This window comes from Bacillus cereus group sp. BfR-BA-01347 (assembly GCF_022663835.1).
In the GTDB taxonomy this organism is placed as follows: domain Bacteria; phylum Bacillota; class Bacilli; order Bacillales; family Bacillaceae_G; genus Bacillus_A; species Bacillus_A thuringiensis_K.
Genome location: NZ_JAKUGG010000026.1, coordinates 1 through 57,671, shown reverse-complemented (window position 1 = coordinate 57,671; position 57,671 = coordinate 1). Strand labels below are relative to the sequence as shown.

Below are 57,671 nucleotides of genomic sequence, written 5' to 3'. Positions count from 1 at the left end.
ATAAGGAATCAATAAGAAAGTGGGCGGAAAAACATGTGTGAGAAGTATGATGTAGCGATTATTGGTGGTGGTGTAATTGGTAGTTCAGTTGCACATTTTCTAGCAGAAAGAGGACATAAAGTAGCGATTGTAGAAAAGCAAAGAATTGCATCGGAAGCTTCGAAAGCAGCTGCTGGTTTACTTGGTGTTCAAGCAGAATGGGATGCGTATGATCCGCTATTTGAACTTGCTAGAGAAAGCCGAGCTATATTTCCACAACTTGCAGCAGTTTTACGTGAAAAGACGGGTATTGATATTGGATATGAAGAAAAAGGAATTTATCGTATTGCTCAAAATGCAGATGAGAAGGAAAGAATTCTTCACATTATGGATTGGCAGCAGAAAACAGGTGAAGATTCTTATTTTCTAACGGGAGACCATGTGCGGGAAAAAGAGCCATATCTATCCGAATCTATTATAGGAGCAGTATATTATCCGAAAGACGGTCATGTTATTGCACCAGAGCTTACGAAAGCATTTGCACATTCTGCGACAATTTCCGGTGCGGATATATATGAGCAAACAGAAGTATTTGATATCCGTATTGAAAATAATAAAGTGACTGGAGTTATTACAAGTGAAGGTATTGTCACATGTGAGAAAGTCGTTATTGCAGGAGGTTCATGGAGTACGCAGTTACTCAGTTATTTTCACCGTGATTGGGGTACATATCCAGTTAAAGGAGAAGTGGTTGCGGTAAAAAGTAGAAAACAACTTTTAAAAGCACCTATTTTTCAAGAAAGATTTTACATTACTCCAAAGCGCGGTGGACGTTACGTAATTGGGGCAACAATGAAGCCACATACGTTCAATAAAACTGTGCAGCCAGAAAGTATAACTTCTATATTAGAGCGTGCTTATACAATATTGCCAGCTTTAAAAGAAGCAGAATGGGAAAGCACGTGGGCAGGATTACGACCACAATCGAATCATGAAGCTCCTTATATGGGAGAGCATGAAGAAATAAAAGGTTTATATGCTTGCACGGGCCATTATCGAAACGGTATTTTATTAAGTCCTGTTTCTGGCCAATATATGGCTGATTTAATAGAAGGAAAGCAAGAGAATTATTTGCTAGATTCATTGCTTTCTAAAACGGTTTAGAAAGGGGATGGAAGTTTGAATTTGAAAATTAATGGTAATCAAATTGAAGTGCCAGAGAGTGTAAAAACAGTAGCCGAGCTACTTATACATTTAGAGCTAGATAACAGAATTGTTGTAGTAGAGCGTAATAAAGATATTTTACAAAAAGATGATCATACAGATACATCTGTTTTTGATGGAGACCAAATTGAGATTGTAACTTTCGTAGGAGGCGGTTGATTATGTTAAACATTGGACCATTTTCATTTCATTCTAGACTTTTATTAGGAACAGGTAAATTCCCTGATTTTGACGTGCAGCAAAAGGCAATTGACGTTTCTGAAGCTGAAATTTTAACGTTTGCAGTACGTCGTATGGATATCTTTGATGCAAAGCAACCTAATTTATTAGAGAAACTTGATGTGAAAAAATATACGTTATTACCAAATACAGCAGGGGCAAAAAACGCTGAAGAGGCTGTTCGTATTGCAAAATTAGCAAAAGCCTCTGGGCTTTGTGACATGATAAAGGTAGAAGTTATTGGTGATGATAGAACGTTATTACCTGATCCGGTAGAAACGTTAAAGGCATCTGAAATGTTACTAGAAGAAGGATTTATCGTACTTCCGTATACATCTGATGATGTTGTATTAGCACGTAAATTACAAGAGCTTGGCGTGCATGCGATTATGCCAGGAGCATCACCAATCGGTTCAGGGCTTGGTATTGTAAATCCATTAAATTTGAGCTTCATTATTGAACAAGCGACAGTACCAGTTATCGTTGATGCCGGTATTGGTAGTCCAGCTGATGCGGCATTTGCAATGGAATTAGGAGCGGATGGTGTGTTATTAAATACGGCTGTGTCAGGAGCAAAAGATCCTATTAAAATGGCACAAGCAATGAAATTAAGTATTGAGGCAGGACGTTTAGGCTTTGAAGCAGGTCGTATTGCACGTAAGCGTTGTGCAACTGCAAGTAGTCCTTTAGAAGGAATGAGCGTAGTTGAATAATCGATATTCTCGCCAAGAACTATTTTCTCCAATTGGAGAAGAAGGACAGCAAAAGATAAGAGAAAAGCATGTGCTTATTATCGGTGCAGGTGCATTAGGTAGTGCAAATGCAGAGATGTTTGTAAGAGCAGGTGTTGGCAAGATAACAATTGTTGACCGTGATTATGTAGATTGGAGTAATTTACAAAGACAACAATTGTATGCAGAGAGCGACGTAAAGAATAATCTTCCAAAAGCTATAGCGGCTAAAAAACGTTTAGAAGAGATCAATAGTGATGTAACAATAGAAGCTCTCGTTCAAGATGTAACAGCTGAAGAGCTAGAAGAACTTGTTACAAATGTTGATGTAATTATTGATGCGACTGATAATTTTGAAACACGCTTTATTGTGAATGATATAGCACAAAAATATTCTATTCCATGGATTTACGGTGCATGTGTAGGTAGTTACGGTCTTTCTTACACAATCCTTCCTAGTAAAACACCATGTTTATCATGTTTATTACAGTCGATTCCGCTTGGCGGGGCAACATGTGATACAGCGGGTATTATATCACCTGCTGTATCTCTCGTCGTTTCTCATCAAGTAACAGAAGCTCTTAAACTGTTAGTAGAAGATTACGAATCACTGCGAGATGGACTTGTGTCATTTGATGTATGGAAGAATGAATATTCATGTATGAATGTGCAAAAGCTTCGTAAACACAATTGTCCTTCGTGCGGAGAGAATGCGATATACCCGTATTTAAATAAAGAAAACACATCGAAAACAGCAGTTTTATGCGGGAGAAATACAGTTCAAATTAGACCACCTCATAAAGAGGAAATGGATTTTGAGAGGTACAAAAAGCTGCTGGATGATCGTGTAAATGATTTAAATGTAAATCCATATTTATTATCATTTTCTGTGGAAGAAAAGAGATTAGTTGCTTTTAAAGATGGTCGTGTACTCGTACATGGAACGAAAGATATAAGCGAAGCAAAAACGATTTATCATCGCTATTTTGGATAGAAAAGGATGAGTGGGATGAAAGTGAATAAAGCTTTAACAATTGCAGGGTCTGATAGCGGCGGCGGTGCTGGAATTCAAGCAGATTTAAAAACATTCCAAGAGCTTGGTGTATACGGAATGACGGCTATTACGGCAATTACTGCTCAAAACACGCTTGGCGTTCAAGGGGTATATCCTGTTCCGTTAGAAGGTATTACAGAACAGCTGAATTCAATTGGTACGGATTTAACACCAGATGCAGTGAAACTAGGAATGTTATTTAGTAGTGAAATAATTCAAATTGTTGCAGAACAAATTAAAAAGTTTGGCTGGAATAATATTGTGCTAGATCCCGTTATGATTGCAAAAGGCGGTGCATCATTATTACAGCAAGAAGCAGTGCAAGCATTAAAAGAATATTTATTACCAGTAGCAACTGTTATAACACCGAATGTCCCAGAAGCAGAAGTGTTAACTGGGATGGAGATTCATAATGTTGAAGATAGTAAGGAAGCTGCAAAAGTATTGCACGAATTAGGTGCTAAATATGTGCTTATGAAGGGCGGACATGCAGAATATCAAGGTAATGAAGTAATTGATTTCCTCTTTGATGGAGAAAAATTTATTGAGTTTAGAAGCGAGCGAATTCCTTCAAAGCAAACGCATGGAAGTGGGTGTACATTTGCTTCAGCGGTTACAGCAGGACTTGCGAAAGGATACTCAATTGAAGATGCTGTTCAAGAAGCAAAACGATTTATTAGTATAGCAATTAAAGAGCCGTTGAATATTGGTAGTGGCCATGGGCCGACGAATCATTTTGCATATAAGTTGAGTATAACAAAAGCATAAAGAAATGAATTTTGAAGACAATTAAATCCTCTATCCCTTATATTTTCTAAGAGGATGGAGGGCTTGTTTTTTTCGAGGAGAAAATAGAAATAGCAGTAAAATATAACAGTTTAATAAAAAAATAGTGAGAGAATATATTGTTTTAAGCAAGGCTGAATTCATAGAACATAGATTATTCTTGAACGAAGCAAATAGATGAGACGAATATTTTCACTGCTACATTTATAAGATTGAAAAGTCTTTTATAAACACTAATAATTTGTACGTACTCCTTCATATTACTATCTGATAATTACTCCACAGTTCCCCCTCGGAAACTATTTTATATATTTCATATCAACTGCCTGCCTTGTTCGATAATCTAAAAAAACTAATATAGGTAAAAAAAGGATGCTTTTTAAAATAATAGTAAAAAATGTAATTTATTCCTTTACTTTTAAAAGATGTTAATTTATTATTAAGTTGTTGCGAATTTTATTATTAATTTAGATTATTTAGAACAAATGATTATATTTGACTAGTATTTTCTCTGGGATTATTGGTGAAGTATAATTTACAACTACTAATCTATATATAATACTAATAAAACGTAATGATAAAATTATTGAATGGGGGTTTATCATGAAAATGAAAAAAATGAAGACATTTATTGTTGGTGCGGCGACGTTAGGGATTATAGGTACTGGTGCTGTTTCAGCACAAGCAATGGGACTACAGCATATTTCTATGGGTTCTGGTGCCACTGTTTACATTCAAGGGTTTAACGAAGTTGGTCACAAAGGTACTGGTGCTTATGGTACAAACAAAAATAAAGTAGTGACGGGTGTTAAAGTAACTTTAAAAGAAGGCAGTTTTAATGAGTCAGCTAACAATTATGCCAAGAGAGGAGGATGGACAAAGAAATTATCAAAAGTCAATAATCCATTCAACACGGCTTATACAAACTATAGTTGGAGATACTAGTTTAGTCTTTTACAAAACTATTTCTAACAGTATGTACATTACTGTTAGAAATAGTTTCATTTATAAAGAATAACTTTATTATTAAACATGATAAAGACGTGAAGGATAATGAGTATAATGTCTAAAATAATAAAAAAATCATGGTTACCTCTTTTTTTTACATTCATTGTATTTGGGACTATTGCTGGCGGAATTTCGATGATTTTATCTGTAGAAGAACAGATGTCAAATAATATTAATAAAAATACGTATCGGATTTCTATTAACCAAAATGAAGTAGAAACAAATTTTACAAACCAAGACTTACTATCATGGTTAAATAAACAACGTGCCAATTTTACATTTTATAAGAATATACCGCAAGAAGCTAGTCGATTAAGCTTTTCAAATGAAAATACTTTTATGTATAGCGTGGAGAAGGGAAAAGCTTATATTAATGTTTGGAACAAAGATGATCAAGTTGTTAAAAATGGTAAAAAGTACTTTTACTTTGATGGTAGGGAGTATGAAGTAATTGGCTATATTGATACTTTTACTAATGTAGTAGCGAATCTTGAGTCGTCGTTAGAAGCAACCCCAAAAGAATCAATAAAGGGAGAGTATTTCTTGGATGCAGGAGGAAATAGTGAGTCCCTTATACAGGATTTATTAACTACTATACAAGAAACAGATAATACAATTACAATCTCTTATGAAAAGGTTAAGCAAACATGGATAAATAATCTATTAAACCAAAAATATGCGCTTTTTATATTTCTTGGAACTAGTGCGATGCTATTTGTATCAGGATTTACTATCGTGCTTTCATGGGTAGAAAAATATAAGCGTGAGATGTTTGTTAGGCGATTATCAGGTGCGGGAGAAACAAGTTTATTATTAAGAGTTTATACTAATATGCTAGTTATTCGAGTAATAGGGATCATAATTGGAAGCTCGATAACATTTCTGATTACTGATGTTTTAAACCTATTACCGTATAATACTGTATTTCGTTTGGAATCAATCGTTGTAGGTATCATACTATTCTTTCTTATGGATATATTTTACACGTTCCCGATGTTGTTTATCAATCAAAGGAAACAATTAATCAAGATAATGAGGTAGGAAGATGTCAACTCAATTAAAATATGCTCTTGAAGATATTTGGAGGAAAAAGCTTTATTTTATTTTGTTTTTTACTCAGATTATGATTATCACATTGTTAATTACGGAATGTTTCTCTTTAATGTATAAAAAGCAAGATGCGTTTAACTATTTATCTAAGACATTTGATATTTCTAATGTTTATTATGTATCACTTGCAGAAAAAGAAAAGTATGTAGGTGGCGAATATGAAGAAAGTATTATGAAAGATTTATATACATATGTCAATGAAAATGAGAAGTATACAATTTTTTCTGATATTGAAGATTATATAGAAATAAAGGGTATTCCACAAAATTCTCTTTCCGTTGAAATAGAGCAAGGACAAACTAAGGTTCAAGCCTATAAAAGTTTAGCTATTTCACATAGTTTTATAGATGTTTTTGATTTAGCTTTATCAAAGGGAGAATTTTTTGATTCCGATTGGGAGTATACAAGTAACGAGAGTATACCAGTTGTACTGGGGCATTCTTATCAAAAGTTTATGAATATCAATGATGAGTTTGTTAATATAGATAATTTAAAGTATAAGGTGGTTGGTTTTTTACAAGAAGGACAAAGTTTCGTTGATATATCATCCGGCAAAGGTGTTATAGAGCTGGATGACACGGTATTAATACCAATGGATGTTACAAAATTTGATAATATGTATGTGAATGGAAATTATGCATATGAAACCTATCTTGAAAATGCAACAATTATAACAAAGAATAAAAATGATATAACAGAACTTAGAAATATTACAGAAAAATCACGACTATATAATTATAACTTCAATAATGTAGGTGGCGTCTCAAAGTATATGGAGATGTCTACCAAAAAATCTGTAGGTGTATTTTTGTTTATATCAATATGGGTAATTATTTTTGCCTTTTCATTAGTTATTATTAATACATTAGAATTTGTTAGAAAAAATTTAAGAGAATTTAGTATTCATATTTTTTGTGGTGGAAACAGATCGGATATTGCATTAAGGATTTTCTTACAAATATTTATTGTTTGGATCCTTGCTTCTATTATTTCTGTGCTAGTATCCAATCAACCTTTCATAGTATTAGGGGTTTCAGGAGCGATTTTATTTCTTTGTTTAATAACATGTATTCCTAGCTTTATTAAACTTTTTAGTTTACAGATAAGTGACATATTAAGGAGAAAAGAATAAATGATTGAGCTGAATAATATTTCAAAAGTTTATAATAAATCGAAGGCCAATGAAGTGAAAGTTCTTCAAAATATTGACTTGAAAATAGAAAAAAGTAGTATGTTAGCGATTATGGGTCCATCAGGTTCAGGGAAATCTACATTGTTGAATATACTTGGTTGCTTAGATATCCCGAGTATGGGTACTTATAAGTTGTATAATCAAGAATTGCAATCTTTAAATCGAAGGAAATTAGCTACTATACGAAATGAGCACTTTGGTTTTGTTGTACAAGATTTTGCACTTATTGAGGACTACACTGTTATGAAAAATGTTGAAATTCCAATTCTATATAGTAAGGACAAAACTAATAAAAAAGAAAGAGTGCTATCAATACTTGAAAGGCTTGGTATGAAGGAAAAGGCATCTGAATATGCATATAATTTATCAGGTGGACAACGGCAACGTGTGGCAATTGCCCGAGCATTGATTAACAATCCAGATATTATTCTAGCTGATGAACCAACTGGAGCATTGGATCAAAGAACAGGTCAGCAAGTTTTAGACATTTTTAAAAGTATACATCAAGAACAGAAAAAAACTATTTTAATTGTAACCCATGATGATAGGGTTGCGAAACAGTGTGATGGAATAATAAATATAGTAGATGGAAAGGTTTACTAAAAAATATTGACTTGAAAATTTTTTATAGGTTTTTCAAAGGTGGAAGGGATGGTAGATAATGAGGAAAAATGAGCCATATGAATCTAAAAAAAGAATACAAGGAAGTTGGATTCTACCCTTAATAATAGTTATATTGATTCTCTTGCTACGCCACTTTATGTTTACTCCTGTAGTAGTTGAGGGAAGCTCAATGATGTCAACTCTTCAGGACGGAGATAGAATGGTAGCGAATAAAATTGGATACAAATTAAATGGTCTAGAACGATTTGATATTTCTGTATTCAAGCATAAAGATGGAACGAATTATATAAAGCGTATTATAGGCCTTCCAGGGGATTATATTGAATATAAAAATGACCAGCTATATATAAATGGTAAAAAATATAGTGAGGCTTATTTGGAGAGTCAAAAGAAAGATTTGGAAAGGGAGGAGTTACTTACTGATGACTTTAATATAAAAACATTGCCATCAACTCTTAGTCCTATAGTTCCAGAGGGGCATTATTTTGTATTAGGAGACAATCGCCGTGGTAGTAAAGATAGTCGCGATATTGGTTTTATACCGGCAAATAATATTATTGGAAAAACAAATGTTGTTTATTGGCCTTTGAATGAGATGAAAATTGTTAAATAAAAAACATGGGTTAATGAATTGGATGATAAGTTACATTATAGGCTAACGGCTATCGTAGGATTAAGAAAATAAATAAAATCAGTTTGTTTACCTATTGTAATTCTCTTGCTACACTTGCAAAAAAATTAAAGGAAGAATATTTTTGAGTTTTTTTGCAAGTGTAGTTTAGATTGTGAGTATATAATATTCTTGAAGTTATATATTATATCGTTATAATAAAATACGATATATTTAGAGGCGGATATTACCTTACGTGCAGAATTTTTGTAAGTTGCATTCGCGGGATAAATTTTGAAAGAAAGAGAGAGTAAATGTTAAGGACACCTAAGATAGGTGCTTATATACATTTGCTTTTTTGTATGTAAAATATCATTTCTGTGAAAAAAGAAATGATAAGAAAACAGATGAAAGGGTATTAAAAATACATATTATAAGCGTTTAAATAATGAGATGTTTTCTTATTCTAGATAATTTACCTATTTACAAGTGAAATATAGAGGCGTATATTTACTTTCATAAATCATTTTTGAAAATTTTCAAAAAATCCTAAAATCGCTGAATTCCAAAAATGGAGCGGAGGAACCAATTTGTGCAGTGTCACTCGGGGTGAATCTTTCAAGTTTGAAAGTAGGGCTACTCTCAAAGTCCGAATCCGACAGCTAACTTCGTAAGCGTCTTGAGAGAGGACGGTGCCATGATGGATACATCACTTCATCGATCTGATTAGTATAGGGGAATATCAATTTATGTTTGATTTCTTTTATACTAAGGAGGATGAGGTACATGGAACTAACACTTATTTGTGTTGGAGAAGAAAGTAAGGTAGATAGTTTAAGAGATCTAGTATCATTTCAACATGAGTTAATTATTTTTACAGCAAATGAAGAGATAGCGGCTGAAGTTAGGAATTGTGGGTTTGATTGGACTTATAGCTGCAGTAAGGAGCAGGACTTTACTAGTATTTTTGAGTGTATTAAGAAGGTGATTTTACTAGGGGATGAGCTTCCAATCGTTAGTTTTTTCACAGAACACATTCGCTTTTCTTTTCAAGCACCTATTACTGTTGTTACAAGGAATAAACGATATCCAGCGAGGCTCTATGAAACAATTGGAGCTAAGTTTGTCGTGTTTACAAATTGTGATAATATTTCTTTTTTATTTTTTGAATAGGGCGGGGGAAGAAATGATGAAGGTACTATTACTTGGAGATATAGCAAATCGTTGGGCAGTATCGGTAGAGCGAGTTCAAGAATTGGTTAAGATCGATCCCCTTTTTCCAGGGCCGTATATTATATTACCATCAAAAGATGCTTTGTATTTAGAGGTGGATATTACCGAGTATGAGCAGCTACATGCAGAATTGACACAAGTTTATATTCGTGGGAGAAATTTACGTGCATTTTTACGAGGAGAATAAAGGTTGAATAAAAAGAGCGAATGCTGAGTGCAACAAGCTATGCACTTCATCTCATTCGCTCTTTTTATTTCATATTTAAAAGGTCATTTTTAAGAAAAGAGAAGAGAAATAAAGAAAATAGATGAAATAATAGTAATAATCTTCGATATAAGCGTTTAAATGGATGTAAATATTATTATTTTCAGTAATTTAACCCTTTACAAGTGAAATATAGAGGAGTATATTTACTCTCATAAATCATTCATAAAATTTCCAAAAAAACCTAAAATCGCTGAGTTCCAGAAATGGAGCGGGGGAACCAATTTTGTGCATCGTCACTTGGGGTGAATCTTTCAGTTTTGAAAGTAGGGCTACTCTTTAGGCCCGAATCCGACAGCTAACCTCGTAAGCGTTTAGAGAGGAGGTTTACTTTTTGTTGTTCATTTTTTGAACACTGAGTAGAGCTCAGTGTTCTTTTTTAATATTCAAATGGTAAATTTTAACAAAAAACAAAGCGAGGGATAGCTATGTTAGATGTTGTAATGGTCGGGATTTTTATTTTATTAGTTGCATCAATGGCAAGTCTTGCAAGTTGGTCAGATAAAGTTGTGAAAGAAGGAAAGCAATCATGATGATTGTCTTATCGGTTATTGTCGCAGCAATTACAGTGTATTTAGTGTATGCATTATTAAATCCAGAGAAGTTTTAATTAGGGGGAATCATTCATTATGATTTGGGTTGCAGTCATTATTACAATGCTCTTGTTTATTTTAGTAGCAAAGCCAATGGGGATTTATTTAGAAAAAGCTTTTCAAGGTAGCAAAATGCTAGATAAAGTATTCGGGCCTTTTGAAAAACTTATTTTTAAAATTACGGGTGTAAAAGAATACAATCAAACGTGGAAACAGTACGCATTATCATTAGTTTTACTCAACGGATTTATGATTGTTATTGTATATTTCATTTTCAGATTACAAGGTGTGTTGCCGCTAAATCCAGCGCATATTGAAGGGATGGAGCCTACGCTCGCTTTTAATACAGCGATTAGTTTTATGGCTGATACAAACTTACAGCATTATAGCGGTGAAAATGGTTTATCCTATTTATCACAATTAATCGGGATTACATTTTTAATGTTTGCGGCACCAGCAACGACATTGGCGCTCGTTATGGCTTTTATAAGAGGACTTGCTGGAAAAGAACTTGGTAACTTTTTCGTTGATTTTACGAGAGCGTTAACGAGAGTGTTTCTTCCTATCGCATTTATTGCGGCACTAGTTTTTGTCGCACTTGGCGTACCGCAAACGTTAGATGGAGCGGTTACAGCACAAACGATTGATGGGGCAAAACAAAGTATATTACGTGGACCTGTTGCATCATTCGTTTCCATTAAGGAACTTGGAAATAACGGTGGTGGATTTTTCGGAGCAAACTCTACGCATCCTTTTGAAAATCCAGGACAAATGAGTAATATTTTGCAAATGATGCTTATGATGTTATTACCAACAGCACTTCCATTTACGTACGGACGAATGGTAGGAAATAAAAAACAAGGTCGCATCCTTTTCGTTTCACTTTTTATGGTGTTTTTACTAGGATTTATAACAATTACGACATCTGAACTAAACGGGAATCCGGCATTAAATGGAATGGGTATCGAACATGTACAAGGAAGTACAGAAGGGAAAGAAGTACGATTTGGAACAGTATTTTCTTCACTATACGCAACGGTAACGACAGCTGCTGAAACAGGCGCCGTTAATACGATGCATGATACGTTAACACCAATTGGCGGTTTAGTTCCACTTGTAAATATGATGTTAAACACAGTATATGGCGGCGTTGGAGCAGGTTTTGTAAATATTATTATGTATGCAATTATTGCAGTGTTTATATCTGGGTTAATGGTTGGACGGACACCAGAGTTTTTAGGTAAAAAGATTGAAGGTAAGGAAATGAAATTAATTGCGGTCACGATTTTATTTCATCCATTGCTCATTTTAGGCTTTTCGGCATTAGCTCTTTCAACAAATTTAGGGACGGATGCTATTTCTCATTCCGGTTTCCACGGTTTAACGCAAGTTGTATATGAATATACATCGTCAGCTGCGAATAACGGATCTGGATTTGAAGGATTAGGAGATAATACACCGTTTTGGAATATTACGACTGGTTTAGTTATGTTTTTAGGACGTTACTTCAGTTTAATTACGATGCTAGCTGTGGCAGCTTCGTTGAAAGAAAAAACGGTAGTGCCAGAAACAGTCGGAACGTTCCGTACAGATAATAGTTTATTTGGTGGTATCTTTATCGGAACAATTGTAATTGTTGGTGCATTAACATTCTTCCCGATGTTAGTACTCGGACCAATTGCAGAATTTCTTACATTGAAGTAATGGAGGGTAAATGATGAGACCGGTAGTAGTAAAAGAAAAACAATTAAATGAGTCACAAATACATGCTGTAGAAGATGAAGTTAGACAAGCGAAAACGATGGATCGTGATATCGTAACACATGCGATGAAGCAATCCATTGCGAAATTGAATCCGAAAGTCATGATAAAGAATCCGATTATGTTCGTTGTGGAAATTGGATTTATCATTACGTTCATTTTATCTTTTCTTCCAAGTAGTTCTAGTAGTATACCAGGTTGGTTTAATATAACAGTTTCTCTCATTCTATTATTTACAGTTTTATTTGCGAATTTTGCAGAAGCATTAGCAGAAGGTCGTGGTAAAGCGCAAGCCGATTCTTTAAAGCAGTCGAAGAAAGATGTGTTTGCAAATGTTGTAAAAGAAAATGGAGACATTGTCCAAGTTTCAGCAACTGATCTTACAAAAGGTGACGTTGTTATCGTAAAACAAGGAGAAATGATTCCAAGTGATGGTGAAGTAATCAAAGGGTTAGCATCTGTAGATGAATCTGCAATTACAGGGGAATCAGCTCCTGTTATAAAAGAAGCAGGCGGTGATTTTTGTTCCGTAACAGGTGGAACGATGGTCGTAAGTGATGAAATTACAATTGTCATTACGAGTAATCCTGGTGAATCATTTATCGACAAAATGATTTCTTTAGTAGAAGGAGCTGCTCGTCAAAAAACGCCGAATGAGATTGCTTTAAATACAGTATTAACGAGCTTAACTCTTATTTTCTTGATCGTCGTTGTGACGTTGCCGATTTTTACAAATTATTTAGGTTTTCAAATTGATACTGCTGTGCTAGTTGCATTATTAGTTTGTTTAATTCCAACGACAATTGGTGGGCTATTATCGGCAATTGGTATTGCTGGGATGGACCGGGTAACAAAATTTAACGTGTTAGCGATGTCAGGGAAAGCAGTAGAAGCTGCGGGCGATATTAATACAATTATTTTAGATAAAACAGGTACGATTACTTTTGGGAACCGAATGGCTCATACATTATTACCTGTAGGAAATGAAACGATTGAGCAAGTTGGAAAGTGGGCTGCTATTAGTTCTGTTTTAGATGAAACACCAGAAGGCCGATCTGTTATCGAGTATGTGCAGGGAAAATCTATATCATATAATAGAGAACTTGCAGAACAAGGTGAGTTTGTTCCGTTTAAAGCAGAAACGAGAATGAGTGGTGTTGATTTACAAGACGGAACGAAAGTGAGAAAAGGTGCTGTAGGTGCCGTTATTGAATGGGTTGAGTCACAAGGCGGAACAATTCCGAAAGATGTAAATCAAAAAGCAGACTTAATTTCAAAAGAGGGCGGAACACCACTTGTAGTTGCAGTAGATAATCGTATTTATGGCTTAATTTATTTAAAGGATACAGTAAAACCGGGTATGCGTGATCGTTTTGAACAGTTGCGCCAAATGGGGATTAAAACGGTTATGTGTACAGGTGATAATCCGTTAACAGCAGCAACGATTGCAAAAGAAGCAGGAGTAGATGAATTCGTTGCCGAGTGTAAACCAGAAGATAAGATTGCTGTTATTAAAGCAGAGCAAGATAAAGGGAAACTTGTAGCGATGACAGGTGATGGTACAAATGATGCGCCGGCATTAGCACAGGCGGACGTTGGATTAGCGATGAATAGTGGTACGACAGCAGCGAAAGAAGCGGCGAACATGATTGATCTAGACTCGAATCCGACGAAAATTATTGAGGTTGTAGGAATCGGTAAGCAATTGTTAATGACGCGAGGTGCGTTAACGACGTTTAGTATTGCGAATGATATAGCGAAATATTTTGCAATCATTCCAGCAATGTTTACACTTGCGATTCCGCAAATGGAGGCATTGAACATTATGAAATTAACATCACCACTGTCAGCGATTTTATCAGCATTAATATTTAACGCTGTTATTATTCCATTACTCATTCCGTTAGCGATGAAAGGTATTGCATATAAACCGATGAGTTCTAATGCATTGCTTAGCCGAAACTTACTTATTTATGGGCTTGGCGGAGTTATCGTTCCGTTCATTGGAATTAAGGTAATTGATATGATTGTCGGCTTGTTTATATAAGGAAGAGGGGAAAAAGATGGAGAAGAAACAAAGTATACTATCACCAATTATCCGTATTACTTTTACATTTCTAGTGTTGTGTGGACTTGTATACCCACTTATTGTTACTGGTATTGCACAAGCAGTGATGAAGGATAATGCGGATGGAAGTCTAATATATAATGATAAAAATGAAGTGATTGGTTCTAAATTAATTGGTCAAAACTTCACGGATCCACGTTATTTTCAAGGGCGTGTTTCTAGTATTGAATATAAGGCTGAAGCATCTGGTTCAAATAACTATGCACCATCTAATCCAGATTTAGCAAAGCGAGTAGAGAAAAGTATTGAGGACTGGAAGGAAAAAAATCCAGCTGTTCCAGTTACAGAAGTACCGATAGATTTAGTGACAAATTCAGGTTCAGGGCTTGATCCTGATATTAGTCCAAAGGCGGCCTCGGTGCAAGTGGATCGCATCTCGAAATTAACGAATATTCCGAAAGAAAAACTTAATCAATTAATTAAAGATCAAACAGAAGGTGCTGCGTTTGGTTTATTTGGAGAAGATCGAGTGAACGTCTTAAAGCTAAATTTGGCATTACAGAAATTAATGAAATAGTAACAGTGCTACCTCAATCTAATGGATTGAGGTAGCGTTGTTTCGAATGAAAGGTAGTGTTTATTTTGTATGCAGATGATTATGAACCGAAGTTTCAAAGGCGAACGCCAGAGGAATATTTAGAATATATTCGTCAGCAAAATCGCGGAAAGTTAAAGCTATATGTAGGAGCAGCTCCAGGCGTAGGAAAAAGTTATAAAATGCTCTATGATGCTAGAGAGATGAAAAAGGATGGTACGGATATTGTAATTGGTTTAATTGAAACGCACGGGAGAAAAGAGACAGAAGACGCAATTGCTGATTTAGAACAAGTTTCTTTAAAAGAAATAGATTATAAAGGGAAAGTGTTTTATGAACTCGATGTGGAAGGAATTATAAAACGGGCACCGCAAGTCGTTGTTGTGGATGAACTTGCGCATAGTAATGTTCCTGGTTCTAAACATAAGAAACGTTATATGGATGTGCAGGAATTGTTAGAGGCTGGTATATCGGTATTATCAGCTTTTAATATTCAACATTTAGAAAGTGTTCATGATATTGTAGCTCAAATTACGAATGTAAAAGTAAGAGAACGAATTCCAGATTTTATTTTACAAAAAGCAAATGAAATTCAGCTCGTTGATGCAACGCCTGAGGTATTAAGGAAGAGACTAATAGACGGAAAGATATATAAAGAAGAAAAAATTCAGCAAAGCTTACAAAACTTCTTTACACTTAATAATTTAGGAGCACTTAGGGAATTATCACTTCGAGAAGTTGCCGATGATATGGACGAGAAAATTAGCCAAACAGTAATAGAACCAATTGGCGTAAAAGAAAAAATTCTCGTTTGTGTACAATACAGTTCAACAGCGGAGAAATTAATAAGACGGGGATGGCGCATGGCTGATCGGTTAAATGCTGAATTGTACGTATTAAACGTTGAGAGGGAAAATATAGATTCTATTTCAGCTGGAAAAAAGCAGACGATTGAAGAGTGGAAGTTGCTAACGAATCAATTTGATGCAAGCTTTGTATTAGAAGAAGCAAAAGGAAGAAAGCCAGCAGATGTTATTATTGAAGTGGCAAAAAGATTACAGGTGACGCAAATTTTACTTGGACAATCGGCAAGAACAAGGTGGGAAGAAATACGAAAAGGCTCTATTGTAAATGAAATTATGAGACAAACAAAATTTATTGATATTCATATTGTTGCGGATCAAAGAGGGTAAAATAGAGCTGACCTTTTTGGGGCCCTATTTTACTTTTTGTACAGCATGAAAGCGTAGCATTTTCATTGCATATAAGATTACAAGTAAAAACATAATTGCGCCTAGGAAGAAAATCCAAAAGTATTTTTGGTTAAATAAAAGAAATCCACCTATAAGTGGCCCTGTACCCATACCAAGATAGCGGATGAAGTTGTACATACCGATAGCTGTTGCGCGTTCTTGTACAAATTCTTCTGTTAATAAAGTAGTATGAGTTGGCATAGAAAGTCCCATACTAAAACCGTACAAAGATGTAACGATAATGATGAACGTGATATTGATGTTATATGTGAAAGAGAATAAAGTGACACATATAATATTGAAGAAACTTGTAATGAATAAAGCTTGCTTTGTTGTGAGGCGTTTTTGCAAAAACTTGTAGCAATAACTTCCTAGCATAATAGAAAGAGACATCGGTACAAACATAAGACCAATTTCACTTGCAGTTAAGTGAAATGAATTTGTTAAAATGCTCGGTAAAAAAACGAGGAAGCAAAAGTAAATACAAAATTGAATGAAGCTAATAAGAGTAATAGAAAATCCAGTTTTATTTTTTAAGATACGCCAGTAATTCTTTTTTGCTTGCGGTTGTTTACTTACAGTTGGTTTTGTTTCTGGAAGTAGTGAAATATTTATCGTTAATAAGAGAATGCCAAGTATAGATAAAAAGAGAAATACGGATACGTGGCCATTTATACTGCCTAGATAACCACCAATGAGAGGGCCGATCGCAGGTGCAAGAGCAAGTAACATTTGATACAGGCTCATTGCTTCTCCTCGTTCTTTTCCTTCAAATAAATCGCCGATAATCGTTGCTGCTACTACAGGTATAGCTGCTATTCCTATAGCTTGAACAGCTCTGAAAAATAGAAATACATATATGTTCGCTGAAAAAGCACATCCGATTGAACCAATTGTACTAATGATCAAACTAGGGATAAGGACAGATTTTCTCCCTTTTGTATCAATGAAAGGTCCATATATGAGCTGCATAATCGCAAGAACGAATGTGAAAAGGGAAACTGTTACATTTACAAGATAAAGAGAAGTGTGAAAAGAACCTTGAATCATGGGCAAGATAGGCGTGTAAATATTTTGAGCGAAGGAACCGAGTAAGGCACTCATACAGACGACATATAAAATGAAATGTATTTTGGATTTTTTCATTATGTTAACCTCCTTGTCATTTAGTTTCCTTGGAAACTAAATTTATTTTAACATGATTTTCTCACTTGTAAATATGAAAAAATGATTTTAAAATGGTATATAGTTAATTTGTTTCTTTAGAAACTCAGGAGGCGAACGGATTGGATTATGCAACGAAACAAATGGAAATACTTTCGGACATTCGTACACTTTTGCATAAAAAAGAAGAACATTTGAAAGGGCAAAATGAGAAATTTCTTCGTGAGACAGGTATAAGTGGTATGTCTTTATCTGAGTTACATGTGATCGAGTGTATCGGGAAAAATGGTTTGATGAATGTAACTGCTATTACGACAGAAATGGGAATGACGAAGGGTGCAATCTCTAAAATTTGTACAAAGTTGTTTCAAAAGAAATTCGTTGAGAAGATGCAAATGTTAGATAATCAAAAAGAAATCTTCTTCCGTTTAACGGAAAGCGGAAATGAAATATATAAAGCTCATGATAAATTACATAAACAAGCTGAAGAAAAGTGGCTGTTATTTTTAGATAGATATACGAAAGAAGAGCAAGATTTTATTCAAAGATTTATAAAGGATGTCTCCAACCATTTGGAAATATAATTGGAAGAAAAAACTCCTTTTTCTCAAGTCTTTTGAATATAATTTCTGAAAGAACTCATATATAATAGAAAAAGATACTTAACATGGTGAATAATTAAAGAGTCAATATATATAGAGGAGAGAGTAACATGCTTGAAAATACGGGGTTAGTATTAGAAGGCGGCGGTATGCGTGGTGTGTACACGGGCGGGATATTAGAATACTTTATGGAACAAGATTTATATTTTCCATATGTAATCGGTGTATCAGCTGGTGCTTGTCATGCAGCGTCGTATCTTTCCAGACAAAGAAATAGAAATAAAACAGTAAATATTGATTATGCATCACACCCAAAATACTTATCGTATAAAAATTTATGGAGAAAACGCCAGTTATTCGATATGGAGTTCATTTTTCATGAGATTCCAGAAAAGCATGTTCCGTTTGATTTTGAAACATACTTTAATAGCCAAGAGCGTTTCCTTGTAGGAACGACAGATTGTGAAACAGGACAGTCTATTTATTTTGAAAAAGAAGGAACGAATGATGATGCACTAAATTTATTACAAGCATCTAGTTCATTGCCTTTCATTGCACCTGTAGTAAATTACCGTGGTAAGCAATTATTAGATGGCGGGATTTCGGATCCAATTCCAGTTCGTAAAGCACAGGAAGATGGTTTTAAAAAATCAGTCGTTATTTTAACGAGAAATCATGGTTACGCGAAGAAAAAATCAAAGTTTGGATGGGTTGCAGCGAAAGCTTATAAAAAATATCCGAACCTTGTTAACACGATGCTGAATCGTTATGAAGTGTATAATGAAACACTTCACTACATTGAAAAAGAAGAACAAGCTGGGAATTTATTTGTTATTCGTCCAGAAGTGCCGCTTCAAGTAGATCGTATGGAAAAAGATACAGCAAAACTACAAAATCTATATGAGCAAGGCTATGAAGATGCAAAGAGACAGTTTGCAGATTTGCAGGCGTTTTTGCAAAAATAATAATTAGGCTGTGGAGATGGAGTTCTCTGCAGTCTTTTTATTATTGGTTTCAATACCGAATGTTGGTTATACACGTTTTTAGATTATGGTATAATATGGATAAAAGTATGTGAAGAGGTGATACATATGGAAAATGTATATAAAGGACTTAGACATACTGGATTTATTATGATGTTTATTTTTGGTAGCGTATTTTTACTTCGCTGGTTTATTCATGATGAAATGTTATTAGATCAACTTATTAGTTTTAGTGTGGGCATAGTAATGGTTATTTCATCAGTTTTCATTCAAAAGTATAGTAAAGAATTACAGGTAGAAGAGAAATATTAAAAGGTTATAAGCTCCTTCATATTTTGGAGGGACCGTTATAGTTTGAATGATTGTTATAAAAGAAAAGTAGAGCATCGGATTTCGATGCTCTACTTTTTTAATGTGGTAAGAATATTAATTGATAAGCAAACAAAATTCCAAATACATATACAAGTGGGTGAACAGCACGGAATTTACCTTTTGCTACTTTCATAAGTGGGTATGAAATAAATCCAAGTGCGATACCTGTTGCGATACTTGATGTAAGTGGCATGCTTAATATTACTAAGAATGCTGGGAATGCTTCATCAAATGCGTCCCAATCGATGTGGCGAACTGAACCCATCATAAGACTACCAACGATAATTAATGATGGGGCAGTAATAGCTGATACACCAGAAACGGCACTTACTAATGGTCCAAAGAATGCTGCTAGTGCGAATAGAACAGCTACTGTAACAGTTGTTAAACCAGTACGACCACCAGCTGCAACGCCAGCAGAAGATTCAATGTAAGCTGTTGATGGTGTTGTTCCGAACATAGAACCGATTGTTGCCGAGAATGAGTCAGATAGAAGAGCTCGTCCAGCTTTTGGAAGTTTCCCATCTTTCATAAATCCACCTTGTTGAGCTACCCCAAGTAATGTACCTGTTGTATCGAACAATGTAACAAGGAAGAATGAAAATACAACGCCGTACAATCCGTAGTTAATTACATCAGATACAGCAGTAATTGGATTTGAAACGATAATTCCTTCTGGTAATCCAGGCATTGATGTAACACCATTTGAGAATGTTAATTGTCCTGTGAAGAAAGCGATAATACCAGTTAATAGCATGCCGATAAATAGTGCGCCATTTACATTTAAAGACATAAGGATAATAGTAATTCCAAGTCCAGCTAATGCTAGTAGAACTGGAGCAGAGTGAAGATCACCAAGTCCAACTAAGTTTGCATCATTTTTTGTAACGATACCTGTTAAACGTAAACCGATAAAGGCGATAAATAGCCCGATACCAGCAGTAATTGCATGTTTTAAGTTTTCAGGAATTGCTTCCATTAATTTTGTACGGAAAGATGTAAATGATAGCAAAATTAAAATCATACCTGCTACGAATACAGCAGAGAATGCAATTGCGAAAGTCATGCCTTCATGTGCTTTTACAACAGAGTAAGAGAAGTAAGCATTTAATCCCATACCTGGCGCGATTGCGATTGGTAAGTTTGTAAAGATTGCCATAAATAATGTTCCGACAACAGCAGCAATAATTGTTGCTGTAAATGCTTGTTCAAATGGAACACCTGCATCCCCAAGGATGACAGGGTTTACGACAATGATATATGCCATTGTTAAGAAGGTAATAATACCTGCCATAATTTCAGTTTTAATAGAAGTTTTATGTTTTGAAAGGTTAAACATATAAACATCCTTTCTGTTTACGAATAATTTTCACAACAGTTATATATAATATTCGTTTTTTAACTATTTTGCAATAGTTTTGCATAAAAAGTTTACAACAATTCATATTTTGTGTCTTAAATTCGAATATTAATCGTAATATGATGTGCGAATTCCAGTTTTTATTATGCACATTATAAGAAAAAGGAGTTGAAAGAAGCTATGCCACAGCAAAAAAACTTTGTAACAATGCCGGCGCAACATCAAAATAAACAGCCTGGCATTGAATCATTAATGAATCCTCTACCGCAGTTTGAAGATCCCAATTATAAAGGAAGCGAAAAGTTAAAAGGAAAGAATGTATTAATTACAGGTGGAGATAGCGGAATTGGACGAGCTGTTTCCATCGCTTTTGCGAAAGAGGGAGCAAATATTGCGATTGCGTATTTAGATGAGGAGGGGGATGCTAATGAGACGAAGCAATATGTTGAGAAAGAAGGTGTAAAGTGTGTATTGTTGCCGGGTGATTTAAGTGATGAACAGCATTGTAAAGATGTTGTTCAAGAGACCGTCCAGCAGTTAGGTAGTTTACAGGTTTTGGTAAATAATGTCGCGCAGCAATATCCGCAGCAAGGCTTAGAGTATATTACAGCAGAACAGCTAGAGAAGACTTTTCGTATTAATATTTTTTCTTATTTTCACGTTGCGAAAGCCGCACTTTCTCATTTAAAGCAAGGTGATGTCATTATAAATACAGCGTCTATCGTTGCATACGAAGGAAATGAAACTTTAATTGATTATTCCGCAACGAAAGGGGCAATCGTAGCTTTTACAAGATCACTTTCCCAATCGTTAGTGCAAAAAGGGATTCGTGTAAATGGTGTTGCGCCAGGACCAATTTGGACACCACTTATTCCATCAAGCTTTGATGAGAAAAAAGTATCACAGTTTGGGAGCAATGTTCCGATGCAAAGACCTGGTCAACCATATGAATTAGCGCCAGCATATGTATATTTAGCGTCTAGTGATTCATCCTATGTTAGCGGACAAATGATACATGTAAATGGGGGAGTTATTGTAAATGGATAGTTTTCATTTATAAGAGCAAAGTAATGTTAATTCCACTTATTATAGTGAGCACTAGGGGGGATATAGCTGAAAAAGTCATGTTTCGTCATACTATTATTTTTCATCCTACCGGTTAGTGCTTTTGCTAATACAGATCATTTAATATTAGTAAATCTTACGACAAACCAGTTGTCTTTTTTTGAAAATGGAAATTACACAAAAACATTTCCAGTAACGACTGGAAGAGAGCGTACACCTACGCCTGAAGGTAACTTTTGTATTATAACTAAATTTAAAAATAAAGAATACCATCGAAAAAAAATACCTGGGGGTGCACCGAATAACCCTCTCGGTACGAGGTGGCTGGGACTAGATAAGAATGAATATGCGATTCACGGGACAAATCGGGAATGGACGATTGGAAGTAGGGAATCAAATGGTTGTATTCGCATGCATGACAGGGATATACAATGGTTATATGACCGAGTACAATTACAAACAAAAGTAATCATTTCTCGTTTTCATACGAGTCCCGAATATGAAGCGAATAAGCTTGGTTATCGCGTTGTGAGCTGGAATGGTCGAAAAATAGAAGAAGAACAAATTGGAGTACTTACGCTAGTAGACCGCGCGGATATATATTGGCAAGAACCAAATGGACAGTTAACGAAAGTGAAAACGGTATTGCCAAATGAAAGATATCCAGTGTACTCAAAACGAAAAGATGGAATATATTATATAGGAAACAATTCGTATATTATAGATGAAACAGGAGAGAAAATTCGTTACGAGCAAATTCCTTCTTCGATTTTAAGTAATATATATAAACGGAAATACAATGTTCCGTAATGGCTACCGTATTATAGACGGTAGCTTATTTATACTTGGAGTTTAACTGCAACTATTGTATTTTGCTGAATATAATACAGTACAGATAGGGGGCGGTTATATTATGAAAAGTGAATTTGCGTTTAAAGTTTTCTTAGTAACGACCTGTTTATTTATCGTGTATTTATATGCGTTTCTCGTCTTTTCTTTTTATGTTCCATATGTTGATTTAATATTGTTCTTCGGATTTATTTGGGCGTTTGTGAAAGCAAGGGAAGGAGAGAAGAGTATATATCGGCGCATTACCCTATGCGGGACGGCCGTTCTCGTTATTTTGTACTTTTTTATTATGCATGATTTTTGGAGAGGAATGTAAAAAAAGCATACGATTAATCGTATGCTTTTATATCTGTTAATGATGGAAGAGAGGCAATTGCACCGTAATTTGTACATGTGATAGCGCCTACTTTATTTGCAAAGGAGATAAACGCTGTTAAGTCTTTGAAATGATACGAAAGTGTATGTTCACTTTGGGCAATCTGATATAACATTGCTCCAACGAAAGCATCACCAGCACCAGTTGTATCGACTTGTTGAATGGAAATAGAAGAGACAATGGTTTGACCTTCATTTGTCGCAAGAAGGGTACCGTCTTTTCCAAGTGTAATAGCTACTACTTTTGCGCCATAATTTAATAATTTGAGTGCAGCTTGTTGTAAATCACTTTCTTTAGAGAGCATAGTAGCTTCCTCTTGACTTACTTTTACGAAGTGTGCATGTTTTATAAAGGTTAGACAATCTTGAGAGAATTGTTCTGTATTTGTAATGAGTGCACTTCGATAATTTGGATCAAAAGAAATAAAATGGCCGTTATCTTTCGCATATTGTAACAACTGGAAATACGTTTCTTTTAATGGGCTTGATAGTAAAGCTGTCGCTGAACCGAAATGTATTAAATCATTTGTTTGTATTTTTGATAAATCAATGCTATTGAATTGATATTCACCATCTGCACCACGCATAAAAGTAAAATCACGTTCGCCATCTTGATCGATGGATACGAATGCAAGTGTTGTTTGTTTATCTTTTATGAGCATGGATGTATCGACTTGCGCACGCTGTAAAGTTTGTTCAAGAAACTCACCAAATGGGTCGTTTCCTACTTGCCCCATAAATGTAGCGTGTCCACCTAATTTTGTAATCGCAGCAGCAACGTTAGCGGGTGCTCCACCAGCTTTTTTTTCGAAATCTGAACCGTTTACTAAAGAAACGTTAGTATTTCGGCACACAAAATCAATTAATAGTTCACCTATACAAAAGACATTTCTCATACAATCCCTCTTTTCAGCTTATATTGTGTGATGGTAAAGTTTAGTTTTGCATCTGAAAAGATTGCGATATGATGTTTCATGTCTTTTCGAGGAAAAACTCGGGACGTAAAGACTGTTGAACCATCGTATAAGAAAATTTCCACGATGCTTTTATCTACAAATATTTGTAGTTCTATCGTATCTTGAATATCGATTTTTTTACAGCGTTCAAATCCATATTCTCCGCCAAATTGATGGTAGAAGTTGCCCCTGTCTATAGAAATAGTACCTTGTTCCCGATTAAATGTAATGGGGAAACATTCCTCCTCATTGTGGAAGAGAGAAAGCCCAAAACGCTTTGCATCTTCTGTTTTAAGTGTAACAATTAATTCATAGGAGCCTTCATCATCAAGCGTTGATAATACATTTAATCCAGCTGTTATATCTCCTGAAATGTCTTTTTTTGTTGTTCGTAGTTTTGTTAATTCTGAAACTGGTTTTTGTTTTATGATGTTATCTTCTAATGTTAATTCACGTGGAAGTGTTAGGCAATGAGCCCACATATAATCATCAGAAGGATATGTGATTTCACTTGATCCTGCCCAAGCAAATAATAGGCGACGACTAGTAGCGTCTTCTAAAGTTTGAGGGGCATAAAAATCGAATCCTTTATCAGCTTCGTAATAGGAATCAATATGGAAATATAAATTTTTAATATCGAAATGACCTATAGCATAAACGACATTGTATACATTGTGAAAGTTTTCTCCGTCTTTTTCAATTCCTTGCGGTGAAAAGAGAAGTACATCTTTCCCTGATAATTGGAAGTAATCGGGGCATTCCCACATAAATCCAAATTCTTTTAAATTTGTTGTAATTTCGCCTTGGAAATGCCAATTGTATAGGTCTTGTGATTTGTATAGTAATAGAGTTCCTGTTGTATTTTCACGTTGGGCACCGAGTAACATATAGTACATATCATTATGTTTCCAGACTTTTGGATCACGTACATGTTTTGTATATCCGTCAGGAATTATATCAATAACAGGATTATTACTATATTTCGTCATCGTATATTGTGAATCCATTGTTGCCATACATTGTTTTGCATCACGGGAATCATCAGGATTTTTTATATTCCCTGTATAAAGTAAATGAAGAAGGCCATCTTTTACGATAGCACTACCAGAATATGCACCGTGTGATTCATAGCTTTCAGTAGGGATGATGGCTACAGGCATACGCTCCCAGTTAATAAGGTCTTTTGACTTCACATGTCCCCAATGCTTCATTCCATGAATGGGACCAAATGGATACCATTGATAAAAAACGTGATATTCATCATTGTAGTATGATACACCGTTAGGATCATTCATTAATCCAAATGGTGGATGGATATGATAAATTGGTTTCCATGAATCTTGGTTTGCAATTTCATATAAAGAATGTAATTCGTCTTTATTAGATTGCAGTATTGTTTTATATTTTGACATAGGTTTTCACCCCGTTATTATTTACTTTCTTTATATAAAATGAATGTGGCAACAAAAGCAGTGATAACTGCAATAGCGAAGCCAATTATATAGTGAATCATGTTCATCATGCCAAGAGGTGCAACAATTGTAAGCATCGGAATACCTGTTAAACCGTATGCGTTAGCTGCTACTTGCATCCAAACAACGTAAGCGCCTCCAATTGCGCCGCCAATAGCTGCTGCAATAAATGGTTTACCTAGTTTTAAATTGAAACCAAAAATAGCTGGTTCTGTAATTCCTAAAAATGCTGAAGCTGCTGCCGGAATTGCAATTTCTTTCGTTTTTTTGTTTTTTGTTTTGAAATAGACAGCTAAAGTAGCGCCGCCCTGTGCAACGTTCGCCATTGACCAAATAGGGAGTAAGAAATTGACACCGATATCTTTATTTGCGAGTAAGCCTGCTTCAATAGCATGGAAGCTATGATGTAAGCCAGTAAGAACAATTGTTGAATATAGACCACCGAATATAAGACCAGCTACTGGTCCTGCAAATTGATAAATTGTATTTAAAAGGTACGTAATACCGTCACCGATTTTATATCCAATTGGTCCAATAATAATAAGTGATAAAAAGCCAGTTATAATAATTGTTAAGAATGGTGTAACTAATAAATCTAAAGAGTTCGGAACACGTTTTCGAAGTTCTTTTTCAATTGTACTCATAACGTATACGCATAATAAAATAGGTAAAACAGTACCTTGATAGCCAATCATATCAATATCCATGCCAAGGAAATGTAAAACAGTTGGTTTTGCATTTGAAAGAGTCCAAGGATTTGTTAAGCTTGGGTGAGTTAATATACCACCAACAACTGCCCCTAAGAAAATATTTCCACCAAATTCTTTAGCGGCACTTACTCCAATTAAAATAGGTAAAATAATGAAAGCTGCACTTGAGAACATATCAAGTAATTGGATAAGTGAGTGATCTCCAGGAACTAATTTAAACGCTTTCAACATTCCGAGTAGACCCATAAGTAAACCGCTTGCGACGATAGCTGGAATAATTGGAACGAAAATATTGGATAGTGTCTTTGCTAGGCGGGCGATAGGATTCATTTTTTTCTTAGGTATATCGTTTGATGTTGTAGAATCTAGTTCGGCTATTCCAATTAGTTTTGAGAATTCATCATATACTTTGTTTACTATGCCAGTTCCAAAAATAATTTGATATTGCTCGGTCGTTGCGAAAGCACCTTTTACTCCATCGATGTTTTCGATTTCTGCAGCGTTTATTTTCGTATCATCCTTTAATATAAGACGAAGGCGAGTCGCGCAATGTGTGGCACGAACAATGTTTTCCTTTCCACCAATGTTCTGTAATACTTGATTTGCAATTTGTTTCATATCCATAAAAATTCCCCCTTACTATAAATTTCTCTTGTGGAACCGGTTCCGCAATAAGTTAAAATAAAAAACAGGGAAATGATGTTGAAAATCCTGTTTTTAAAATGTGGAACCGGTTTTAATTTTATTATAGAGCGCCTTTATATTTTGTCAACGCTTTCTTGGATTTTTAATGTATAACGAGAGTGTAATATTTTTGGTATAGTTTTGTTTTCAACAAGCTGTGAAAGAGAAGTGGCAGCAAGCTTTCCAGCATACTCATAGTCAAACGCAATTGTCGTTAAGCTAGGGTGTACCATTTCTGAAATATCATATCCACCGAATCCTGTTACAGAAATATCACCTGGTACAGAAAGGGAGTGGGAGTGAATCACTTTCATTGCGCCAAGAGCGATGTTATCTGTAGCACATACGATAAGAGTTGGGCGATTATTATCTAAAATATGTTGTACTTGTTTCATGGCATCTTCTATGCGGAAAGTTGTTTCGTAATATGAAACGTTGCAAGCCGGTTCTAAATTTTTAATTGCTTTTTGAAAACCATTTTTTCGATTTATTCCAACAGAAATATCATCTTTTTCTATCCCTAAATAGGCAATATGTCGATGACCTTGTGATAACACGTATGCCCCTAACTCATAAGCTGCATCATAATCATCGTGAACGAGGCAATATTGATCTTTATATTCTTGCCCGACGAATAAAATAGGGATGTTTGAATTAGCCATAATTTTTTGATGTTCATTCGTTAATGTTTTTGTTAATAAAATAATGCCAGCTACTCTTTGTTTTATAAAGTTTTCCATAGCTTGTATTTCAGTTTCGGTTGTTTGATTTGCATTTGCTACAAGCATTTGATAGTTATTTTCCTGTAATGTTTTATCAATCCCGATAAGTGTTTTCATTGTAGCGAAGGAGTCTAATCGGGGGATGATGACACCAATTAAATTTGTTGTTTTTGCTTTTAAACTTTGAGCAAATGTATTGGGAGAGAAATTTGTTTCCTGAATAATACCTTCGATTTTAAGTTTTGTTTTATCACTTACATATCCGCCGTTTAAGTAACGAGAGACTGTGCTTTTTGCAACTCCAGCCAATTTGGCGATATCTGCAATTGTTTTAGCCATAGTATTTCACCTTCGTATTCATAAAAATGTTAACTTTATTATAGGGAGAATTAGAGATGACGTAAACAAGAAGAGGGAAAGAAAAAACCACCTCACGTATATGAGGTGGAATAATTGTTAATATCTAGGCTTAAATGTATGACAACAAGTCTCTACACTCGTTGCTACAGAACTTTCTAGCGTCTCGTTTGTTAAAACAGCAGCTGTATATGAATCATTTTCAGTTTGACCAGTTTCATCTGCATCAGGCTGAACGATGATTGCACTTGCTTGACAAAAGTTACCTTGTCCCCAAAAAGAACAGTTGGAAACAGAACATCTTACTTCTGGCATAAAACCCCCTCCTTATACATTAGTTTGGGATTTTACGCCCATTTCATGTGTAGAAGGAGTTTCCTTTTCTCGTTACTTTTTCGTTTGCTCAAGCCATTCTTTTAATTTGTCTTTCGGCTGTTCACCGCTAATACGGCTCACTTCTTTGCCATCTTTAAAATGAATGATTGTTGGTGTACCTTGAATTTTATATTCATCCCAAGGAGCATCTAATTTTTCAATATCCATAACTTTCATATCAACGTTCAAGTCTTTAGCCATTGGTACTACGACAGGAGATAATTTTTGACAATGAACGCAAGATGTTTGATAAAAGTATACTGTTTCTTCTTTTTTCTCTTTTAAGTTCTTTTGAAGATCTGAAAGAGAAATTTTATTTGTGTAGTAGTCAGAACCGTTTGTCTTACTTTCAGTAGGATTATCAATTTTTTGGCTAGTAGCATTTTTTTCTTCCATTTGTGTTACTGCAAAAATTGCCACGAACAAGGCGATAATAATACCACCAAATATAAGCATTTTTTTCATTCTTTCATCTCCTTATTTGTTTTTGATGACAATAAAGCTACAAACAGCGATTGTAATAAAGCCGATAAGTGCTAAAAACGGGATTGTCACAAAGCCGAACCAGTTTATGTATTCTCCCGTACATGGTACACGTCCACAAGCTGCCCCAGCAGATGAAAATGCTGCGACTTTTTGAATTGCATAGTGATATAAAGAAATACAAGCGCCAATAGTTGCGATTGGTAAAGAATAACTTGCGATGCGATAGTCTTTTTTTGCTACAGCAATACCAAGCCATAAAACGAATGGATACATAAAAATGCGTTGATACCAACAAAGGACACAAGGCTCAAATTTCATGATTTCGGAAAAGTACAGACTTCCTAGTGTAGCAATAAAAGAAGCTCCCCATGCGGTAAGTAAAGCATATTCTTGCTTTTTTTCTCGTCCCATATTTTATACCTCTCTTATAATAGTTACATACTAAATTATAGTATGAAGTGGTATAGAAAAGAAAGAAAAAATATGTTTATCAATAAAAGTTTTATAAGAGGAAACATTTATTAGTATTAATATTTTAAAAAAGCGCCATTCTCTGGAAGAGAATAGCGCTATATTTTACATTTGAATTTGTTCTACTTCTTCTACATGCGACTTTTGGGATGCGTGGTCAATATATTGAAATAGGAGCTGCAATTGTTTATCAACTTCTGGCAGTTCTTTACTGTATTGATAAGCGTGTAAAAAATGCTCAATACGCTTAGAAAATAATTGATCGTTCGTTTGAACCATGAGAACGAGTAATTTATCCCAATTACAGCAATACGTGTAATAGAGAGCTTTATCATAGTCGTTGTATGTTTGCACTGTGTACCCTCCTTACCGAGAGTTATATATAGTGTGTGATAAGTAAGGGGAAATACACTTGAAAGAATTTGTTAAGAAAAAAAGTGAATGAAAAGAAAAAACGAGGAGTTTCCTCGTTTTTTAAGCTTTTGGCATTGGCGTAGGTGTTGGTTTGCCATAACCTTCTTTGTATTTATTATCGATATAGTTACGAATTTCAAGCGTTGATTTTCCTTTTTGTTTCATGGAAGCAGATTCAACTGCGATTTCTAGGCAATTGACGCAAGTCGTTGCGTGGGAATCCCAAACAACTTCACCATTCTTTTTAATTTCACGAATAAAGCAGTTTTTATTATTTTTATGTCCTACACTTTCACCGCAACCACAATAGCATGGAATCCAATCTAATAGCTCTGCATTTTGTCCAGCGACGGTGTAGATATCTTTCATTTGTGGATCAAGCTTATCTAGGAAGGCCGGAAGTGTGTCGACTCCTTTTGTTTTCTCTTGAATGTCAGCTTGCTGAGTGTGCGATGCATGGTCATGTTCTTCTTTTTTTGATTCAGAAGATTTTTGGTCATTTGTACCAGTACTTCCGCATCCAGCAAGAATTAAACTTAGTACTGCAAGTAAAGAAAATACATACTTTTTCATTCGCTTGTCCCCTTTACAAATGTATTAATCAAATTGTATCAGAGATTACGGTGTATCAGTTGAAGATTTTTTTGACTGATTTTTGAAGCGCCATCTTAGCGAATGAAATAGAAATAAAATTGGGATATAAGCGTATACAATATATAAACCAGCTTGAGATAGTATGGTATTTAATGTGTTGATACTTTCACGGTTTGTGAAAAGCAGAGAAGCTGAAAATATGATGAAAATAAAAAACGGTAATGTAAATTTAAATGAAATATGAAAGGAGCGCTTCATCGTTTGACATGATGACCAAATAGTTAAGCAAAGGTTTGGTAAAATAATTAAAAACCAAACGAAAATAATAATATATTCAAAACGCTGAATAAAAGGAACTTTAATTATTTTTAACATCGTTAAAGTAGGCCAAATAGTACGGTTTAATTGTCCCTCGCTATAATACATAAAAGATACGATAGCTAAAATTACATAAATTAAGGTGCTAAAAGCAATTCCAGCATGGGCCCATCTTTTTAAGGATTTTCCTTTTTTAATAAATGGATAGAAGATTAAGATTGTCTCGAAACCAAGAAACTCTAACGCAGAGTGTTTTGCTGATATAAGCATGTCAAAAGGTGAATGTGTAAAAATAGGTAAAATATTGCGGAAATGTGCATATTTCATTGGATAAATTAAAAAGAATACAACGAAAATAGGTAGAACGACTCCCCAAAAACATATTCCGGTTACAGAGCGAAATCCACCCTTTATAATATAGCAAGTCACTAATAAAAACATAAAGGTTAGTTTCCATAACTTAATGGTAGGGAAAATCCAAACTTGTATTACTTCCATATATGTACGAAGAACAGTAAGGCAAAATAATAAGCAATAAAGAGTGAAAATTACAGAAAATATAGAGCCAATCCATTTTCCAAAGGTGGTTGTATGAATGCTAATTAAATCTCCGTCTTTTTCAAGCATTTTTAACATACAAAACAGTACAATATGAGTTGCAATCCCCGCAATAATAAGAGAAATCCAAGCATCATAACCTGCATTTTTCAAAATTACACGTTGATAGCCGAGAATTCCTATGCCGATTTGGAGAGAATGCAATAAAATAAATGCAAAATATGGAGAGACAGTTTTTGTCTTATTCATTGTATTCATTGCTCATTTCACCTCACTATTCCCCGATTCCAGATTGTACAATATTAAGATCTAAATTTATATCCACCGCTACGTTTTTATACATATTTCGAATTTGTTTTATATTCCATTTTCTCGTATGGCTTCTAATTTCATCTCGTATTCCTAAAGGGTCAATTTCCTTTTCTTGAAATTGTTTTATTAAATCTTCACAGTCTTTTTCAACATTTTGTTCAATTTGTTTTTTTATATAATTGATATTTGTTTTTTTTCTTAGATCAATCCAATTAGGAGAGTTTTTAATTAATCCATTTAATTTTAAATGAATTTTTACTTTTGGTATGTCGCCAGTTTGATCTATATCATACTTATTTTCTCCAGCTAAGTTTTGTATAACAACCATACCTTTATGCTTATCCTTTTTTATTACTGCTTCGTAACGTCCATTTTTCGTAGGATTAATAAGTAATTTTGCTAAAACAGAATGTCTTTTATCTGTATACATGACTACTTTATCGCCTTTTAAAAAGGCAAGTCCTTTGACAGCGATAGAATGATTATCGTCCATTTTAATATAAGGAACATAGGCATCACATACAGAAGAGTAATAATTATATAAAAAAATGTTTAATGTGGTTTGTGGGATGTTCTCATTTCTTATATTTTGCTCGAGTAAATCAGCGATATATAAAGACCCATTTTTTTTTCCGTAATTTAAAAGCTCTTCAGCCGATCCATCTACAATTGCTAGTTGTACATCACGCCCGATATTTGGATCACGTTGTAAGTTAGTAATAATCTCTCCCATTCCGCGTTCTCCTAGAGCCTTTCCAAATAGGACAACACGCATTTGACCTACAACAACATTGTGAGGAGATTTCGCATTCAATCGTGAAGCAATTGTTTCAAGTGAACGGGCAGATGTTGTTTGAGTCTCTGGCTTAGACTTTACACCATGTGTGTACTCTGGGAATAGAATAGTTCCTTGGAATCTTTTGTTTTTTGTGATATCAAATCCAGCAATATGAATAATACGCTGTGCATCTACTATATACGTTTGTGTACAGCCAGTTTGTAAAACGAAGAAGATAATGATAAGGTGCAATAAAATTTTCTTCATTCATTCTCACCATCATGTTTTTGCTTCGATTTGTTTGGATTATAGCGCCATTTTGATTTTGGTCTCAGAAAAGAAGGTCTTTGAGCCGTTTGGCTAAATGGTAATCGAAGAAAACCTTCTGCTGTACCTAAACCACGAAATGGATATAAAGGTAATAAATAAGGTGATCCAAGTGATTTTAATTTAATTAAATGAGCTAAAATAAATACAAATCCGACAATAAGGCCTAATCCTCCAAATGCACCGGCTAAAAGAATAAGCGGAAAGCGTAATAAACGGATAGTAGAAGACATCTTTACAGTCGGTGTTGTGAAAGATGCAAGTGCGGATAAAGCAACTGCAATTAATAAAATTGTACTTGTTAAAGCTGCTTCAACAGATGCTTGTCCAATTACAATCCCTCCAACAATCCCAATCGTTTGTCCGACTTTCGTTGGTAAACGTGCTCCTGCTTCACGAAGCAATTCAATTGTAATTTCTAAAAAGAGTGCTTCTAGAATAGGAGGGAAAGGTACGTTAGCTCTCGAGAAAATAATAGGACCTAGTAAATCAGCAGGAATCATTTGATAATGATATGTTAAAGCCGCTGTATAAATAGCGGAGGAAAAAAGAGAAAATATAGCTCCGAAAAAACGAATAACACGAAAAAAAGATCCAATCATCCACGGTAAATAATAATCTTCTGGTGAAATGAAAAAATCCAGTAACGTTGTTGGTCCTGATAAAGCATATGGAGAGCCATCTGTTAAAATTAAAACTTCTCCGTTAATTAATGCAAATACAGCTCGATCTAATCGTTCTGTAGGTAATAGAACGGGAAAAGGTGAATTGCTATTATCACTAATAAATTGCTCAATCATAGTTGCATCAAATGGGACATCAAAATCAATGTCTTCTAGCCGTTGTATTGCGGTGTTGATAAATTGTTCATTTGTAATTCCTTCTATATAAGCAACTGCTACTTTCGTTTTTGATATAGATCCGACGGTAACTTCTTTAAAAATGAGTTGCTCCGTTACGATATTTCGGCGCAATAAGTGGATATTTGTATCAAGGTTTTCAACGAAACCGATTTTAGGCCCGATTACACTATACTCATTTTCTGTATCGTTATATAATCGTTTTCCTAAAACAGTACTTTCGGCACGAATTAAAGCATATTGATCAGGATTCGCATTGTTTTTTAAGCGTATTAAAATATATCCACCTAATAATTTTTCACGAATATCATCAATAGAAGGGGAGGTAATAATGTCTTCAATAGAGATGATATTACATAAATCAGAGATGTTTTGGATTTGTTCCGATTCCTTTTTTAGAGGAGTTAAAATAAATTGTTTAATAATAAGTGCTTCCACGACAGATTTATAATAAAACAAGCACAACGTTTCATCTTTAAGTATGTTATAAGAGACAAAATCGCTTGATTCTTTCATGGTTTGTATAAATTCTGGAATAGAACAAAGTGTTTTCGTATTAGTCTTTTTTGATTTCTTAGATGATAAACCGAACATTTTCTCACCCCTAACTTACATCATTTACTTGTGTTAGTTTTTGGGAAATCCGGGAATTTATACTTGAAAATTGAAAGTTCATACGAAAAAGGAAGAGCATTGAATCCCTCTTCCTTTTTGGGGTGTTAATTTGCTTTCTTTTCTTTAATAGACTGCACTAACTTCATCATTTCCGCTCGTATATCTTCTCTTTTTACATTTAATTTTTCGGCAATTTGTTTCATGTCCATTCCATCTTTTTTCATCTTTAGTACATCATCAAGTGGGGTATTGCTTTTTTGAGAGATGATTGTTAACACAGTAAGATGACGCAATTTTATGTTATATTCATTCATTTTTTGCTTTAGCTGATCAGGTGTGGATTTTTGCATAGTTGCTAACTGTTGTAGCAGCGCTTGCTTTGTTTCTTTATTTATATGATGCTTTTTCAGCTTACTTGGAGCTACACCGAAATGCTCGGCTGTTTTCTCCCAAGATTTATTTTGCTTATAGTAAGCTAAAACATCTTTAATTTCTTTTTTACTCATTCTTGCAATGTGAGCAGCTTTCCAAATTTCATGTTTGTTATAGCCGAGTTTTTTTAGCGATTGCATTTCTTCTTCTGAAATTGGGTTATGGTGATGCATTGTTACTTCTTTTGGCGTGGCAGCGGAAGCGGGGAAGGTAGATATCCCGCATAATAATGCTGTCATAGTCATACAAACAGCGATTTTTTTGTACATGTAAACTCCTCCTAGATGGATAATGTAGAAAACTGTACACATATCATTTCCATAAAATGTGAAATACTTGTGAACAAGTTAAGTTTTTTTATTCACAGTATGGAATGACGTTTTTTAGAAGTTTTCCAACATAAAACATTGATTAATAGTAAAAAACTAAGGTATAATCGAAATTGAAAATCAATATCAATAATAAACGTATACATATAGATAAAAATAAGGGAGAGAAAAATATGACTACATATACTTCCATCGCAAATGTGATTAAAGAAAGACGCTCTGTTCGTACATTTACAGACAAAGCAGTAGAAAAAGATTTATTAATTGAACTATTAAACGATGCAACATGGGCACCTAATCATAAGCACCGTGAACCATGGAATTGTAAACTATACATCGGAGAAGGCCGCAAGAAATTAGTAGATGCAGTATTAAACTCTTTCACAGAAGAAGAAAGAGCGAAACGCGGTAAAATTTTATCAGATCGTTTCTTAAGCACGCCTGCACAAATCGTTGTATATATAAATGAAGATCCACGTCAAATTCAGCGTGACGAAGATTACGCTGCAACATGTGCATTTATGCAAAACTTCCAACTTCTTGCTTGGGAACGCGGATTAGGTTGCGTTTGGAAATCAGGCGGATTAAACTACAATCCATTATTTATAGAAGGAATCGGTTTAACAAGAGGCCAACGTATCGTTGGAATTCTTCATATCGGTTATTTTGATAAAGCGCCTGAAGGAAAAGCGCGTACTCCGATTACGGAGAAGATGGAGATTATTGAAGGTTAATAGATGAGACATTCTCGTTTTTGCGGGGGTGTCTTTTTATTATGCAATCAATCCTCATGAAAGCTTGTTCTCCATCATACACTTTCTTAAGGGAAAGTGTAAGGAGGGAAAATAATGAGAGCAAGTGACGATAAAGCACTGCAATATGCGATTGCGGAAATTACGGAAATTGCGACTGGATTTGGGCTTGATTTTTATCCGATGCGTTATGAAATATGTCCAGCGGAAATTATTTATACATTTGGTGCATATGGGATGCCAACAAGGTTTTCACATTGGAGTTTTGGAAAACAATTTTTCAGAATGAAATTACAATACGATTTAGGACTTAGTAAAATATACGAACTCGTTATTAACTCTGATCCATGTTACGCCTTTTTATTAGATACGAACTCGTTAATTCAAAACAAATTAATTGTAGCGCACGTTTTAGCACACTGTGATTTCTTCAAAAATAATATTCGTTTTTCAAATACGAAGCGGGATATGGTAGAAAGTATGTCGGCGACAGCTGAACGGGTGAAAGCATATGAGCATAAGTACGGAAAAGAAGAGGTAGAAACATTTTTAGATGCCGTACTTGCCATTCAAGAGCATATTGATCCCTCGCTTATGCGTCCGAAACTCACATGGAGTATCGATGATTTAGAAGAGGAAGAAATAGAAAAGAAAAAGGTGTCGCAATACGATGACTTATGGAATTTAGATAATCGCAATAAAAAACAGGAACGTTCCAATGTGCGTAAAAAGAAGAAAATCCCACCAAAGCCAGAGAAAGATTTACTTCTCTTTATTGAAGAATATAGCCGTGAGTTAGAAGATTGGCAGCGAGACATATTAACGATGATGCGTGAAGAAATGTTATATTTCTGGCCGCAGCTTGAAACAAAGATCATGAACGAAGGCTGGGCGTCCTTCTGGCATCAACGCATACTTCGCGAAATGGACTTAACATCTGATGAAGCCATCGAATTTGCGAAATTAAATGCAGGTGTTGTACAGCCATCAAAAACGAGCATTAATCCATACTACCTCGGTATTAAAATGTTTGAAGATATTGAAGAACGCTACAACAACCCGACAGAAGAAATGAAACGAAGAGGCGTCAAACCAGGATCTGGTCGTGACAAAATCTTTGAAGTGCGCGAAATCGAATGGGACGTATCGTTCTTAAGAAACTACTTAAATAAAGATCTCGTAATGAGAGAAGATATGTACTTATTCCAGCGCCAAGGAAAAGAATATAAAGTAATAGATAAAGAGTGGGAACATGTACGTGATCAGCTCGTAAATATGCGTACAAATGGCGGCTTCCCGTACTTAGTAGTAGAAGATGGAGACTACTTAAAGAACGGGGAATTATACATTAAACATAGTTACGAAGGAATCGAGCTTGATTTAAAATACTTAGAAAAGGTATTACCATACCTTCATCAGCTGTGGGGAAGAACAGTGCATATGGAGTCGATTGTGGAGAGTAAGGGCGTTGTGTTTTCTTATGATGGGAAGATGGTGCATCGGAAGTATGTGTGATGGAAAGAACGGACATAGAATGCTATGTCTGTTCTTTTTTTATTTGGAACAAGGTAAAATATGCTATTCTTGAAAAAAGGGAGTTACATAGAGAAATGGAGCGATTCAAATGAGCAAAATAGGGGTATGCAAGGTAGATATTACGCCACCTGTCGGTATTGATTTTGTCGGATATCATAGAGAGACAGGGATAAATAATATTGAAGAGCGTATTTATGGGACAGTTTTTGTATTTGAAAAAGATGAAATGAAAACTGTGTTTATAAGTATTGATAATATCGGGATGTTAGTAGAAGATACGAATATGATTCGTGAGCGAGTAGCAAGTAGGCTTCACGTACCATTTGAGCGAATAACAGTTGTTTATACACATACACATTCCGGTCCAGAGACAGTCGGTGATGATCGGCTAGTGCAGTCGTATAAAATGATTTTAGTAAATAATGTAGTGCACGGTGCGGTTACTGCGAATAACAACTTGAAGCGATGTGAAGTTGGCTGGGGTGTTACGAAAGGTGATATTGGGATAAATCGAAGAGAGAGAACATCTGATGGAAGAGCAAGGATGGGAACAAATATAGAGGGCGTTGTAGATAAAAGAATTGGGATGTTAGCAATAAGAAATGCTGAAACGAAGGAGCTATCTGGTATTGTAGTATTTTGTACTGCGCATCCGAATGTTTTAAAAGGTGATAGCGATGTATTATCAGCGGATTATCCTGGAATGACGAGGGAGGTTCTTGAGAGGATCGTAAACTGTCCTGTTATTATTGTGCAAGGAGCTGCTGGTAATGTAAATGCGAAATATCGCGGTTCAAGGGAAGCATTAAAGAAAATGGCTTACACACTTAGTGGGCATGTATTAACGATGTTGCCAACAGTTACATACAGCCCAATTGTAAATTTAAGAACAGTTTCGAGTACGATGCAAATGAAGTTGAAAGATATTCCTGGAATAAATGAGATACGAAGCATGGCTCAATTAGCAGAGAAACAGTGGGGCGTGAATACGGATGAATGGCTTACTATCGTTTTAGAAAAATATAAGCAAGGTATTCGGCAGTTGCGTATTGATTTAGAAGTTCAACTGTTTCAAGTTAATGATGGCATGTTTTTGGGTATACCGATGGAACCTTTTTCAGAAACTGCTTTAGAAATGAAAGAACGTCTTCAAAATGAAATAGCTTTTTTGGGTGGATATACGAATGGATATATTGGTTATTTACCGACAAAGGAAGAGCATGCATATGGTGGGTATGAGGTGGAATTAAACCCTATGGTATATGGGCCTGTTACGAATTTATTGATGCCACCGGAGGAAAATACAGCAGATGTAATTGTACAGAAAGTTATAGAACTATACGAAAAGGAACTTGGAAATATCTAAGTTCTTTTTGTTTCGAATTTGTGAACAAAAGACCCAGTAAACATGGTGGGGTATGCTGCAAGTAATATAGTAGATGGTTTTGTGGACACAGTGCAATGGCATGAAATAGATCACATTGTTGAAAATGGTGGGTACCTTATTGATGTTCGAGAGCCTAATGAACTAAAACAGGGAATGATTAAAGGCACTATTAATATTCCATTAGATGAATTACGTGATCGATTGGATGAAGTGCCAATGGACAAAGAAATATATATCACTTGTCAACTTGGTATGAGAGGGTATGTTGCAGCGCGTATGTTAATGGAAAAAGGATATAAGGTAAAGAATGTAGATGGTGGTTTTAAATTGTATGGGACAGTATTGCCAGAACGTGTTGTATATTGATATTTTTCATTTTCTACTTCAAGATTTAGTGGAAGATGAAAACCTATAGATTAAGGTTTTACTTTTTGTTTTGTGAACATATAAGGTGAAAATTAAAAATAGGGTTTACAAAATACCCTATAGGGTATAATATATTGTCATAGGTTATAAATAGTGACATAATGGTAATGAGGTGATTATACAATGGAATATAATCAAGACATGAAAAATAGATTAAAACGTATTGAAGGGCAAGTTCGCGGTGTGCTTCGTATGATGGAAGAAGGAAAAGATTGCCGAGAGGTTATTACACAGTTAACGGCATCTCGTTCTGCACTTGATCGTACAATTGGACTTGTTGTTGGGACAAATTTAGAGCAATGTTTGCGTGAGCAGTTTGAAAGCGGTAATGGTTCAAATGAAGAATTAATTAAAGAAGCTGTTCAATTACTTGTAAAAAGCCGATAATCTGTCAAACATAATTGTTGACAGATTTTCAAAAACACTTTTATATACCCATACAGGTATATGTATATAAATTATGGAGGAATCGACTATGAGTATAAAAGTGGATATGAATCTAGATTGTAAAGGTTTGGCTTGTCCGATGCCGATTGTAAAGACGAAGAAGGCGATGGAAGGATTGACGTCAGGGCAAGTGATTGAGGTTCAGGCAACAGATAAAGGGTCTATTGTGGATATACAAAGTTGGGCGAGTAAAGTAGGTCATCAATATATCGGGACGAAACATGAAGGTGATGTATTGATGCATTACGTTAGAAAAGCAAATGAGCATGAAATGAATGAAATAGTGAAATATCCTCATACAATTACGAATTCGGAAGTGGAAGAGATAGTATTAAGTGGTCAAGAGTGTATTGTAGTAGATGTTCGTGAAGCGGCGGAATTCGCTTTTGGTCATATTCCATCGGCTGTTTCCATACCGTTAGGAGAATTAGACAGTGCAGTGTTAGATCAAACGAAGCAAATTTATGTTGTTTGCCGAACTGGCAACCGTAGTGATGTAGCTTGCCACATGTTGAAAGAGAAAGGTTATGCAAATGTGAAAAATGTCATTCCAGGCATGTTAGAGTGGCAAGGGAATGTGGAAAAATAAAGTGAAACTTTAATCAGTGGGGTCTTACTGCCCATTAAAGCGGGATAAAATTTTTTAAACAAAAACATACCTATGGGGGTAATTAGATGAGTGTTAAAGCATTACAAGCAAAAGATGTTGCAGAGAAAGTTTTATTCGGGGAGTTGTTTATTTTAGATGTTCGTAATGAGACGGATTATGAAGATTGGAAAATTGAAGGAAAAGAAGTTACTTCAATAAATGTACCGTACTTTGATTTATTAGAGGGGGTAGATCATATTATCGGTGAACTACCTAAAGATAAAGATGTTTTAGTAGTATGTGCAAAAGAAGGATCTTCTATATTTGTGGCAGAGCAATTAACAGAGGCTGGATTAGAAAATATTTATTATTTATCTGGTGGTATGAAGGCTTGGAGTGAATATGTAAAGCCTATAAAAGTGGGAGATTTAAAAGATGGCGGAATTATGTATCAGTTTAACCGTCTTGGAAAAGGTTGCTTATCATATATGGTTATTTCAAACGGTGAAGCAGCAGTTATTGATGCAGTAAGAACAGTTGAAGCATACGAAGAGTTTGCGAAAGAGCATGGCGTTACGATTACGAATGTAATGGATACACATTTACATGCAGACCATATTTCTGGCGGACGTAAGTTAGCGGAAAAAGTAGGTGGTACGTATTGGTTGCCGCCAAAAGATGCAGAGGAGGTTGTGTTCTCATATAAACCGCTTGTTGAAGGATCTGTTATTACGGTGGGGGGTACTAAAATTGAAATTGACGCATTATACTCACCGGGGCATACGATTGGGAGTACGTCATTTATTGTAGATGATTCCTATTTATTATCAGGTGATATTTTATTTGTAGATTCAATTGGACGTCCAGACCTTGCTGGGAAAGCTGAAGATTGGGTAAGTGATTTACGTACTACTTTGTATAGCCGATATAAAGAACTATCTCAAAACTTAGTTGTGTTACCGGCTCATTATTCAAAAATAAGTGAAATGGACGAGAGTGGTATTGTTAGTGCTAAATTAAAAGATTTATTTGCGTATAATGCAGGATTAAATATTGAGGATGAGGGAGAGTTTCGTAAAGTTGTAACGGAGAATTTACCACCTCAGCCAAATGCTTACGAAGAAATTCGTCAAACGAATATGGGTAAAATTCATCCGAGTGCAGAGGAAGAACGTGAAATGGAGATTGGTCCAAATCGTTGTGCAGTTCATGAATAATAAAATAAATAAAACATGGAGGAATAGATGATGAATGTAAAACAAGTATTAGATGCGAAAGGATTAGCATGTCCAATACCGATTGTAAGAACGAAGAAAGCGATGGATACTTTACAAACTGGAGAAGTGTTAGAAATACAGGTAACGGATAAAGGATCAGTGAAAGATATTCCAGCGTGGGCAAATAAAACTGGTCATGACATCGTAAAGCATGTAGAAGAAGCTGATGTGCTGAAGTTTTGGATTAAGAAGGCGTAGTGAAGCAATAGTTTTGTAAATATAGAGAGGTTGGTTATATGAACACAATATTAAGTACGCTTTTCATTGTACTTGCTGCATGGTTTGTTATTTCACGATTTTTACCAGTGAAAGGTGTTCAAAATATAAATGGCAAAGAATTGAAAAGTATAGTGGGAAAAAAGGGGAAGTATTTTATTGATGTCCGTACAGTAGGTGAATATAGAGGGAATCATATGGAAGGCTTTCAAAATATCCCCCTAAATGATCTAGCAAGCAAGGCGAATCAATTAGATAAGAATAAGGAAGTAATCGTTATTTGCCAAAGTGGAATGAGAAGTAAGCAAGCAGCAAAGATATTGAAAAAACTAGGGTTTCAGCAAGTAATAAACGTTTCAGGTGGTATGAATAGTTTGTGAGGAGGGACTTTAAAATGAAAGAAATGACTACAAAAGAATTAGAAGAAAAATTGTTGCGTAAAGAAGTGGTAAATATTGTGGACGTACGTGAAGTAGAAGAAGTAGCTGAAGGGAAAATTCCAGAAGCATGTAATATTCCACTAGGACTATTAGAGTTTCGTATGCATGAATTAAATAAAAATCAGGAATATATTATCGTTTGTCGTTCAGGCGGGAGAAGTGCAAGAGCTGTTCAATTTTTAGAAAGTTACGGTTTTCGAGTAATCAATATGGTAGGCGGTATGTTAGCTTGGGAAGGAAAAGTAGAATAGGGAGAAACAATTTTTTATAAATAAAAAAATACCCCTATAGGTAATTGGAGGGAGAACAATATGGAACAACAGAAGAAAACGACAATCGTGTTATTTAGCGGAGATTACGATAAAGCAATGGCTGCTTATATTATTGCAAATGGTGCAGCGGCGTATGATCAAGAGGTAACTATTTTTCATACTTTCTGGGGATTAAATGCTTTAAGGAAAGATGAACATGTGAATGTAAAGAAAACATTTATAGAAAAAGTATTTGGAAAAATGATGCCACGCGGTGCTGATAAGATGGGGTTATCTAAAATGAATTTTGCTGGTATGGGACCAAAGATGATTAAAGGCATTATGAAAAAACATAATGCAATGCCTTTGCCAGATTTAATTGATTTGGCAAAGGAACAGGGGATTAAACTTGTAGCTTGTCAAATGACAGTAGATTTATTAGGGTTAAAAGAGGAAGAGATTATGGAAGGGGTAGAGTTTGCAGGTGTAGGGGCATATTTAGCAGATGCTTCGGATGGGAATGTGAACTTATTCATTTAAATCACCTTCTTTTTAGAAGGAGGGGGATGTAAGGTGAGTTTAGTATTATTACTTTTTATAATTGGGTTTATAGGATCGTTTATATCAGGAATGGTTGGAATTGGCGGTGCAATTATTAACTATCCAATGATTTTATACATTCCAGTACTGTTAGGATTTACTGGCTATACGTCTCATGAAGTGAGCGGTATTACAGCGGTACAAGTATTCTTTGCAACTTTTGCAGGTGCGTGGGCATATCGGAAAAGTACTGATATGAATAAAACGTTAGTTGTGTATATGGGAGCTAGTATATTAATAGGAAGTTTTATAGGAAGTTTTAGTGCAAATCTATTAGATGAACATGCTGTAAATGTTGTTTATACAGTATTAGCGACCATTGCAGCTATGATGATGTTTGTACCGAAGAAAAATAATAGCGGAGCAATTAATTATAATAAATGGTTAGCAAGTGTGTTAGCGTTTATTGTAGGAGGTGTTTCGGGCATTATTGGAGCTGGCGGTGCATTTCTTTTAGTTCCTATTATGCTAGTTATTTTAAAATTACCATTGCGCATGACGATAGCAACATCTATCGCTATTACGTTTATTTCTTCAGTAGGGATTACGACTGGAAAAATGATTACTGGACAAGTAGTTGTGATTCCAGCTCTAATTATTGCGGTTGCAAGTATATTTGCTGCGCCACTTGGAGCACGAGTCGGGAAGAGGATAAATCAAAAAGCACTACAATATATGTTATCGATTTTAATTGTAGGCACCGCTGTTAAAATGTGGGTCGATATGCTATCAAAATAAAAGGATGGTGCTGCTTACAGCCCATCCTTTTATTTATTACCCGTAAACCCCACGGATTATAGTTTTAATTTATGCCCAAATAACTTTCATTAAGTTTTTATACTCGTCATTTGCTAATTTATATAGCATTCTTGTATGTTCAAAGACAAGTGCTGGATTAAAATTTGGTTCTGAGAATGCAAGAGATGTTGAAATATCAATTGCATTTTGCTTGTTTAATGTGAATTTTGCAAAGCGATAAGATGTATTTAATTCATTGATGACATGTAAAATATCATTTGTTGATGTTGCATCAGGCACGTGAGCAACATTGAAGCAGTATATATCCACCGTAGGATGTTCGTTTTGGAAAGCAGCGATAAGTTGAATTTTTGCGCCAGCTTCAGTCTCTAATCCTACTGAAAAATGAACAGAGCCATCATTTTCATCTATATTTTCTTCCATGTATATATCGTTGGATTTTAAGTAGTCTTTAAAATCTGAGATGTTATGTTTTACTGCAGCTTTCATATGTATGAGCCCCCTGATAATTGGAATAGATTGCTACTATTTATTATAATTTAAAAATATTAAAAAAGATAGTTAGAAAGTTCTGATTTTTGTATTTGGAAGAATAAAAAGAAGCGGTTCTCTACCTCCATAGAGAACCGCTTCTATATTATTCATTGTCATTAGACGATGTTTCTGTACCTTCACTACTATTTTCATTTTTGCTTGATTTGTGCTCGTTCTTATTTTCAGACTTAGATTCTTTTGTCTTTTTCGAATCAGAGTCTGAGTCAGACTTTGTATATGCAGGTAGTCCAAGATGAGTACGAAGTTCATTTGTAACATTAGCTAATTCTTTTTTATCTGGATTGTAATAGTAAGTTCGACCACCACCAGCAGATTTGCTACAAGTATCGTCACCTTTTGCCATATAGCAATCATCACCTTGGATTTGTAATTTCTCAATTTCCGAATCCGATCCATATTTATAGAATGAAAGCATATCATCAAATGTTAAGTTTGTAACGAATTGTCCGTTAATATCATCAATGATGCTGCCAACTTTTGTTACAGAACCAACACTTGTTAGTTTCTTTAAAATAGCCTCGATAACGAGTTGTTGACGTTGTCCACGCATTGCATCACTATCGATGTGTCTTGTTCTAGCAAGAGCAAGAGCTTCTTCGCCATTTAACTTTTGAACACCTTTTTCTAGGTGAATTGCCTCAGCATTATCATTGCTATCTTGCTCAGTAAATTCAACTGGTACATCAACTTCAACACCGCCCAAGTCATCGACGATTTTTATAAATGATTTAAAGTTAAATTTCACAAAATAATCAACAGGAACATTCATTAATTTTTCAACTGCATCAATGCTTGCTTGTGGTCCACCATTTTTTCCATTTTTAGCAGAACCGAATGCATGAGCGTGTGTAATTTTATCTTTTTTCTTTTCTATTGGAATATAAGTATATGTGTCACGTGGGATACTTAATAGTTTAACAGTTTTGCTATCTTTATTAAATGTTGCAAGTAAAAGCGCGTCTGTTCTTATAGCTTCACCATATTCTTTTCCACGGACATCGCTTTCATCAACACCCATTATTAAAACAGAGACATTGTTTGTAATAGGTTTTACAGCCTTATCACGTAAATCAGATTTATCACCGCGTGCTAAATCGTGTGCGGCATTTCGAACAGCAGAAGATGCTTTATTTACTAAAAACCAAGTATAACCGCCGCCTATTAATAAAACGAATAGTATAGCGCTTATAATAATTTTTATTTTTTTCTTATTTTTTTTCGGTTTATTGCGTGTATTTTCTTGCAAAGATGGGTTTTGCTCCATTTCCTGTACTCCTTCATTTGGATTGAAATACGACACTCATATCCACTTATTATAATGAAATTTAGCGAAAAAAAACATTACAAATCATTTACATTTCGTAAAAATTCAATTTATTTATAAAAAGTCAGATTTTCTATATGTTATTTTTTAGATGTAGAATAAGTATAAGGGCTTTTAGTAGAAATGAAAATATATATTATGAGAAAGTGATAGGGAAGTAAGATTTGTTGAAATATAGCCAAGAAGAAATGAGTAAGCTTACTTATTTCTTCTATATAATAAAGAAGAATTTGACGGATAAAGGAGAGAGCATAATGAATCATACATCATTCCGAGCAATCATTGTGAACGAAAAGGAAAATCATCAGTTTGTAAGAAAAGTTGTTGAGAGAGAAGTAAGTAGTTTACCTGAGGGAGACGTATTCATACAAGTTCATTATTCTTCATTAAATTATAAAGATGCTCTTTCAGCTACTGGTAATAAAGGTGTTACGAGAACATATCCTCATACGCCAGGAATTGATGCAGCAGGAGTGGTTGTAAGTAGTAAAGATGCTACCATTAAGGCAGGAGATCAAGTCATTGTAACGGGATATGATTTAGGGATGAATACTTCTGGTGGTTTCGGAGAGTATATTCGCGTGCCATCATCTTGGATTGTCCCTTTACCAGAGGGAATGTCATTAAAGGAAAGTATGATGTACGGAACAGCAGGTTTTACAGCGGCTTTATCAGTATATAAGCTTATGAGAGCAGGTATAACCCCTAGTATGGGGGATGTTTTAGTAACGGGTGCTACAGGCGGCGTAGGGAGTGTAGCTGTAAGCATTTTAAGTAAGTTAGGGTTTAACGTAGTAGGAGCGACAGGGAAAATGGAAGAGGAAGATATGCTACTACGTCTAGGCGCGAAAAAAGTGATTCATCGCGCGGAATTGAATGATGAATCAGGAAGACCAATGTTAAAAGGGATATACGCGGGGGTTATCGATACTGTAGGTGGACGTATGTTAGAAACAGCTTTAAAAACAGTAAAGTATGGTGGTTGTGTAACGACATGCGGTAATGTGGCAGGTCAGCAATTACAAACAACGGTATATCCGTTTATTTTACGAGGCATAAGCTTTTTAGGGATAGATTCTGTGCAATGTCCAGCAGATGTGAGAAGTGATGTGTGGACGCTTTTAGCGAATGAATGGGGAAATAAAGAGTTACTATCTTATACAGAGGAATGTACATTAGAAGAACTAGAGAAGAAGTTTGCACTTATATTGCAAGGAAAGTTAAAAGGAAGAACAGTTGTTAAAATATAATGAAAAAAGAGACGCTTAAGTTAGCGTCTCTTTCTTATCATAATGATTGTTTTAAATTGATTTTACCTTGTTCACCTAAAACACCATCAGCAATATTTACAGCGTGATCACCAATGCGCTCTAAGTTACTTACCATATCAACGAAGATGATACTTGCATCACCTGAACAGCTACGTTCGTTCAGACGTAATACGTGACGTTTACGAAGAACACGTTCCATTTGATCGATTTTACGTTCTTTTGCAATAACAGTTTGAGCTAGTTCAGTATCGAAGTTTGTTAAAGCTTCAACTGAGTCTTGCAGTGTTGAAATAGTTAATTCTAGCATTTCGTTTAATTCAGCTAATGCTTCATCTGATAGTGAAACACGGTTTGAAATTTGGAAATCTACAAGTTCTACAAGGTTTTCTACATGATCACCCACACGTTCAATATCTCCAACAACACCTGCTAAAACGGAATGTTTTTCAGAATCCGTAGGTGAAAGTGGCTTTTCTGATAGTAAAACTAAATACTCGGTAATTTTTTTATCTAAATTGTTAATAGCTCCTTCTAATTGAGTAGCCATGTCAGCGTGTTTTTTATCTTGTGTGTTCAAAAATTGGTTTGCTTCTTTTAATCCATGTAATGAAAACTCAGCCATACGAATAATCTCTTTTTGTGCTTCTGTTAATGCGATAGCAGGAGATTGTTCAATAAAGATTGGATTTAAATGTTGCGGTTTGAAGTCAATAGCTGCATCTTCCCCGCGAATAATTTTTGTTACAATCCATGCTAATACTGCAATAAACGGAAATTGAATAATAGTATTCGTTACGTTAAACGTTCCATGTGCAAATGCAATTGTCATTTCTGGATTCAAGTTTAATGACGTTTGGAAGTATAGAATTAAATTTGTAAAAGGTATTAATAAAATTGTAAAGATGATTGTACCGACGATATTAAAGATAACGTGAACTAATGCTGCGCGTCTTGCAGCAATTGAAGTACCGATTGCTGCTAATACAGCTGTAATTGTTGTACCGATGTTATCACCAAACAATACAGGAAGGGCAGCTTGTAAATCGATTGCACCTTGACCGAATAGTTCTTGTAAAATACCGATTGTTGCACTTGAACTTTGTACAATTAAAGTAAAGACTGTACCAACAACAATACCTAAAATTGGATTATCACTCATGCTAACTGTTAATTCTTGGAATGATTCTAAAGAGCGAAGAGGTTTCATGCCTGTGCTCATTAATTCTAAACCGAAGAATAACATACCAAAACCGAATATAACTTGACCTAAAGAATGTACTTTTTTATTTTTAAAGAAGAATAGTAAGATTGCTCCAACTGCCATAATTGGAAGAGCATATTCTCCGATTTTAATTCCGATAATAAATGCAGTAACCGTCGTACCGATGTTTGCACCCATAATAACACCGATTGCTTGTCTTAATGTCATAAATCCGGCACTTACAAGTCCGACTGTTAAAGCGGTTGTTCCTGAACTGGATTGGATTAATACAGTAACTAACATACCAGCTAGTACACCCATTAGTGGGTTTGTTGTAAAGCGATCTAGAATATCGCGAAGACGATCTCCAGCTGCTTGTTGCAGTCCATCGCCCATGTATTTAATCCCGAATAAGAAAATACCTAATCCACCAATGAACTGGAAGATCATATCTTGAACATTATATTCCACGCATTCCACTCCTTAAATTTCATGTACGATGTAATTATTAACTGAACCTTGAGTTACTGTAAACGGTTTGCTAGTAAAATTTACACTAAATTTACAAAGAGAAGAAAAGTTTACAATCCCTTAAAGAAACAGCTGTATTTTATTGGTTTACATCTTATTTAAATCTTAATTTTGTAAAGAAATCACACTTTTTAGAATAATATTGTTCAGTCGAATATCAAGGAAAGCGTCTGCGAGTTCATCGTATATTTTTTGAGGAAAGTTAAAAAAATATGTAGGAAAATGCATGTAGTTTTATAATAGCAAAGCGAGGAAAAACAATTTTTTTAACACGATAAAAAAGCCACTGAATTATCCAGCAGCTTTTTCCGTGTTTTTATCGCCATGCTTTTGTTTTCTTATGCTTGTAATGTAAATGAAGAGAAAAGCAATAAGTAATAGAGAGGAGTAACGATATACAGTTGCATAGTTTGTAAAGTGAGCAATAAATCCAAATATAATTGCTCCAGCGCCTATTCCAAGGTCAAATGCGGAGAAAAATGTAGCAGTTGCTACGCCGCGTCGATGGGGTGCTACGCGGTCAATCATCCATGCTTGTAGTGCAGGTTGGATCGCTCCAAAACCACTTCCGTAACATGCTGCAGCAATAATTAAGCTCGGAATTGTCGTCGTATACGACAATAAAATAATGCCTGTAAACGTTATAATAACTCCCGGAATGATGACGAATGTATGCCCTTTCGCATCATATAGCTTTCCAGAGAATGGACGAGTCACAGCGATTGCTAGTGCGTTACATAAAAAGAAGAGACTAATATCAGCTATGCCGACTTCTGTAGCAAATAGTGTGATAAAACTTCCGATTCCTCCGTACATTAATGTAATACATAATATTAATAATGAAGGAAGTAAAGCTTTACGCTCAATAAATCCATCGAGAAAAGTACTAGATGATTGTTGTGGCGGCTGTTTCGTTTTTTGGATTTGAAGTAGCTTTGTTAATATTAATGAAACAATTGTGCACGATAATGCACATAAAAAAAGAATTGTGAAATTATATGTTTGCATAAGCCATAGTCCGATAAGTGGACCGAGGGCCATTGCAATTGTTCCAGAAAGGCCAAAATATCCCATGCCTTCTCCGCGGCGAGCTGAGGGAATTAAATCAGAAACGACAGTTCCATATGTAGTCGTTGTAACACCGAAACCAGCTCCGTGTAAAATACGAACAGCAAGCAAGAGAAAGATTGTTGAGGCGAAAAGGTAACTGCCCATAGCGAGTAAACAAATAGCAGTACCGATCATTAAAATGATTTTTTTATTAAATTTTTGCAAGGCGTTCCCAGTTAGCGGTCTAACAAAAAGTGCCGCAACGGTAAACATGCCGACAACAAATCCGATATTGGAACTTGTGCCACCAATTTCTTTCACATAAACAGGTAAGGTTGGAATTAACATTTGAAACCCTAAAAACATACATAAGTTTGCAAAAATTAAAGCAACAAACTCTTTTGTCCATAACGGCTCTCGTTTTACGAGTATTGCTTCTCCCATATATTCATCCCCTATATAAAATTTTCCCGCTATTAACGGGCAGTAAAACTCCCACCTCAAAATCGGACTGGAGCAAAGAAGTTAGGTGGGAGATCAACTGCCCGTAAATGCCCGATTGGTTCAACTAATAATCAGTGGGGGATGAACCCCCCCCCTCACTGATTAAAGTTTCACTTTATCTCTTTTCTTTCGAGTATATGTATTGGCCAATGAAACAGTCAAGGAAGGTGTCTTGAAAACGGATAACAATTTTTAAGATGAAAAACTGACAAATTTGTGTAAAAGCTACACAACTATGAAAAAAAGATGTAAAGTATAGATGTATAGACTTGTAGGTGTTAAGAATGATAGAAATTATTTTTTCTTTAAAGAAAGCGGATTCAAAAGAGTAGTGAACAAGAAGGGGATATATACTTTTTCACTACATATATTTGAAAAGGTTTACAATATGATGAAGAAAGAGGCGTGTACATATGAGACGATTAGGTATTTCTATTTATCCAGAACATTCAACAGTAGAGAAAGATAAGGAGTATTTAACATTAGCAAGTAAATATGGATTTACACGTGTGTTCACATGTTTATTATCTGTGGATGGAGAAAAAGAGAAAATTATAGAAGAATTTAAAGAAACGATCTCTCATGCGAATGCATTAGGGTTCCAAGTATTAGTTGATATTAGTCCATCTGTTTTTGAACAATTAGGTATTTCGTATAATGATTTATCATTCTTCCATGAATTAGGTACGTACGGTATTCGTTTAGATGTCGGTTTCTCAGGATTAGAAGAATCAATTATGACTTATAATCCGTATGGTTTGAAAATTGAGATTAATATGAGTAATGGTACGAAGTATGTAGATAACATTATGAGTCATAGACCAAATCGTGAAAATTTAATTGGTTGTCATAATTTTTATCCGCATCGTTATTCAGGGTTATCATACGATCATTTCATTAAATGCTCGAAACAATTTAAAGATTACGGTATGAGAACGGCTGCTTTTATTTCATCATTTGATGCAACATACGGACCTTGGCCAGTAACAGAAGGGTTATGTACATTAGAGCAGCATCGTGAATTATCGATGACAACACAGGCGAAGCATTTATTCGCGACGGAATTAATTGATGATGTTATTATTGCAAACGCATATGCGTCAGAAGAAGAATTACAAGCACTAAGTGCATTAAATAAAGAAAAACAAGCATTTGATATAGAACTATATGATACAACGACAGAACTAGAAAGAATTATCGTATTAGACGAACCACATTTTTATCGAGGAGATGTATCTGAATATATGATTCGTTCTACACAAAGTCGTGTGAAATATAAAAAAGAAGAGTTTAAACCTCATAATACGCGCGAAATTAAGCGTGGAGATTTATTAATTGACAATGAGCAATATGGCCAGTATAAAGGTGAATTACAAATTGCATTAAAAGATATGGTGAATACAGGAAAAACAAATGTAGTTGGTCGAATTGTAGAAGAAGAGATTTTCTTACTAGACTATTTACAAGCATGGGATAAATTCGGATTCACATTAAAGAAATAGAGAGAATATAAAGGGGAAAAACTACTGATTTCAGCAGCGTTTCCCCCTTTATATATAAAGAGCGAGAGGAAGAGCTATGACAAAGGTGCATCAGCGATTAATTTCTATTTTAGAGGAATTTTTAGAAGAGAAATCGATGTTAAATCGAGCTTTTTTAGCGGGCCGTTTACATGTATCAACGAAGACGATTCAAAAGGATATAAAATTATTAAATGATATATTGGAAGAAAACGGAGCGAAAATCGAATCGCAAAGAGGGAATGGGTACGAATTAGAAATTATACAAAAGAAGAAATTTGAAGACTTTTGTGTGAGTCTATTTCAAAAACAGACGGAAAAGATCCCAACTTCTTATGAAGAAAGAATAGCGTACATTCTGCAGCGTGTTTTAATGACAGAGGAATATGTGAAGCTTTCAGAATTAGCGGAAGAGATGTATGTGAGCAAATCAACGGTCAATTTAATTATGAAAGATGTTACAGATATATGTGGTCGCTATAAATTACAAATTGAGAAGAGACCGTATTATGGTATACGTATTGTTGGAGAGGAATTTAATATTCGTTCTTGTTTATCACAATATGGTTTCCCGCGTTATGACCATACTCCGTTTCATGAGCAATTTGAGCAGACGGAGACATATTTATCGCTACCTCATATATCACTCATTCGTTCAATTATATTAAAGTATATTGAAGGCGGAACAATATATTTATCTGATATAGAAATTGATAATTTAGTCATTCATATTGCAATTGCATTAAAGCGTTGTCAAAGTCAACATTATATGAAAGGACTACATGCGGAGCAATCAGAACTTATAATAAAGAAAGAATATACAATTGCGAAGCAGATTTTAGGAGATTTAGAGAAAGAGTTAAAATTTTCATTTCCAGAAGAAGAAGTATTATATGTGACGATGCATTTATTAAGTACTGCTGTTACAACGAGAGGTCGCTATGAAAATGTAGAAGAGCTATTAGGGAAAGATATATATGCATTTATGCAACATATTCTTTTTAAAGTAGCGGAAGAACGGAATCTTATTTTTTATTATGATGAAGAATTATTATTTGGATTTGGTATTCATTTAAAAACGTTATTAAATCGTTTGAAGTATAAGTTAAATACGAGGAATCCTCTTTTGGCAGAAGTGAAAAAGAATTATCCGTATGCTTTTGAAGTTGCGGTTCTTGTTGGAGATATCATTGGTGAATATATGGGTGAATCGATTCCTGAAAGTGAAATTGGTTATATTGCAATTCACTTCGGCGGAGCGATGAGCCGTTTGCAGGAGCAGAATCAAAAGAAAAGATGCTTATTAGTTTGTGCGACTGGTCAAGGAAGTGCACAACTATTAAAATATAAAATTTTATCACAGTTCCGAGATAAATTAGAGATTGTAGGTATTACAGGCTATTATCAATTGAAAGTAGAAGATCTTTATAAAGAAAAAATAGATTGTATTATTAGTACGATTCATATACCGAGTGGCTTGCCTGTTCCAGTTATAAAAGTGAATTCAATATTTGATGATAAAGAGATTAAATCGATTGGTCAGCGATTGTTTACGCATGTGAATACTAGTGTGCAGCCTTATATTAAGGAAGATTTAATCTTTTTAAATCATAGTGCTTCTACGAAAGAGGATGTTATTCAGATTTTATGTGAGAAAGCTGCTGAGAAACGCTATGTACCAAAAAACTTTTATGCTTCTGTTATGGAAAGAGAAAATACGTCTCCGACAGCGGTTGGGAATTCAGTTGCAATCCCGCATCCGATGCAGTTATTAAGTGAGGAAACTTTTTTGATGTTTTGCACACTTGAAAAGGCTGTTGATTGGGGAGATAAAAAAGTACAAGTAATTATTTTATTTAGTGTAAAGCGCAATAATAATGAAGATTTGCAAAGGCTTTATGATTTTTTATATGATATTATGTCTAGTCAAACTACGATAGAGAAACTTACTCAGACCGAGTTAATTGAAGATTTTCAAGAGATTTTATTATCATTTTGAAAAAGTATATAAAAACTTCCGTTACATAACGGAAGTTTTTTATGTTTAATTGTATGCGTTTTCATAATAAGATAAAAACATAGAAAACATATAGCTTGGGGGAATTTAAAATGGCTGATATGCAAACTCCATTTGCATTAATTTTACATGGTGGCAATGCGAGAAGTGCGGCGCTTGAAGCAATTGCTTTTGCAAGACAAGGAGATTTCGGGAATGCCAGTGAAAAGATGAAACTTGCTAGTGAGGAAATTTCATCAGCTCATCGCATTCAAACGGATTTAATTCAAGAAGAGGCAAGAGGAAATCATGCAGAAATCAGTTTACTGTTAGTGCATGCGCAAGATCATTTAATGAATGCAATTACAGTAAAAGAACTGGCTGAAGAATTTATTGCTCTTCATAAACGAGTAGAAGAGAAAGTGACAGTATAAGATGTACATTTTATTATGTTGTGCAGCAGGTATGTCAACGAGTATGGTCGTAAGAAAAATGCAAGAAGAGGCAAAGAAACAGGGGAAGAATTATAAAATTAAGGCAGTTGATTCAGAACTAGTGAAGCTTGAAATTAAGGAAGCCGATGTCGTTTTAATTGGCCCACAGGTGAAATATTTATTTCCAGCTGTAGAGTTTCTTGCAAATTCATACAATATACCAGTTGCGATCATAGACCAACGAGATTATGGAATGTGTGATGGTTTGAAAGTGCTTAAGCAAGCGGAACAATTAGTTTTAGCATAATTATATCTTTTTAAATATAAACATTATAATGTTATAAAGTTTATTTCATTCTTTTATAGTAGAGAGGAAGAGGAGGGCTATTGATGAATGGGTTTATGAGTTTTATGGAACAAAAGATTATGCCAACAACGCAAAAAATTGCAGGACAACGACATTTATTAGCAATTCGAAATGGGGTTATTTCTACATTACCGTTAACGATCGTCGGATCATTTTTCGTCATCTTTTTAAATTTACCAATTGATGCATATATGGAATGGATCGCACCGTTTCGCCATATTTTAGATATTCCATTCCGATTTACAGTAGGACTAATGGCATTATACGCAGCGTTTGGTGTAGGGGCTTCGCTCGCGAACTTTTATCAGCTCAATCAGTTAAGTGCAGGGTTATTATCTGTACTCGCCTTTTTACTAGCATCAGTTGAACCAATTCAAATTACGAAAGCTGTACCAGGTGTTATTGATGCAGGTAGATACATTTCAATAGGAACATTAAGTGCAACGTCTTTATTCGGCGCAATCGTTACAGCTTTAATTGCAGTAGAAATTTATCATTTTATGATTAAGCATAATATCTCGATTAAATTACCAGATAGTGTACCACCAGCAGTTTCAAATTCGTTTGCAGCATTAATTCCAACATTAGCAGTTATTCTTTTATTCTGGGGCATTCGCTACGGTTTGAAATTTGATGTAAATACAACAATTACATATTTAATCGCACCATTAAAATCAGTATTAGTAGGAAATAATTTATTCGGCGGTTTATTAACAGTATTCTTAATCGTGTTCTTCTGGTCATTCGGTATACATGGCCCTGCGATTTTAGGACCGATTATTCGTCCAATGTGGGATTCAGCAATTCTTGAAAATATGGAAGTGTTCACGGCTACAGGAAATGCACATCAGTTACCAAACTTATTTACAGAGCAATTCATTCAATGGTTCGTATGGATTGGCGGATCAGGTTCAACGTTAGCTTTAGTCATTATGTTTATGTTCTCTAAATCTAAGTTCCTAAAAGAGTTAGGGAGATTATCATTCGTACCAGGTTTATTCAATATTAACGAACCAATTATTTTCGGGGCACCAATTGTAATGAACCCAATCTTAATTATTCCGTTCGTTATTACACCGTTAGTGACAACGACAGTATCATATTTCGCAGTTGTTTCAGGTATGATTCCACTTATGATGGCGAAACTGCCATTTACGATGTTAGCACCGATTGCAGCGGTGATTAGTACGGACTGGACAATTATGGCTGGTGTACTTGTACTTGTTAACTTTGTTATCTCATTCGTTATTTACTATCCATTCTTCAAAATGTATGAGAAACAACAATTAGCAGGAGAGGAGAAAACAGAATGCTCGGAGCAATTATCATCTTAATTACATTCGTGGTCGGACAGTGTATTGCCCATTATTCGAAATGGGTACAAAGTAAATCTTTATTAGTGTTACTACTCGTATCAGTTTTATTTATCGGTTGTTCAATGGGTGCATATGTAATGTTAGGATTGCAATCACCGTACGTAATTATTGTACCAACGATTTTATGTGCAACTTGTTTATCTGCAAAATATAGATTTACGAGCATAGCATTAATACAACGTGTGAAGGAGATGCAAAAGCATGGAGCGTAAATTAGGAATTTCACTTTATCCAGAACATTCAACGAAAGAAAAAGATATGGCATACATTTTGGCAGCGGCACGCCACGGTTTTTCAAGAATATTCACATGTCTATTATCTGTGAATCGTCCGAAAGAAGAAATTGTAGCTGAATTTAAAGAAATTATTAATCATGCAAAAGATAATAATATGGAAGTTATTTTAGATGTAGCTCCGGCGGTATTTGATCAACTTGGTATTAGCTATAGCGATCTATCATTCTTTGCAGAGTTAGGTGCAGATGGTATCCGTTTAGATTTAGGTTTTGACGGACTAACTGAAGCGAAAATGACGAATAATCCGTACGGTTTAAAAATCGAGTTAAATGTAAGTAACGATATTGCATACTTAGAAAATATCCTTTCGCATCAGGCAAATAAACCAGCTTTAATTGGTTGCCATAACTTTTATCCGCAAAAATTCACTGGTCTTCCGTATGATTATTTCATTCGCTGTAGTGAACGCTTTAAAAAACACGGTATTCGCACGGCAGCATTTATTACGTCACATGCAGCTAACATCGGTCCATGGGATATTAATGACGGATTATGTACGCTAGAAGAGCATCGTAACTTGCCGATTGAAGTACAAGCGAAACACTTATGGGCGACAGGGCTTATTGATGACGTTATTATCGGAAATGCCTATGCGAGTGAAGAAGAGTTAGAGAAACTAGGAAACTTAAATCGTTACATGTTACAGCTAAAGGTAAACTTTGTAGACGAAGCGACTGAAGTAGAGAAGAAAGCGACACTGCAAGAATTACATGTAAGACGCGGCGACATAACAGAATATATGGTGCGTTCTACAGAAGTACGTAAAAAGTATAAAGACTATGACTTCCCAGTGCGCGAAAGTGTATTACAGGAAAGAGGGCAAGTTGTAATTGGAAACAACTCATTTGGTAAGTATAAAGGTGAACTTCAAATCATTCTAAAAGAAATGCCGATAGATGAACGGAAAAATATTGTCGGTACAATTGCAGAAGAAGAGTTATTCTTACTAGATTATGTAGGAGCTTGGACACAGTTTACTTGTGTGGAATAGGGTAGGGCAGGAGAGGATGCTATGACATCCTCTTTTTTCTGTTGAAATAGTAATCTCTCGTATATAGAATGCAAAGAGATAGATTTAATTTAGACGGGAGAGAAGGAGATGGAAGGGTATATAGATGATTTATTAAGGCGGATGGCTACAGATATATGGCATCGTGCGTATGATGAAGCAAAAGCGTTAAATGACTTATTAATTTTTCCTTATTTACAGGGGAAGTTAAGCAAAGCAAAAAAGGTATCTATGAAGAAAGATATTTATTATTTAATGACGAAACTTGCTATTAATACGAAAGAAATTTGTATTGCAGATTATCTTATAGATTGTTTGGAATATGAAGACAGTCCGACTTTGTTAAGTGAATTGCTTAGTAATATTTATACATTACCAGTAGTAAGTAGTACAAATAAAATTATTCCTTATATTTATCATAAAAACGTAGTGTTCGTTTTTTACATAAGTTTGTTGATCGTGAAGAAGTTTTAAAGACATTTGATAAAGTGTACAAAAAACGAGGGAATTTATTTATGTCAGAGCGAAAGTGGCTTCGAGACAACATTGCTTACTTTCAAGAGAAAGATAGAATGTGAGAATCATAAAAAAAGAGTCAGCCTGGTCATCTCCCTGTCAAGTAGACAGTAATAAAAAGAGTATTATGCCACGGCCTTTTCCCGATATTCTATCGGGGAAAGGCCGTGAAGTTTTTCTTGGAATCTTTCTGTAT

General features: G+C 35.0%; 64 protein-coding genes, 2 pseudogenes and 2 riboswitches (1 of these 68 running past the window's edge). Of the genes and pseudogenes, 46 read left to right on the top strand and 20 right to left on the bottom strand.

Going from position 1 to position 57,671, the window contains the following annotated elements:
• The 19 genes from tenI to kdpDN form a co-directional block, all read left to right on the top strand.
• Window positions 1-41: the 3' portion of a thiazole tautomerase TenI gene (tenI, locus tag MR143_RS27275; RefSeq protein WP_000787159.1), read on the top strand. The gene continues 580 nt to the left of window position 1, outside the view; the window shows 41 of its 621 coding nt (coding positions 581-621); its start codon lies off the left edge, out of view; its stop codon occupies window positions 39-41.
• On the top strand, window positions 34-1,143 hold the full coding sequence (gene thiO / locus MR143_RS27270) for a glycine oxidase ThiO (RefSeq protein ID WP_000333301.1): 1,110 nt from the start codon (window positions 34-36) through the stop codon (window positions 1,141-1,143). The genes tenI and thiO overlap by 8 nt, the downstream gene beginning before the upstream one ends.
• A gap of 15 nt (window positions 1,144-1,158) precedes the next feature.
• A complete protein-coding gene (thiS, locus tag MR143_RS27265; RefSeq protein WP_001049504.1) occupies window positions 1,159-1,362 on the top strand; it encodes a sulfur carrier protein ThiS in 204 nt (67 codons plus the stop codon).
• Window positions 1,363-1,364: 2 nt separating this feature from the next.
• Entirely contained in the window at window positions 1,365-2,135 is a 771-nt protein-coding gene (thiG, locus tag MR143_RS27260) for a thiazole synthase (RefSeq protein WP_000931981.1), read from the top strand.
• A complete protein-coding gene (gene thiF, locus MR143_RS27255; RefSeq protein ID WP_001065425.1) occupies window positions 2,128-3,147 on the top strand; it encodes a thiazole biosynthesis adenylyltransferase ThiF in 1,020 nt (339 codons plus the stop codon). The genes thiG and thiF overlap by 8 nt, the downstream gene beginning before the upstream one ends.
• A gap of 6 nt (window positions 3,148-3,153) precedes the next feature.
• Window positions 3,154-3,975, top strand: coding sequence for a bifunctional hydroxymethylpyrimidine kinase/phosphomethylpyrimidine kinase (thiD, locus tag MR143_RS27250; protein ID WP_157407039.1), 822 nt, complete (start codon window positions 3,154-3,156; stop codon window positions 3,973-3,975).
• A 621-nt stretch (window positions 3,976-4,596) separates the two neighbouring features.
• A complete protein-coding gene (locus MR143_RS27245) occupies window positions 4,597-4,938 on the top strand; it encodes a hypothetical protein (RefSeq protein ID WP_000782480.1) in 342 nt (113 codons plus the stop codon).
• A gap of 117 nt (window positions 4,939-5,055) precedes the next feature.
• A complete protein-coding gene (locus MR143_RS27240; protein WP_000034766.1) occupies window positions 5,056-6,042 on the top strand; it encodes a hypothetical protein in 987 nt (328 codons plus the stop codon).
• A gap of 4 nt (window positions 6,043-6,046) precedes the next feature.
• Window positions 6,047-7,243 carry an ABC transporter permease gene (locus MR143_RS27235; RefSeq protein ID WP_000107177.1) on the top strand — a complete coding sequence of 399 codons (1,197 nt, stop codon included), beginning with the start codon at window positions 6,047-6,049 and terminating at the stop codon, window positions 7,241-7,243.
• Window positions 7,244-7,906: an ABC transporter ATP-binding protein gene (locus MR143_RS27230; RefSeq protein WP_000571593.1), complete on the top strand. Its 663-nt coding sequence runs from the start codon at window positions 7,244-7,246 to the stop codon at window positions 7,904-7,906.
• A gap of 58 nt (window positions 7,907-7,964) precedes the next feature.
• Window positions 7,965-8,540 carry a signal peptidase I gene (lepB, locus tag MR143_RS27225; protein ID WP_001230620.1) on the top strand — a complete coding sequence of 192 codons (576 nt, stop codon included), beginning with the start codon at window positions 7,965-7,967 and terminating at the stop codon, window positions 8,538-8,540.
• A gap of 543 nt (window positions 8,541-9,083) precedes the next feature.
• A riboswitch (cyclic di-AMP (ydaO/yuaA leader) is annotated at window positions 9,084-9,230 on the top strand.
• 93 nt (window positions 9,231-9,323) lie between these two features.
• Window positions 9,324-9,710 (top strand): hypothetical protein, encoded by a 387-nt coding sequence (locus MR143_RS27220; RefSeq protein WP_000424070.1) that lies wholly within the window; start codon window positions 9,324-9,326, stop codon window positions 9,708-9,710.
• A 13-nt stretch (window positions 9,711-9,723) separates the two neighbouring features.
• Entirely contained in the window at window positions 9,724-9,957 is a 234-nt protein-coding gene (locus tag MR143_RS27215; protein WP_002163849.1) for a hypothetical protein, read from the top strand.
• 259 nt (window positions 9,958-10,216) lie between these two features.
• Window positions 10,217-10,362, top strand: a riboswitch (cyclic di-AMP (ydaO/yuaA leader).
• A 101-nt stretch (window positions 10,363-10,463) separates the two neighbouring features.
• Window positions 10,464-10,568, top strand: a complete 105-nt coding sequence (locus MR143_RS27210; protein ID WP_000887894.1) for a SipW-dependent-type signal peptide-containing protein — start codon at window positions 10,464-10,466, stop codon at window positions 10,566-10,568.
• Window positions 10,565-10,645: a K(+)-transporting ATPase subunit F gene (gene kdpF / locus MR143_RS27205; protein WP_000973728.1), complete on the top strand. Its 81-nt coding sequence runs from the start codon at window positions 10,565-10,567 to the stop codon at window positions 10,643-10,645. Before MR143_RS27210 ends, kdpF begins: the two co-directional genes overlap by 4 nt.
• Window positions 10,646-10,664: 19 nt before the next feature.
• Window positions 10,665-12,332, top strand: a complete 1,668-nt coding sequence (kdpA, locus tag MR143_RS27200) for a potassium-transporting ATPase subunit KdpA (protein ID WP_000638318.1) — start codon at window positions 10,665-10,667, stop codon at window positions 12,330-12,332.
• Window positions 12,333-12,345: 13 nt separating this feature from the next.
• On the top strand, window positions 12,346-14,436 hold the full coding sequence (kdpB, locus tag MR143_RS27195) for a potassium-transporting ATPase subunit KdpB (RefSeq protein ID WP_001247995.1): 2,091 nt from the start codon (window positions 12,346-12,348) through the stop codon (window positions 14,434-14,436).
• A 16-nt stretch (window positions 14,437-14,452) separates the two neighbouring features.
• Window positions 14,453-15,034, top strand: coding sequence for a K(+)-transporting ATPase subunit C (gene kdpC / locus MR143_RS27190; protein ID WP_000412598.1), 582 nt, complete (start codon window positions 14,453-14,455; stop codon window positions 15,032-15,034).
• Window positions 15,035-15,090: 56 nt separating this feature from the next.
• Complete coding sequence (gene kdpDN / locus MR143_RS27185; protein WP_003300067.1) at window positions 15,091-16,245, top strand: KdpD-like non-kinase potassium sensor; 1,155 nt, start codon at window positions 15,091-15,093, stop codon at window positions 16,243-16,245.
• 24 nt (window positions 16,246-16,269) lie between these two features.
• On the opposite strand, the gene MR143_RS27180 is transcribed toward kdpDN, so the two are convergent.
• Window positions 16,270-17,451, bottom strand: coding sequence for an MFS transporter (locus MR143_RS27180; protein WP_000748584.1), 1,182 nt, complete (start codon window positions 17,449-17,451; stop codon window positions 16,270-16,272).
• A 140-nt stretch (window positions 17,452-17,591) separates the two neighbouring features.
• Here MR143_RS27180 and MR143_RS27175 point away from each other — a divergent pair, with 140 nt between their 5' ends.
• The 3 genes from MR143_RS27175 to MR143_RS27165 all read left to right on the top strand — a co-directional run bounded on the left by MR143_RS27175 (window position 17,592) and on the right by MR143_RS27165 (window position 19,366).
• Window positions 17,592-18,053 carry a MarR family transcriptional regulator gene (locus MR143_RS27175; RefSeq protein WP_000384217.1) on the top strand — a complete coding sequence of 154 codons (462 nt, stop codon included), beginning with the start codon at window positions 17,592-17,594 and terminating at the stop codon, window positions 18,051-18,053.
• A 128-nt stretch (window positions 18,054-18,181) separates the two neighbouring features.
• On the top strand, window positions 18,182-19,036 hold the full coding sequence (locus tag MR143_RS27170; RefSeq protein ID WP_000892694.1) for a patatin-like phospholipase family protein: 855 nt from the start codon (window positions 18,182-18,184) through the stop codon (window positions 19,034-19,036).
• Window positions 19,037-19,162: 126 nt separating this feature from the next.
• Entirely contained in the window at window positions 19,163-19,366 is a 204-nt protein-coding gene (locus tag MR143_RS27165; RefSeq protein ID WP_000432808.1) for a hypothetical protein, read from the top strand.
• Between the two features lie 97 nt (window positions 19,367-19,463).
• Here MR143_RS27165 and MR143_RS27160 read toward each other — a convergent pair whose 3' ends face one another.
• Window positions 19,464-20,765 (bottom strand): NCS2 family permease, encoded by a 1,302-nt coding sequence (locus tag MR143_RS27160; RefSeq protein WP_000482710.1) that lies wholly within the window; start codon window positions 20,763-20,765, stop codon window positions 19,464-19,466.
• Window positions 20,766-20,966: 201 nt separating this feature from the next.
• Between MR143_RS27160 and MR143_RS27155 the strand changes: the two genes are divergently transcribed.
• The 3 genes from MR143_RS27155 (at window position 20,967) to MR143_RS27145 (ending at window position 23,016) form a co-directional block, all read left to right on the top strand.
• Window positions 20,967-21,833 (top strand): SDR family oxidoreductase, encoded by an 867-nt coding sequence (locus MR143_RS27155; protein WP_001136284.1) that lies wholly within the window; start codon window positions 20,967-20,969, stop codon window positions 21,831-21,833.
• 66 nt (window positions 21,834-21,899) lie between these two features.
• Window positions 21,900-22,661 (top strand): L,D-transpeptidase, encoded by a 762-nt coding sequence (locus MR143_RS27150; RefSeq protein WP_033669406.1) that lies wholly within the window; start codon window positions 21,900-21,902, stop codon window positions 22,659-22,661.
• A gap of 103 nt (window positions 22,662-22,764) precedes the next feature.
• The gene (locus tag MR143_RS27145) at window positions 22,765-23,016 is read left to right on the top strand and encodes a hypothetical protein (RefSeq protein ID WP_000834195.1); all 252 of its coding nucleotides are present in this window, start codon (window positions 22,765-22,767) and stop codon (window positions 23,014-23,016) included.
• A gap of 13 nt (window positions 23,017-23,029) precedes the next feature.
• On the opposite strand, the gene MR143_RS27140 is transcribed toward MR143_RS27145, so the two are convergent.
• The 13 genes from MR143_RS27140 to MR143_RS27080 all read right to left on the bottom strand — a co-directional run bounded on the left by MR143_RS27140 (window position 23,030) and on the right by MR143_RS27080 (window position 34,785).
• Complete coding sequence (locus MR143_RS27140; RefSeq protein WP_001246642.1) at window positions 23,030-23,971, bottom strand: carbohydrate kinase family protein; 942 nt, start codon at window positions 23,969-23,971, stop codon at window positions 23,030-23,032.
• Window positions 23,968-25,443, bottom strand: a complete 1,476-nt coding sequence (gene scrB / locus MR143_RS27135) for a beta-fructofuranosidase (protein WP_000049745.1) — start codon at window positions 25,441-25,443, stop codon at window positions 23,968-23,970. The genes MR143_RS27140 and scrB overlap by 4 nt, the downstream gene beginning before the upstream one ends.
• 17 nt (window positions 25,444-25,460) lie before the next feature.
• The gene (locus tag MR143_RS27130) at window positions 25,461-26,837 is read right to left on the bottom strand and encodes a sucrose-specific PTS transporter subunit IIBC (RefSeq protein WP_199718290.1); all 1,377 of its coding nucleotides are present in this window, start codon (window positions 26,835-26,837) and stop codon (window positions 25,461-25,463) included.
• Between the two features lie 134 nt (window positions 26,838-26,971).
• Window positions 26,972-27,958 carry a LacI family DNA-binding transcriptional regulator gene (locus MR143_RS27125; RefSeq protein WP_199718292.1) on the bottom strand — a complete coding sequence of 329 codons (987 nt, stop codon included), beginning with the start codon at window positions 27,956-27,958 and terminating at the stop codon, window positions 26,972-26,974.
• A 117-nt stretch (window positions 27,959-28,075) separates the two neighbouring features.
• Window positions 28,076-28,291 (bottom strand): DUF1540 domain-containing protein, encoded by a 216-nt coding sequence (locus MR143_RS27120; RefSeq protein ID WP_001115482.1) that lies wholly within the window; start codon window positions 28,289-28,291, stop codon window positions 28,076-28,078.
• Between the two features lie 72 nt (window positions 28,292-28,363).
• On the bottom strand, window positions 28,364-28,816 hold the full coding sequence (locus MR143_RS27115) for a thioredoxin family protein (protein ID WP_000738451.1): 453 nt from the start codon (window positions 28,814-28,816) through the stop codon (window positions 28,364-28,366).
• Between the two features lie 12 nt (window positions 28,817-28,828).
• Window positions 28,829-29,248, bottom strand: a complete 420-nt coding sequence (locus tag MR143_RS27110) for a disulfide formation protein C (RefSeq protein ID WP_000532266.1) — start codon at window positions 29,246-29,248, stop codon at window positions 28,829-28,831.
• A gap of 165 nt (window positions 29,249-29,413) precedes the next feature.
• A complete protein-coding gene (locus MR143_RS27105; RefSeq protein WP_001195459.1) occupies window positions 29,414-29,662 on the bottom strand; it encodes a YhdB family protein in 249 nt (82 codons plus the stop codon).
• Window positions 29,663-29,782: 120 nt separating this feature from the next.
• A complete protein-coding gene (locus tag MR143_RS27100) occupies window positions 29,783-30,295 on the bottom strand; it encodes a PCYCGC domain-containing protein (protein ID WP_000761025.1) in 513 nt (170 codons plus the stop codon).
• A gap of 45 nt (window positions 30,296-30,340) precedes the next feature.
• Window positions 30,341-31,450 (bottom strand): GerAB/ArcD/ProY family transporter, encoded by a 1,110-nt coding sequence (locus tag MR143_RS27095; protein ID WP_001095033.1) that lies wholly within the window; start codon window positions 31,448-31,450, stop codon window positions 30,341-30,343.
• A gap of 16 nt (window positions 31,451-31,466) precedes the next feature.
• Window positions 31,467-32,549, bottom strand: coding sequence for a Ger(x)C family spore germination protein (locus MR143_RS27090; RefSeq protein WP_000722250.1), 1,083 nt, complete (start codon window positions 32,547-32,549; stop codon window positions 31,467-31,469).
• Window positions 32,546-34,063, bottom strand: coding sequence for a spore germination protein (locus tag MR143_RS27085; protein WP_000467498.1), 1,518 nt, complete (start codon window positions 34,061-34,063; stop codon window positions 32,546-32,548). Before MR143_RS27085 ends, MR143_RS27090 begins: the two co-directional genes overlap by 4 nt.
• 125 nt (window positions 34,064-34,188) lie before the next feature.
• A complete protein-coding gene (locus MR143_RS27080; RefSeq protein WP_000276971.1) occupies window positions 34,189-34,785 on the bottom strand; it encodes a hypothetical protein in 597 nt (198 codons plus the stop codon).
• 233 nt (window positions 34,786-35,018) lie between these two features.
• On the opposite strand from MR143_RS27080, the gene MR143_RS27075 reads away from it, so the two are divergent.
• The 12 genes and pseudogenes from MR143_RS27075 to MR143_RS27020 all read left to right on the top strand — a co-directional run bounded on the left by MR143_RS27075 (window position 35,019) and on the right by MR143_RS27020 (window position 43,504).
• Complete coding sequence (locus MR143_RS27075) at window positions 35,019-35,579, top strand: nitroreductase family protein (protein WP_000214819.1); 561 nt, start codon at window positions 35,019-35,021, stop codon at window positions 35,577-35,579.
• Between the two features lie 114 nt (window positions 35,580-35,693).
• Window positions 35,694-37,112 carry a stage V sporulation protein SpoVR gene (spoVR, locus tag MR143_RS27070; protein WP_001202720.1) on the top strand — a complete coding sequence of 473 codons (1,419 nt, stop codon included), beginning with the start codon at window positions 35,694-35,696 and terminating at the stop codon, window positions 37,110-37,112.
• Window positions 37,113-37,221: 109 nt separating this feature from the next.
• Window positions 37,222-38,499 (top strand): neutral/alkaline non-lysosomal ceramidase N-terminal domain-containing protein, encoded by a 1,278-nt coding sequence (locus MR143_RS27065; RefSeq protein ID WP_061883797.1) that lies wholly within the window; start codon window positions 37,222-37,224, stop codon window positions 38,497-38,499.
• 27 nt (window positions 38,500-38,526) lie between these two features.
• Window positions 38,527-38,886, top strand: a pseudogene (locus MR143_RS27060) (rhodanese-like domain-containing protein); the annotation flags it as partial.
• Window positions 38,887-39,069: 183 nt separating this feature from the next.
• Window positions 39,070-39,333, top strand: coding sequence for a metal-sensitive transcriptional regulator (locus MR143_RS27055; RefSeq protein ID WP_000456206.1), 264 nt, complete (start codon window positions 39,070-39,072; stop codon window positions 39,331-39,333).
• Window positions 39,334-39,406: 73 nt separating this feature from the next.
• On the top strand, window positions 39,407-39,982 hold the full coding sequence (locus MR143_RS27050) for a sulfurtransferase TusA family protein (RefSeq protein WP_102947847.1): 576 nt from the start codon (window positions 39,407-39,409) through the stop codon (window positions 39,980-39,982).
• 86 nt (window positions 39,983-40,068) lie between these two features.
• Entirely contained in the window at window positions 40,069-41,199 is a 1,131-nt protein-coding gene (locus MR143_RS27045) for an MBL fold metallo-hydrolase (protein ID WP_000111566.1), read from the top strand.
• A gap of 27 nt (window positions 41,200-41,226) precedes the next feature.
• The gene (locus MR143_RS27040; protein ID WP_002163852.1) at window positions 41,227-41,457 is read left to right on the top strand and encodes a sulfurtransferase TusA family protein; all 231 of its coding nucleotides are present in this window, start codon (window positions 41,227-41,229) and stop codon (window positions 41,455-41,457) included.
• Between the two features lie 38 nt (window positions 41,458-41,495).
• Window positions 41,496-41,855, top strand: a complete 360-nt coding sequence (locus MR143_RS27035; RefSeq protein WP_001092316.1) for a rhodanese-like domain-containing protein — start codon at window positions 41,496-41,498, stop codon at window positions 41,853-41,855.
• Between the two features lie 14 nt (window positions 41,856-41,869).
• Window positions 41,870-42,166 (top strand): rhodanese-like domain-containing protein, encoded by a 297-nt coding sequence (locus MR143_RS27030; protein ID WP_000661812.1) that lies wholly within the window; start codon window positions 41,870-41,872, stop codon window positions 42,164-42,166.
• Between the two features lie 60 nt (window positions 42,167-42,226).
• The gene (locus MR143_RS27025) at window positions 42,227-42,706 is read left to right on the top strand and encodes a DsrE/DsrF/DrsH-like family protein (protein ID WP_000437741.1); all 480 of its coding nucleotides are present in this window, start codon (window positions 42,227-42,229) and stop codon (window positions 42,704-42,706) included.
• Window positions 42,707-42,739: 33 nt separating this feature from the next.
• The gene (locus MR143_RS27020) at window positions 42,740-43,504 is read left to right on the top strand and encodes a sulfite exporter TauE/SafE family protein (protein ID WP_000060623.1); all 765 of its coding nucleotides are present in this window, start codon (window positions 42,740-42,742) and stop codon (window positions 43,502-43,504) included.
• A 69-nt stretch (window positions 43,505-43,573) separates the two neighbouring features.
• On the opposite strand, the gene MR143_RS27015 is transcribed toward MR143_RS27020, so the two are convergent.
• Window positions 43,574-44,014, bottom strand: a complete 441-nt coding sequence (locus MR143_RS27015; protein WP_000642362.1) for a hypothetical protein — start codon at window positions 44,012-44,014, stop codon at window positions 43,574-43,576.
• Window positions 44,015-44,162: 148 nt separating this feature from the next.
• Window positions 44,163-45,344: an LCP family protein gene (locus tag MR143_RS27010; protein ID WP_000437394.1), complete on the bottom strand. Its 1,182-nt coding sequence runs from the start codon at window positions 45,342-45,344 to the stop codon at window positions 44,163-44,165.
• A gap of 314 nt (window positions 45,345-45,658) precedes the next feature.
• Between MR143_RS27010 and MR143_RS27005 the strand changes: the two genes are divergently transcribed.
• The gene (locus MR143_RS27005; RefSeq protein ID WP_001016953.1) at window positions 45,659-46,654 is read left to right on the top strand and encodes a YhdH/YhfP family quinone oxidoreductase; all 996 of its coding nucleotides are present in this window, start codon (window positions 45,659-45,661) and stop codon (window positions 46,652-46,654) included.
• Window positions 46,655-46,691: 37 nt separating this feature from the next.
• Here MR143_RS27005 and MR143_RS27000 read toward each other — a convergent pair whose 3' ends face one another.
• Window positions 46,692-48,347, bottom strand: coding sequence for a Na/Pi cotransporter family protein (locus MR143_RS27000; protein ID WP_000456252.1), 1,656 nt, complete (start codon window positions 48,345-48,347; stop codon window positions 46,692-46,694).
• A gap of 351 nt (window positions 48,348-48,698) precedes the next feature.
• On the bottom strand, window positions 48,699-49,901 hold the full coding sequence (locus tag MR143_RS26995; protein ID WP_000503246.1) for an MFS transporter: 1,203 nt from the start codon (window positions 49,899-49,901) through the stop codon (window positions 48,699-48,701).
• A gap of 473 nt (window positions 49,902-50,374) precedes the next feature.
• Between MR143_RS26995 and MR143_RS26990 the strand changes: the two genes are divergently transcribed.
• From MR143_RS26990 to MR143_RS26955, 8 genes and pseudogenes are all read left to right on the top strand, one after another.
• Window positions 50,375-51,463, top strand: a complete 1,089-nt coding sequence (locus MR143_RS26990; RefSeq protein ID WP_242281111.1) for a DUF871 domain-containing protein — start codon at window positions 50,375-50,377, stop codon at window positions 51,461-51,463.
• Window positions 51,464-51,539: 76 nt separating this feature from the next.
• Window positions 51,540-53,480, top strand: coding sequence for a BglG family transcription antiterminator (locus tag MR143_RS26985; protein WP_000169788.1), 1,941 nt, complete (start codon window positions 51,540-51,542; stop codon window positions 53,478-53,480).
• 110 nt (window positions 53,481-53,590) lie between these two features.
• Window positions 53,591-53,911: a PTS lactose/cellobiose transporter subunit IIA gene (locus MR143_RS26980; RefSeq protein ID WP_000774633.1), complete on the top strand. Its 321-nt coding sequence runs from the start codon at window positions 53,591-53,593 to the stop codon at window positions 53,909-53,911.
• 1 nt (window position 53,912) lies between these two features.
• Complete coding sequence (locus tag MR143_RS26975; protein ID WP_000275642.1) at window positions 53,913-54,218, top strand: PTS sugar transporter subunit IIB; 306 nt, start codon at window positions 53,913-53,915, stop codon at window positions 54,216-54,218.
• Between the two features lie 83 nt (window positions 54,219-54,301).
• Window positions 54,302-55,612 carry a PTS sugar transporter subunit IIC gene (locus MR143_RS26970; protein ID WP_001013044.1) on the top strand — a complete coding sequence of 437 codons (1,311 nt, stop codon included), beginning with the start codon at window positions 54,302-54,304 and terminating at the stop codon, window positions 55,610-55,612.
• Window positions 55,588-55,866 (top strand): hypothetical protein, encoded by a 279-nt coding sequence (locus tag MR143_RS26965; RefSeq protein WP_061883800.1) that lies wholly within the window; start codon window positions 55,588-55,590, stop codon window positions 55,864-55,866. Before MR143_RS26970 ends, MR143_RS26965 begins: the two co-directional genes overlap by 25 nt.
• Entirely contained in the window at window positions 55,856-56,941 is a 1,086-nt protein-coding gene (locus tag MR143_RS26960; RefSeq protein WP_000440029.1) for a DUF871 domain-containing protein, read from the top strand. The genes MR143_RS26965 and MR143_RS26960 overlap by 11 nt, the downstream gene beginning before the upstream one ends.
• A gap of 108 nt (window positions 56,942-57,049) precedes the next feature.
• Window positions 57,050-57,537, top strand: a pseudogene (locus MR143_RS26955) (hypothetical protein).
• 63 nt (window positions 57,538-57,600) lie between these two features.
• On the opposite strand, the gene MR143_RS33575 reads toward MR143_RS26955, so the two are convergent.
• Window positions 57,601-57,671, bottom strand: a 71-nt coding sequence (locus MR143_RS33575; RefSeq protein ID WP_325782447.1) for an IS3 family transposase, incomplete at its 5' end; no start/stop codon positions are given.

Bases quoted from the DNA above. Each gene is read 5' to 3' on its own strand.
- MR143_RS26995 (WP_000503246.1), bottom strand. From the start codon at position 49,901: ATGGGAGAAGCAATACTCGTAAAACGAGAGCCGTTATGGACAAAAGAG.
- MR143_RS27245 (WP_000782480.1), top strand. From the start codon at position 4,597: ATGAAAATGAAAAAAATGAAGACATTTATTGTTGGTGCGGCGACGTTA.
- MR143_RS27085 (WP_000467498.1), bottom strand. From the start codon at position 34,063: ATGTTCGGTTTATCATCTAAGAAATCAAAAAAGACTAATACGAAAACA.
- MR143_RS27095 (WP_001095033.1), bottom strand. From the start codon at position 31,450: ATGAATACAATGAATAAGACAAAAACTGTCTCTCCATATTTTGCATTT.
- MR143_RS27120 (WP_001115482.1), bottom strand. From the start codon at position 28,291: ATGCCAGAAGTAAGATGTTCTGTTTCCAACTGTTCTTTTTGGGGACAA.
- MR143_RS26985 (WP_000169788.1), top strand. From the start codon at position 51,540: ATGACAAAGGTGCATCAGCGATTAATTTCTATTTTAGAGGAATTTTTA.
- MR143_RS26960 (WP_000440029.1), top strand. From the start codon at position 55,856: ATGGAGCGTAAATTAGGAATTTCACTTTATCCAGAACATTCAACGAAA.
- MR143_RS27040 (WP_002163852.1), top strand. From the start codon at position 41,227: ATGATGAATGTAAAACAAGTATTAGATGCGAAAGGATTAGCATGTCCA.
- MR143_RS27155 (WP_001136284.1), top strand. From the start codon at position 20,967: ATGCCACAGCAAAAAAACTTTGTAACAATGCCGGCGCAACATCAAAAT.
- MR143_RS26970 (WP_001013044.1), top strand. From the start codon at position 54,302: ATGAATGGGTTTATGAGTTTTATGGAACAAAAGATTATGCCAACAACG.
- MR143_RS27140 (WP_001246642.1), bottom strand. From the start codon at position 23,971: ATGAGAAATGTCTTTTGTATAGGTGAACTATTAATTGATTTTGTGTGC.
- MR143_RS27090 (WP_000722250.1), bottom strand. From the start codon at position 32,549: ATGAAGAAAATTTTATTGCACCTTATCATTATCTTCTTCGTTTTACAA.
- MR143_RS27125 (WP_199718292.1), bottom strand. From the start codon at position 27,958: ATGGCTAAAACAATTGCAGATATCGCCAAATTGGCTGGAGTTGCAAAA.
- kdpA (WP_000638318.1), top strand. From the start codon at position 10,665: ATGATTTGGGTTGCAGTCATTATTACAATGCTCTTGTTTATTTTAGTA.
- MR143_RS27045 (WP_000111566.1), top strand. From the start codon at position 40,069: ATGAGTGTTAAAGCATTACAAGCAAAAGATGTTGCAGAGAAAGTTTTA.
- MR143_RS27180 (WP_000748584.1), bottom strand. From the start codon at position 17,451: ATGAAAAAATCCAAAATACATTTCATTTTATATGTCGTCTGTATGAGT.
- MR143_RS27030 (WP_000661812.1), top strand. From the start codon at position 41,870: ATGAAAGAAATGACTACAAAAGAATTAGAAGAAAAATTGTTGCGTAAA.
- MR143_RS27080 (WP_000276971.1), bottom strand. From the start codon at position 34,785: ATGTACAAAAAAATCGCTGTTTGTATGACTATGACAGCATTATTATGC.
- MR143_RS26965 (WP_061883800.1), top strand. From the start codon at position 55,588: ATGCTCGGAGCAATTATCATCTTAATTACATTCGTGGTCGGACAGTGT.
- MR143_RS27050 (WP_102947847.1), top strand. From the start codon at position 39,407: ATGGAGGAATCGACTATGAGTATAAAAGTGGATATGAATCTAGATTGT.
- MR143_RS27130 (WP_199718290.1), bottom strand. From the start codon at position 26,837: ATGGATATGAAACAAATTGCAAATCAAGTATTACAGAACATTGGTGGA.
- thiG (WP_000931981.1), top strand. From the start codon at position 1,365: ATGTTAAACATTGGACCATTTTCATTTCATTCTAGACTTTTATTAGGA.
- MR143_RS27010 (WP_000437394.1), bottom strand. From the start codon at position 45,344: ATGGAGCAAAACCCATCTTTGCAAGAAAATACACGCAATAAACCGAAA.
- MR143_RS27015 (WP_000642362.1), bottom strand. From the start codon at position 44,014: ATGAAAGCTGCAGTAAAACATAACATCTCAGATTTTAAAGACTACTTA.
- MR143_RS27235 (WP_000107177.1), top strand. From the start codon at position 6,047: ATGTCAACTCAATTAAAATATGCTCTTGAAGATATTTGGAGGAAAAAG.
- scrB (WP_000049745.1), bottom strand. From the start codon at position 25,443: ATGTCAAAATATAAAACAATACTGCAATCTAATAAAGACGAATTACAT.
- MR143_RS27025 (WP_000437741.1), top strand. From the start codon at position 42,227: ATGGAACAACAGAAGAAAACGACAATCGTGTTATTTAGCGGAGATTAC.
- MR143_RS27100 (WP_000761025.1), bottom strand. From the start codon at position 30,295: ATGAAAAAGTATGTATTTTCTTTACTTGCAGTACTAAGTTTAATTCTT.
- MR143_RS27055 (WP_000456206.1), top strand. From the start codon at position 39,070: ATGGAATATAATCAAGACATGAAAAATAGATTAAAACGTATTGAAGGG.
- MR143_RS27110 (WP_000532266.1), bottom strand. From the start codon at position 29,248: ATGGGACGAGAAAAAAAGCAAGAATATGCTTTACTTACCGCATGGGGA.
- MR143_RS27075 (WP_000214819.1), top strand. From the start codon at position 35,019: ATGACTACATATACTTCCATCGCAAATGTGATTAAAGAAAGACGCTCT.
- MR143_RS27210 (WP_000887894.1), top strand. From the start codon at position 10,464: ATGTTAGATGTTGTAATGGTCGGGATTTTTATTTTATTAGTTGCATCA.
- MR143_RS27160 (WP_000482710.1), bottom strand. From the start codon at position 20,765: ATGTTTAACCTTTCAAAACATAAAACTTCTATTAAAACTGAAATTATG.
- lepB (WP_001230620.1), top strand. From the start codon at position 7,965: ATGAGGAAAAATGAGCCATATGAATCTAAAAAAAGAATACAAGGAAGT.
- MR143_RS27005 (WP_001016953.1), top strand. From the start codon at position 45,659: ATGAATCATACATCATTCCGAGCAATCATTGTGAACGAAAAGGAAAAT.
- MR143_RS27170 (WP_000892694.1), top strand. From the start codon at position 18,182: ATGCTTGAAAATACGGGGTTAGTATTAGAAGGCGGCGGTATGCGTGGT.
- MR143_RS27215 (WP_002163849.1), top strand. From the start codon at position 9,724: ATGATGAAGGTACTATTACTTGGAGATATAGCAAATCGTTGGGCAGTA.
- MR143_RS26975 (WP_000275642.1), top strand. From the start codon at position 53,913: ATGTACATTTTATTATGTTGTGCAGCAGGTATGTCAACGAGTATGGTC.
- kdpB (WP_001247995.1), top strand. From the start codon at position 12,346: ATGAGACCGGTAGTAGTAAAAGAAAAACAATTAAATGAGTCACAAATA.
- MR143_RS27165 (WP_000432808.1), top strand. From the start codon at position 19,163: ATGGAAAATGTATATAAAGGACTTAGACATACTGGATTTATTATGATG.
- MR143_RS26990 (WP_242281111.1), top strand. From the start codon at position 50,375: ATGAGACGATTAGGTATTTCTATTTATCCAGAACATTCAACAGTAGAG.
- MR143_RS26980 (WP_000774633.1), top strand. From the start codon at position 53,591: ATGGCTGATATGCAAACTCCATTTGCATTAATTTTACATGGTGGCAAT.
- thiD (WP_157407039.1), top strand. From the start codon at position 3,154: ATGAGTGGGATGAAAGTGAATAAAGCTTTAACAATTGCAGGGTCTGAT.
- MR143_RS27035 (WP_001092316.1), top strand. From the start codon at position 41,496: ATGAACACAATATTAAGTACGCTTTTCATTGTACTTGCTGCATGGTTT.
- spoVR (WP_001202720.1), top strand. From the start codon at position 35,694: ATGAGAGCAAGTGACGATAAAGCACTGCAATATGCGATTGCGGAAATT.
- MR143_RS27230 (WP_000571593.1), top strand. From the start codon at position 7,244: ATGATTGAGCTGAATAATATTTCAAAAGTTTATAATAAATCGAAGGCC.
- kdpF (WP_000973728.1), top strand. From the start codon at position 10,565: ATGATGATTGTCTTATCGGTTATTGTCGCAGCAATTACAGTGTATTTA.
- MR143_RS27240 (WP_000034766.1), top strand. From the start codon at position 5,056: ATGTCTAAAATAATAAAAAAATCATGGTTACCTCTTTTTTTTACATTC.
- MR143_RS27115 (WP_000738451.1), bottom strand. From the start codon at position 28,816: ATGAAAAAAATGCTTATATTTGGTGGTATTATTATCGCCTTGTTCGTG.
- MR143_RS27220 (WP_000424070.1), top strand. From the start codon at position 9,324: ATGGAACTAACACTTATTTGTGTTGGAGAAGAAAGTAAGGTAGATAGT.
- kdpC (WP_000412598.1), top strand. From the start codon at position 14,453: ATGGAGAAGAAACAAAGTATACTATCACCAATTATCCGTATTACTTTT.
- MR143_RS27065 (WP_061883797.1), top strand. From the start codon at position 37,222: ATGAGCAAAATAGGGGTATGCAAGGTAGATATTACGCCACCTGTCGGT.
- MR143_RS27145 (WP_000834195.1), top strand. From the start codon at position 22,765: ATGAAAAGTGAATTTGCGTTTAAAGTTTTCTTAGTAACGACCTGTTTA.
- thiO (WP_000333301.1), top strand. From the start codon at position 34: ATGTGTGAGAAGTATGATGTAGCGATTATTGGTGGTGGTGTAATTGGT.